The organism is Rhizobium sp. BIGb0125, from assembly GCF_024810055.1.
In the GTDB taxonomy this organism is placed as follows: Bacteria; Pseudomonadota; Alphaproteobacteria; order Rhizobiales; family Rhizobiaceae; genus Agrobacterium.
On the sequence record NZ_JANUDV010000003.1, the window covers coordinates 335,756 to 393,426 of the forward strand.

The 57,671-nt window shown below is 56.6% G+C and carries 55 protein-coding genes (2 of these 55 running past the window's edge); 21 read left to right on the forward strand and 34 right to left on the reverse strand.

Annotated features, from left to right (window positions below; all coding sequences use genetic code 11):
• Positions 1-2,301, forward strand: partial view of an efflux RND transporter permease subunit gene (locus tag M2418_RS09865; RefSeq protein ID WP_259146225.1) — the 3' portion only. It extends 825 nt beyond the left edge of the window; 2,301 of the gene's 3,126 nt are visible here — the last part of the coding sequence; its start codon lies off the left edge, out of view; its stop codon occupies positions 2,299-2,301.
• A gap of 50 nt (positions 2,302-2,351) precedes the next feature.
• Here M2418_RS09865 and M2418_RS09870 read toward each other — a convergent pair whose 3' ends face one another.
• The 3 genes from M2418_RS09870 to M2418_RS09880 all read right to left on the reverse strand — a co-directional run bounded on the left by M2418_RS09870 (position 2,352) and on the right by M2418_RS09880 (position 5,185).
• Positions 2,352-3,053 (reverse strand): L,D-transpeptidase, encoded by a 702-nt coding sequence (locus M2418_RS09870; RefSeq protein ID WP_259146226.1) that lies wholly within the window; start codon positions 3,051-3,053, stop codon positions 2,352-2,354.
• 102 nt (positions 3,054-3,155) lie between these two features.
• On the reverse strand, positions 3,156-4,526 hold the full coding sequence (locus tag M2418_RS09875) for an ATP-binding protein (RefSeq protein WP_259146228.1): 1,371 nt from the start codon (positions 4,524-4,526) through the stop codon (positions 3,156-3,158).
• Positions 4,526-5,185 (reverse strand): response regulator transcription factor, encoded by a 660-nt coding sequence (locus M2418_RS09880; protein WP_259146230.1) that lies wholly within the window; start codon positions 5,183-5,185, stop codon positions 4,526-4,528. The genes M2418_RS09875 and M2418_RS09880 overlap by 1 nt, the downstream gene beginning before the upstream one ends.
• A 129-nt stretch (positions 5,186-5,314) precedes the next feature.
• Here M2418_RS09880 and dsbD point away from each other — a divergent pair, with 129 nt between their 5' ends.
• The 4 genes from dsbD (at position 5,315) to M2418_RS09900 (ending at position 9,445) form a co-directional block, all read left to right on the forward strand.
• Positions 5,315-7,192 carry a protein-disulfide reductase DsbD gene (gene dsbD, locus M2418_RS09885; protein WP_259146232.1) on the forward strand — a complete coding sequence of 626 codons (1,878 nt, stop codon included), beginning with the start codon at positions 5,315-5,317 and terminating at the stop codon, positions 7,190-7,192.
• A gap of 51 nt (positions 7,193-7,243) precedes the next feature.
• Positions 7,244-7,855: a DsbA family protein gene (locus tag M2418_RS09890; RefSeq protein ID WP_259146234.1), complete on the forward strand. Its 612-nt coding sequence runs from the start codon at positions 7,244-7,246 to the stop codon at positions 7,853-7,855.
• A gap of 48 nt (positions 7,856-7,903) precedes the next feature.
• Positions 7,904-8,689, forward strand: a complete 786-nt coding sequence (dsbG, locus tag M2418_RS09895) for a thiol:disulfide interchange protein DsbG (RefSeq protein ID WP_259146236.1) — start codon at positions 7,904-7,906, stop codon at positions 8,687-8,689.
• A 120-nt stretch (positions 8,690-8,809) separates the two neighbouring features.
• Positions 8,810-9,445: a DsbA family protein gene (locus tag M2418_RS09900; RefSeq protein WP_259146238.1), complete on the forward strand. Its 636-nt coding sequence runs from the start codon at positions 8,810-8,812 to the stop codon at positions 9,443-9,445.
• Positions 9,446-9,583: 138 nt separating this feature from the next.
• Here M2418_RS09900 and M2418_RS09905 read toward each other — a convergent pair whose 3' ends face one another.
• From M2418_RS09905 to M2418_RS09920, 4 genes are all read right to left on the reverse strand, one after another.
• Positions 9,584-9,844 carry a DUF982 domain-containing protein gene (locus tag M2418_RS09905; protein ID WP_192491047.1) on the reverse strand — a complete coding sequence of 87 codons (261 nt, stop codon included), beginning with the start codon at positions 9,842-9,844 and terminating at the stop codon, positions 9,584-9,586.
• Positions 9,845-10,105: 261 nt separating this feature from the next.
• Positions 10,106-10,726: a hypothetical protein gene (locus M2418_RS09910; protein WP_259146239.1), complete on the reverse strand. Its 621-nt coding sequence runs from the start codon at positions 10,724-10,726 to the stop codon at positions 10,106-10,108.
• A gap of 15 nt (positions 10,727-10,741) precedes the next feature.
• Entirely contained in the window at positions 10,742-11,116 is a 375-nt protein-coding gene (locus tag M2418_RS09915; protein WP_259146241.1) for a VOC family protein, read from the reverse strand.
• Positions 11,117-11,331: 215 nt separating this feature from the next.
• Complete coding sequence (locus tag M2418_RS09920; RefSeq protein WP_259146243.1) at positions 11,332-12,528, reverse strand: MFS transporter; 1,197 nt, start codon at positions 12,526-12,528, stop codon at positions 11,332-11,334.
• A gap of 166 nt (positions 12,529-12,694) precedes the next feature.
• Here M2418_RS09920 and M2418_RS09925 point away from each other — a divergent pair, with 166 nt between their 5' ends.
• A complete protein-coding gene (locus tag M2418_RS09925) occupies positions 12,695-13,576 on the forward strand; it encodes a LysR family transcriptional regulator (protein WP_259146245.1) in 882 nt (293 codons plus the stop codon).
• 47 nt (positions 13,577-13,623) lie between these two features.
• Here M2418_RS09925 and M2418_RS09930 read toward each other — a convergent pair whose 3' ends face one another.
• A complete protein-coding gene (locus M2418_RS09930; RefSeq protein ID WP_259146246.1) occupies positions 13,624-14,547 on the reverse strand; it encodes an NADP-dependent oxidoreductase in 924 nt (307 codons plus the stop codon).
• 67 nt (positions 14,548-14,614) lie between these two features.
• Here M2418_RS09930 and M2418_RS09935 point away from each other — a divergent pair, with 67 nt between their 5' ends.
• Positions 14,615-15,451 (forward strand): helix-turn-helix domain-containing protein, encoded by an 837-nt coding sequence (locus tag M2418_RS09935; protein WP_259146248.1) that lies wholly within the window; start codon positions 14,615-14,617, stop codon positions 15,449-15,451.
• Between the two features lie 17 nt (positions 15,452-15,468).
• On the opposite strand, the gene M2418_RS09940 is transcribed toward M2418_RS09935, so the two are convergent.
• From M2418_RS09940 to M2418_RS10000, 13 genes are all read right to left on the reverse strand, one after another.
• A complete protein-coding gene (locus tag M2418_RS09940) occupies positions 15,469-16,560 on the reverse strand; it encodes a hypothetical protein (RefSeq protein WP_259146249.1) in 1,092 nt (363 codons plus the stop codon).
• A gap of 115 nt (positions 16,561-16,675) precedes the next feature.
• Complete coding sequence (locus M2418_RS09945; RefSeq protein ID WP_259146250.1) at positions 16,676-18,244, reverse strand: histidine kinase dimerization/phospho-acceptor domain-containing protein; 1,569 nt, start codon at positions 18,242-18,244, stop codon at positions 16,676-16,678.
• A complete protein-coding gene (locus M2418_RS09950) occupies positions 18,241-18,957 on the reverse strand; it encodes a response regulator transcription factor (protein WP_259146654.1) in 717 nt (238 codons plus the stop codon). Before M2418_RS09950 ends, M2418_RS09945 begins: the two co-directional genes overlap by 4 nt.
• Positions 18,958-19,210: 253 nt before the next feature.
• Positions 19,211-19,438 carry a hypothetical protein gene (locus M2418_RS09955; RefSeq protein WP_192491059.1) on the reverse strand — a complete coding sequence of 76 codons (228 nt, stop codon included), beginning with the start codon at positions 19,436-19,438 and terminating at the stop codon, positions 19,211-19,213.
• A gap of 90 nt (positions 19,439-19,528) precedes the next feature.
• A complete protein-coding gene (locus tag M2418_RS09960; protein ID WP_259146252.1) occupies positions 19,529-19,843 on the reverse strand; it encodes a hypothetical protein in 315 nt (104 codons plus the stop codon).
• Between the two features lie 207 nt (positions 19,844-20,050).
• Positions 20,051-21,166 carry a hypothetical protein gene (locus tag M2418_RS09965; RefSeq protein WP_250985419.1) on the reverse strand — a complete coding sequence of 372 codons (1,116 nt, stop codon included), beginning with the start codon at positions 21,164-21,166 and terminating at the stop codon, positions 20,051-20,053.
• A gap of 266 nt (positions 21,167-21,432) precedes the next feature.
• On the reverse strand, positions 21,433-21,864 hold the full coding sequence (locus tag M2418_RS09970; RefSeq protein ID WP_259146253.1) for a VOC family protein: 432 nt from the start codon (positions 21,862-21,864) through the stop codon (positions 21,433-21,435).
• Between the two features lie 142 nt (positions 21,865-22,006).
• Positions 22,007-23,548 (reverse strand): aldehyde dehydrogenase family protein, encoded by a 1,542-nt coding sequence (locus M2418_RS09975; RefSeq protein WP_259146254.1) that lies wholly within the window; start codon positions 23,546-23,548, stop codon positions 22,007-22,009.
• 12 nt (positions 23,549-23,560) lie between these two features.
• Positions 23,561-24,511, reverse strand: a complete 951-nt coding sequence (locus tag M2418_RS09980) for an NAD(P)-dependent oxidoreductase (protein WP_259146255.1) — start codon at positions 24,509-24,511, stop codon at positions 23,561-23,563.
• Positions 24,512-24,601: 90 nt separating this feature from the next.
• The gene (locus M2418_RS09985) at positions 24,602-25,513 is read right to left on the reverse strand and encodes a LysR family transcriptional regulator (protein WP_192491065.1); all 912 of its coding nucleotides are present in this window, start codon (positions 25,511-25,513) and stop codon (positions 24,602-24,604) included.
• An 86-nt stretch (positions 25,514-25,599) separates the two neighbouring features.
• Positions 25,600-26,757 carry a M20 aminoacylase family protein gene (locus M2418_RS09990; RefSeq protein WP_405049410.1) on the reverse strand — a complete coding sequence of 386 codons (1,158 nt, stop codon included), beginning with the start codon at positions 26,755-26,757 and terminating at the stop codon, positions 25,600-25,602.
• 65 nt (positions 26,758-26,822) lie between these two features.
• Complete coding sequence (locus tag M2418_RS09995) at positions 26,823-27,335, reverse strand: hypothetical protein (RefSeq protein WP_192491066.1); 513 nt, start codon at positions 27,333-27,335, stop codon at positions 26,823-26,825.
• The gene (locus M2418_RS10000) at positions 27,332-28,159 is read right to left on the reverse strand and encodes a DUF3100 domain-containing protein (RefSeq protein WP_259146256.1); all 828 of its coding nucleotides are present in this window, start codon (positions 28,157-28,159) and stop codon (positions 27,332-27,334) included. Before M2418_RS10000 ends, M2418_RS09995 begins: the two co-directional genes overlap by 4 nt.
• A 373-nt stretch (positions 28,160-28,532) precedes the next feature.
• Between M2418_RS10000 and M2418_RS10005 the strand changes: the two genes are divergently transcribed.
• The 4 genes from M2418_RS10005 to M2418_RS10020 all read left to right on the forward strand — a co-directional run bounded on the left by M2418_RS10005 (position 28,533) and on the right by M2418_RS10020 (position 32,929).
• Positions 28,533-28,730, forward strand: a complete 198-nt coding sequence (locus tag M2418_RS10005; RefSeq protein WP_250985413.1) for a hypothetical protein — start codon at positions 28,533-28,535, stop codon at positions 28,728-28,730.
• Positions 28,731-29,213: 483 nt separating this feature from the next.
• Positions 29,214-30,674, forward strand: a complete 1,461-nt coding sequence (locus M2418_RS10010) for a hypothetical protein (RefSeq protein ID WP_259146257.1) — start codon at positions 29,214-29,216, stop codon at positions 30,672-30,674.
• A gap of 118 nt (positions 30,675-30,792) precedes the next feature.
• The gene (locus M2418_RS10015; protein ID WP_259146258.1) at positions 30,793-32,637 is read left to right on the forward strand and encodes a hypothetical protein; all 1,845 of its coding nucleotides are present in this window, start codon (positions 30,793-30,795) and stop codon (positions 32,635-32,637) included.
• 154 nt (positions 32,638-32,791) lie between these two features.
• Positions 32,792-32,929 (forward strand): hypothetical protein, encoded by a 138-nt coding sequence (locus tag M2418_RS10020; protein ID WP_259146259.1) that lies wholly within the window; start codon positions 32,792-32,794, stop codon positions 32,927-32,929.
• 101 nt (positions 32,930-33,030) lie between these two features.
• On the opposite strand, the gene M2418_RS10025 is transcribed toward M2418_RS10020, so the two are convergent.
• On the reverse strand, positions 33,031-33,501 hold the full coding sequence (locus M2418_RS10025; protein WP_192491071.1) for a ferritin-like domain-containing protein: 471 nt from the start codon (positions 33,499-33,501) through the stop codon (positions 33,031-33,033).
• 275 nt (positions 33,502-33,776) lie between these two features.
• On the opposite strand from M2418_RS10025, the gene M2418_RS10030 reads away from it, so the two are divergent.
• On the forward strand, positions 33,777-33,986 hold the full coding sequence (locus M2418_RS10030) for a KTSC domain-containing protein (protein ID WP_192491072.1): 210 nt from the start codon (positions 33,777-33,779) through the stop codon (positions 33,984-33,986).
• A 106-nt stretch (positions 33,987-34,092) separates the two neighbouring features.
• On the opposite strand, the gene M2418_RS10035 is transcribed toward M2418_RS10030, so the two are convergent.
• The 4 genes from M2418_RS10035 to gyrA all read right to left on the reverse strand — a co-directional run bounded on the left by M2418_RS10035 (position 34,093) and on the right by gyrA (position 39,757).
• Positions 34,093-34,356 carry a hypothetical protein gene (locus M2418_RS10035; RefSeq protein WP_192491073.1) on the reverse strand — a complete coding sequence of 88 codons (264 nt, stop codon included), beginning with the start codon at positions 34,354-34,356 and terminating at the stop codon, positions 34,093-34,095.
• Positions 34,357-34,433: 77 nt separating this feature from the next.
• Complete coding sequence (locus M2418_RS10040) at positions 34,434-35,810, reverse strand: D-alanyl-D-alanine carboxypeptidase (protein ID WP_405049403.1); 1,377 nt, start codon at positions 35,808-35,810, stop codon at positions 34,434-34,436.
• A 194-nt stretch (positions 35,811-36,004) separates the two neighbouring features.
• A complete protein-coding gene (locus M2418_RS10045; protein WP_259146261.1) occupies positions 36,005-36,730 on the reverse strand; it encodes a hypothetical protein in 726 nt (241 codons plus the stop codon).
• A gap of 213 nt (positions 36,731-36,943) precedes the next feature.
• Positions 36,944-39,757, reverse strand: a complete 2,814-nt coding sequence (gene gyrA / locus M2418_RS10050; RefSeq protein ID WP_259146262.1) for a DNA gyrase subunit A — start codon at positions 39,755-39,757, stop codon at positions 36,944-36,946.
• A gap of 217 nt (positions 39,758-39,974) precedes the next feature.
• Between gyrA and M2418_RS10055 the strand changes: the two genes are divergently transcribed.
• Complete coding sequence (locus M2418_RS10055; protein WP_192491077.1) at positions 39,975-40,607, forward strand: MarC family protein; 633 nt, start codon at positions 39,975-39,977, stop codon at positions 40,605-40,607.
• A gap of 62 nt (positions 40,608-40,669) precedes the next feature.
• Here M2418_RS10055 and M2418_RS10060 read toward each other — a convergent pair whose 3' ends face one another.
• On the reverse strand, positions 40,670-41,560 hold the full coding sequence (locus M2418_RS10060) for an AraC family transcriptional regulator (RefSeq protein ID WP_259146263.1): 891 nt from the start codon (positions 41,558-41,560) through the stop codon (positions 40,670-40,672).
• Positions 41,561-41,578: 18 nt separating this feature from the next.
• On the opposite strand from M2418_RS10060, the gene M2418_RS10065 reads away from it, so the two are divergent.
• Positions 41,579-42,079, forward strand: coding sequence for a limonene-1,2-epoxide hydrolase family protein (locus M2418_RS10065; protein WP_259146264.1), 501 nt, complete (start codon positions 41,579-41,581; stop codon positions 42,077-42,079).
• A gap of 184 nt (positions 42,080-42,263) precedes the next feature.
• Here the strand turns inward: M2418_RS10065 and M2418_RS10070 are convergent, their stop codons facing one another.
• Complete coding sequence (locus M2418_RS10070) at positions 42,264-42,902, reverse strand: GntR family transcriptional regulator (protein WP_259146265.1); 639 nt, start codon at positions 42,900-42,902, stop codon at positions 42,264-42,266.
• 176 nt (positions 42,903-43,078) lie between these two features.
• Here M2418_RS10070 and M2418_RS10075 point away from each other — a divergent pair, with 176 nt between their 5' ends.
• The 3 genes from M2418_RS10075 to M2418_RS10085 all read left to right on the forward strand — a co-directional run bounded on the left by M2418_RS10075 (position 43,079) and on the right by M2418_RS10085 (position 46,026).
• The gene (locus M2418_RS10075) at positions 43,079-43,798 is read left to right on the forward strand and encodes a YafY family protein (protein WP_259146266.1); all 720 of its coding nucleotides are present in this window, start codon (positions 43,079-43,081) and stop codon (positions 43,796-43,798) included.
• A 45-nt stretch (positions 43,799-43,843) separates the two neighbouring features.
• Positions 43,844-44,215: a DUF1330 domain-containing protein gene (locus M2418_RS10080; protein ID WP_259146267.1), complete on the forward strand. Its 372-nt coding sequence runs from the start codon at positions 43,844-43,846 to the stop codon at positions 44,213-44,215.
• A 200-nt stretch (positions 44,216-44,415) separates the two neighbouring features.
• Entirely contained in the window at positions 44,416-46,026 is a 1,611-nt protein-coding gene (locus M2418_RS10085; RefSeq protein ID WP_259146269.1) for a DUF6892 domain-containing protein, read from the forward strand.
• A gap of 99 nt (positions 46,027-46,125) precedes the next feature.
• Here M2418_RS10085 and M2418_RS10090 read toward each other — a convergent pair whose 3' ends face one another.
• Positions 46,126-47,046 carry a DUF2971 domain-containing protein gene (locus M2418_RS10090; protein WP_259146271.1) on the reverse strand — a complete coding sequence of 307 codons (921 nt, stop codon included), beginning with the start codon at positions 47,044-47,046 and terminating at the stop codon, positions 46,126-46,128.
• 457 nt (positions 47,047-47,503) lie between these two features.
• On the opposite strand from M2418_RS10090, the gene M2418_RS10095 reads away from it, so the two are divergent.
• A complete protein-coding gene (locus tag M2418_RS10095) occupies positions 47,504-48,097 on the forward strand; it encodes a toll/interleukin-1 receptor domain-containing protein (protein ID WP_259146272.1) in 594 nt (197 codons plus the stop codon).
• A 436-nt stretch (positions 48,098-48,533) separates the two neighbouring features.
• On the forward strand, positions 48,534-49,013 hold the full coding sequence (locus M2418_RS10100) for an OsmC family protein (protein WP_259146273.1): 480 nt from the start codon (positions 48,534-48,536) through the stop codon (positions 49,011-49,013).
• An 81-nt stretch (positions 49,014-49,094) separates the two neighbouring features.
• On the opposite strand, the gene M2418_RS10105 is transcribed toward M2418_RS10100, so the two are convergent.
• Entirely contained in the window at positions 49,095-49,643 is a 549-nt protein-coding gene (locus tag M2418_RS10105; RefSeq protein ID WP_192491087.1) for a single-stranded DNA-binding protein, read from the reverse strand.
• 305 nt (positions 49,644-49,948) lie between these two features.
• Between M2418_RS10105 and uvrA the strand changes: the two genes are divergently transcribed.
• Complete coding sequence (uvrA, locus tag M2418_RS10110; protein WP_259146275.1) at positions 49,949-52,870, forward strand: excinuclease ABC subunit UvrA; 2,922 nt, start codon at positions 49,949-49,951, stop codon at positions 52,868-52,870.
• 11 nt (positions 52,871-52,881) lie between these two features.
• Entirely contained in the window at positions 52,882-53,685 is an 804-nt protein-coding gene (locus tag M2418_RS10115; protein WP_259146276.1) for a DUF72 domain-containing protein, read from the forward strand.
• Between the two features lie 717 nt (positions 53,686-54,402).
• Here M2418_RS10115 and dusA read toward each other — a convergent pair.
• The 4 genes from dusA to M2418_RS10135 all read right to left on the reverse strand — a co-directional run.
• A complete protein-coding gene (gene dusA / locus M2418_RS10120; protein WP_259146278.1) occupies positions 54,403-55,413 on the reverse strand; it encodes a tRNA dihydrouridine(20/20a) synthase DusA in 1,011 nt (336 codons plus the stop codon).
• A gap of 349 nt (positions 55,414-55,762) precedes the next feature.
• The gene (locus tag M2418_RS10125; protein ID WP_192491156.1) at positions 55,763-55,930 is read right to left on the reverse strand and encodes a hypothetical protein; all 168 of its coding nucleotides are present in this window, start codon (positions 55,928-55,930) and stop codon (positions 55,763-55,765) included.
• Between the two features lie 182 nt (positions 55,931-56,112).
• On the reverse strand, positions 56,113-56,388 hold the full coding sequence (locus M2418_RS10130; RefSeq protein ID WP_192491157.1) for a BON domain-containing protein: 276 nt from the start codon (positions 56,386-56,388) through the stop codon (positions 56,113-56,115).
• A gap of 896 nt (positions 56,389-57,284) precedes the next feature.
• Positions 57,285-57,671: the end of an agmatinase gene (locus M2418_RS10135; RefSeq protein WP_259146280.1), read on the reverse strand. 537 nt of this gene lie beyond the right edge of the window; the window shows 387 of its 924 coding nt (coding positions 538-924); its start codon lies off the right edge, out of view — the gene reads right to left on this strand; the stop codon is at positions 57,285-57,287.

Consider the following 57,671-nt stretch of genomic DNA (forward strand, 5'->3'; position numbering starts at 1 on the left):
GGCGTGCCATCGCTTGGCATGGATATCGTCAAGGTTCAGGGCGCCAATACCGTGGCGGTGGCCGGTGATTTGCGCAGCGAGATTGACACGCTGAACACCGAACTGAAGGCCGAGGGTGTGGGGCTGACCATTACCCGCGACAATTCCCGCGCCATTGCCGCGCAGGTGTCTGAAGTGCAGAGAACGCTGATCGAAGGCGGCGTGCTGACCGTGGTCATCGTGTTCCTGTTTCTCAATTCCTGGCGCTCCACTGTCATCACCGGGCTGACGCTGCCGATCTCTGTCATCGGTACCTTTGCGGTGATTTATGCGCTGGGCTTTACGCTCAACACCATGACGCTGATGGCGCTGTCGCTGTCGATCGGTATTCTGATCGATGACGCGATTGTGGTGCGTGAAAACATCACCCGCCATTTGCAAATGGGCAAGGACCATGTGCGTGCCGCGCTTGATGGCACCAATGAGATTGGTCTTGCCGTGCTGGCCACCACTTTGTGTATCGTTGCGGTGTTCTTGCCGGTTGCCTTCATGGGCGGGTTGATCGGCCGGTTCTTCCTGCAATTTGGCGTGACCGTTGCCGTGGCGGTGCTGATTTCGCTGTTCGTGTCCTTCACGCTCGACCCGATGCTTTCCAGCGTCTGGTATGATCCGGATTCGGAAAAGAACGCCAAGCGCGGGCCGCTTGGCCGCTTGATCCATCGGTTCGATGTCTGGTTTGAAAAGCTGGCAGACCGTTATCGCAAGCTGATCCACTGGACGTTTGGCCACCGCAAGACAACCATTGGCATTGTGGTTGGCATGTTTGTCGCGAGCCTGATGCTGGTGCCGAAAATCGGTGCCGAGTTCCTGCCGGTCACCGACCAGGGTGAAGTGTCTGTTTCACTTGAGGCCAATCAGGGTGCGTCGCTGGAATATATGGCCGCCAAGGTTGGGCAGGTTGAAAATGCGCTGCGTGAATTCGATTATGTCGACACGATCTATTCCACCATCAATGCCAGCGGTGCGCGTGGTTTCAACCAGGCCAATGTCGCCGTGCAGCTGGTGCCCAATGACCAGCGCGAAATCAGGACATCGGAATCGCTGGAGCCCGTTCGCCAGCGTCTGGCCTTGATTGCCGGCTTGAAAGTTTCGGTCAGCCAGTCGGAAGGTGGTGCGACCGCCAAACCGTTGCAGCTTTCCGTGCTGGGGGATGGTGACGAGCAGTTGCGCAAGATTTCAAGCCAGATCACCACCGCGCTATCGGCCATTCCTGGTGCGACGGAAGTGGAATCCTCGATTGAGAACGAGCGCCCTACCCTTGCCGTCAAGGTACGGCGTGAAGCGGCCAGCGACCTAGGTGTGTCGATATCGATGATTGGTGACACGCTGCGGCCACTGGTGGCGGGTGATGCCGTATCGGTGTGGAATGCGCCTGACGGTGAGACCTATGATGTGATGGTGCGCCTGCCGGCCAAGGGACGACAGGATGCCGCGCAGCTTCGCAACCTGACGATTTCCACCAACCGCACCGATGAGGACGGCAAGCCGATTACCGTGCTGCTCGATCAGGTCGCCGATGTCGTTGAAAGCACGGCGCCTGATGCAATTACCCGCAAGGACCTGTCGCGTGAAATCCGCATTTCCAGCAATGTCGAGGGACGTCCGCTGGGTGATGTACGGCAGGATCTGGATGCAGCCATTGCCAAGATGGATATTCCCGCCGGTTACCGCGTGTCGTTTGGCGGTGACGTGCAGAGCCTGAATGAAAGCATGGGGTATGCCGTGCAGGCCTTGGTACTGGCGGTGATCTTCATCTACATCATTCTGGCGTCGCAGTTTGGCTCGTTCATCCAGCCGATTGCCATCATGATGACCCTGCCCTTGTCGCTGATCGGAGTGCTGATTGGCCTTCTGGCCACCGGATCGACCCTGAACATGTTTTCGATCATCGGTTTCATCATGCTGATGGGTCTTGTGACCAAGAACGCCATTCTGCTGGTCGATTATTCAAACCATGAGCGGCGGGACGGAAAGTCGTTGCAGGAAAGTCTGGCCAATGCCGGAGCCGTGCGTCTGCGCCCCATCGTCATGACAACGCTGGCGATGATCTTCGGCATGTTGCCCATGGCTATTGGCATTGGTGAAGGCGGAGAATCCCGCGCACCAATGGCCCATGCTGTGATTGGCGGTTTGATTTCGTCGACGCTGCTGACGCTGGTTTTCGTGCCTGTTGTCCTGACCTACCTTGATGCATTCAGCCGTCGTTTGTCAGCGCTGTTTCCCAAGGGGCCAGACCATCAGGCGGCAGAAAAATCCCTGTAAAGCTTACACCGGCGCTACGTAAAAACGTAGCGCCGGTAAAGTCAGGCCCATCAGCCCTTTACGATGATCTTGGCGCCCGGCGTGACGCGCTCATAGAGGTCCATCACGTCCTGGTTCATCATGCGAATGCAGCCGGCCGATACGCCCTTGCCGATGGAGCTTGGATCATTGGTGCCGTGGACACGGTAATAGGTGTCCTTGTTGTCCTTGTGCATGTAAAGCGCGCGTGCACCCATGGGGTTTTTCGGGCCGCCATCCACGCCGTCCTTGTGCGGGCCGTAATGGGCAGGGTTTCTTTTGACCATGTCAGGGGTTGGGATCCAGCGCGGCCATGCGGCCATTCTGGCAATGATGGCCTCGCCACCGTCAAAGGAGCGCGCCACCGGGCCAACGCCAACGGCGTAACGGATGGCCTTGTTGCCGGGCTGGATCAGATAAAGGAAACGGCTGTTCTGATCGACGACGATCGTGCCGGGCTTTTCTTCCGATGGGTAGCTGACGACCTGACGCACATATTGCGGGTTCAGCTTCTGCACATCAATGGCGGGAATTTCAAAACCGCCATCGGTTCTGGCCGCATACATTTGCACCGGGTCACTGCCGACAGATTTCAATGCGTCGTCTTCGGCGCGTTGCCTGACAAGCTGTGGCGTTGGCGCGGAACTGCCGTCGCCTGTGCTGGCACATGCCGACAGCAACAGGGGCAGCGCAATCGCCAACGCCTTGCGAGGAGAGAAGAGAACACGAATCATGGGGGGCCTGCCTAATGCGGATTGGAACTTTCCACGCTTGGCTGACGCCCCCACCTTAACACTGCCTTAAGATTGGTAAAACTAACGCAGCTGTGAACAGCTTCATTCGCCCGGTAGTGTCAAAACGACAACGAAGCCAGTTGTCGCTGCGCGAAAATCCAGCCTGCCGCCCAGCTTTTTCATGGCCATGTCGACAATGGCCAGCCCAAGGCCGCTGCCATCAACCGTTGGGGCGTGGCCGCGTTTGAACCGTTCACGCACACTGGCCTGATCTTCCAAGGCAATGCCCTGCCCGCGATCGATCACCTCGATCTGCATAGCGGCATCAGTGGTTTGAAGGCGGATGGTGACACTGGTGTCTTGCGGCGCATATTGAATGGCATTTTCAATGACATTGCGCAGCGCCAGACGCAGCAGATTGATGTTCCTGACAACCACGTCCTGCTGCACCGGCAGGTCAAAGTCCAGTGACGCCGAACGTTTGCTGCTTAAACCTTCGAGGTCGCAGCGTATGTCCTCCAGCACCCGGTCAAGGCGCGCTACCTCAACCTCGTCGCCACGGTCTGCGGAATCGACCGAGGCAAGGTCGATCAGCTGGCGCACAAGGCGGCCGGTTCTGTCGACGCTGGTCGAGATATGCGCCAGCGCCTTGTTTCTGACGTCCTCCTCATGGCTTTTTAGCGCCACCTGCGCCTGGGTTTTGAGACCCGCCAGCGGTGTCTTCAGCTCATGGGCGGCATAGGCGATGAAGGATTTTTCGCGCTCACGCGCTTCCTCAACCCGCAGGAACAGCGAGTTCAGCGACTTCAGCAGCGGCTTGATTTCGCTTGGCGCATCCTTCTGCTCGATGGCATGTAGCTCATCGGCGGTGCGCATGCCCAGCAAGGTCGCAATGCGGTTGAGCGGCCCCAACCCCTTGCCGACACTGAACCAGATCAACAGCGCCAGAATTGGCAACATGGCAACGGCCGGTACCAGCTGGCCCTTGACGACATCGGCCACCAGTCGGTCGCGGATTTCAAGACTGTCACCGATCAGCACCCGCACATTGAGGCTGGTATTGACCACGGCAAACACCCGCCAGCGCACGCCATCCACTGTCGTTTCACTGAAACCGCTGGTGTTGTCGGTCAGCGCATCATCCGGCGCACTGGCCGAACGGCTGACCAGCTTGCCCTGCAACGACCATATCTGGCAGGACAGCTGTCGGCGGTAATCGCCTTGCACATCAAATGGCGCGTCGGGAGAGCCTAAAGCATCGCTTGCCTTGGTGTCGTCAATGGCGGCGGCCACATCGATATGGTGATCGGTGATCAGTGAACTGACCATGCGCGCGGCTTCCATCAACCGCGCATCCAGCACCCGTTCCACCTGATGCTGCACGCTGAAATAGGTCCACAGCACCGCAAACAGCCACACGGCACCGGTGGTGGCGAGCAGAATGGCAAACAGCCGAAGACGTATCGAGCGCATCAACCCATCCCCAGCCGGTAACCGACGCCACGCACCGTCTCGATGACCGACGGGCCGAGTTTGGCGCGCAGCTTGTGCACATGCACCTCGATGGTGTTGCTTTCGACATCTTCCTGCCAGCCATAAAGCCGCTCTTCCAGCGCCTGTTTGGAATGGATGGCCTGCGGGCTTTCCATCAGGGCATGCAGAATGGAAAATTCCCGCCGCGACAGGCCAATCTCCACGTCGGCGCGGCGCACCAGCATTGAGGCTGGATCAAGCGTCAGGCCACGCAGGCTGATCTCTGCACTGGCGCGGCCGCTAGAGCGGCGGGTGATGGCGCGCAGGCGTGCAGCCACCTCATCCAGATCAAAGGGTTTGCCAATATAGTCATCGGCACCGGCATCCAGGCCGTCAATGCGGTCGCCCACCTCATCCTTGGCGGTCAATAGCAGCACGGGAATGCGGTTTCCGGCCTGGCGAATGCCGCGCAGCACATCCAGCCCCGACCCATCCGGCAACATTCTGTCGAGGACGACGGCATCAAAACGCCCGGTTTCCAGCGCCTCGGTGGCGTCGGCAACCGTGGTCACGCCATCGGCCACAAAACCGCTGAGTTTGAGGCCTTCGCGCAGGCCATCCAGCAGGATCGGGTCATCTTCGACAACAAGTATTCGCAAGTCACGTCTCCGCAAGCGGTCTATTCAACATTTCGTCCGGATTTTTAGTCCGATTTTCACCTTAAGGCTGCCTTAAGCTGCCGGTCGGATCAGTCCTGATAACAAAATGTAGACGAAAGGACATGGTGGATGCGCATATTGGCGTTCACGTTTGCGATGCTGACGCTGGTCGGCATGACACTGGCTGGCCTTGTAACGCCAGCCGTGGCAGTGCAAACACCGCTTGAAATGGATCTGGCCTTCAAGGTGTCCGTGGAGCAGGCAGCGGATAATCGCGCCGTGATCCGCTGGACCATAAATGACGGTTATTATCTGTACCGCGACTACCTCAGTGCCGAAGACAGCGCCGGTAACAAGCTGGAGCTGCAGACCCTGCCCGGCAAGGTCAAGGATGATCCGAATTTCGGCTCGACCGAGATTTATTACGCCACCGCAACGGCCTCGGTGCTCAACGCACCACAGACATTTCGCCTGACCTATCAGGGCTGCCAGGAAGACGGACTGTGTTACCCGCCCACCACCAAGGTGGTGGATATGGCAACGTTGTCACTGGATGGTGATCATGCTGGTAAAGGCCTGTTTTCACAAGGTGGATTTGCAGCGGCAGCCAAGGCGTCGAACGCCTTTTCCAGTGCGACCAGTACCGGCAATGCGACTGTTCGCCCTGATGACAATGGCAGCTTTACGCTGGCGGATGAACATGCCGAAACCGCCATCGACCGTATGCTCAGTGATGGCGGCTTGGCTCTGTTGCTGGCCGGGTTTCTGGGGTTTGGCGTGCTGCTGGCCTTCACGCCTTGTGTTTTTCCCATGTATCCGATCGTCGCCGCCATGCTAGCCCGCGAGGGTGAAAACCTGACGGCACGGCGCGGTTTTACCCTGTCATCGGCCTATGTGCTGGCACTGGCCTGCGCCTTCGGGCTGCTTGGCATGGTCGCGGCATGGTCAGGACAAAATCTGCAGGTGGCGTTGCAGAGCACCACGACGGTGGCCGCCATTGCCATTCTGTTTGTGGTGCTGGCGCTGTCGAATTTCGGTCTGTTCCATTTGCAGCTGCCCGCCTTTATCTCGGCGCGGTTCAGCAAGGGCAAAACAAGGGCCGGCACCGTGCCGGGCGCCATGGCGCTTGGTTTTTCCTCCGCGTTGTTGATTGGTCCCTGCGTGACGGCACCTTTGGCCGGTGCGCTGCTTTACATTGCCCGTACCGGTGACATTGCCATTGGAGCGGCGGCGCTGTTTGCGCTGGGGCTTGGAAAGGGCATTCCACTTGTGATCATGGCGACAGCCAGCGGCAAGGCGCTGCCAAAGGCCGGCATGTGGATGGAAAAGGTGCGCCAGATTTTCGGTTTCCTGTTTCTGGCGACGGCGCTGTGGCTGGCGACACCGCTTCTCCCGCAACCCCTCGTGTTGCTGGGCTGGGCTGTGCTGGCACTGTGCTTCGGGGTGTTTGCCTTTACCGCCGCTAGCGGCACCACCGGTTCCGGTTTCAGCGTGATCTCGCGCAGTGCTGGTCTGGCATCGATCATCTGGGCGGCCCTGCTGTTTGTCGGTCTCGGCCTTGGTGCGAGTGATCCGCTGGCTCCGCTGAAGCCGCTGCTATCAGGCGGTGGCGCACAGAGCGTGGCCAGAATAGAGAAATCGGACTTTGCCAAGGTCAACTCGCTGGCCGATCTTCAAAGCCGTATCGCGTCAGCGCCAAGCAATGAACCGACGCTGGTTTATATCACCGCCGACTGGTGTGTGACCTGCCGCACCATTGAACGTGCGCTGCTGACCAGCCCTGATGTTGTCGACGCGCTTGGCAAGGTCAACCTTGTCAGTCTCGACCTGACGCAGCTTAACGACGACAAACAGGCCATGCTGTCGGCGCTTGGGGTTATCGGTCCGCCGACCATGGTGTTTCTGAACGCCAAACGCCGCGAACCGGCGGCAACCCGGCTGGTCGGCGAATTTTCCGCCAGTGATCTGGCGGCCTCTGCCCGCAAGGCGCGGGAGGACAGTCTTTGAACACACTTTATCAGCACACAATTCTGCACATAACGCAGAAGGAGAATTCCGATGTTGTCACGTCGTGATGTCTTGGCAGGCGGGCTTGCGACTGCCGCAGGTCTGACTTTGCCTGGCGCGCGGGATAGCGCCGCTGCGCAAATGAGCACGAAGGAGATATTCTTCGACAAGGATGCACCGGTGCTTGGCAACCCCAAGGGATCGGTGACGGTTGTCGAATATTTCGATTATCAATGCCCCTATTGCAAAAGCTCCCATGCCGCCTTGAAAAAGGTGGTGGCCACCGATGGCGATGTGCGGTTGGTGCTGAAAGACTGGCCGATCCTCGGGGATGCCTCGGTTTTTGCCGCTCAGGCGGTGCTGGGGGCAGCGCAGATCGGTCACTATGAACCGGCTTTGGAAGCGCTGATGAAAACCAGAGGACGCCTGTCGCAAAGTCAGGTTGAAAAGGCGCTGGCCGGTGTGGGCCTGACGATGGAAATGCTGTCTGCCGCCGTCAATGAAAACAACAGCAAGATTTCCGCATTGCTGGATCGTAATTACAGCCAGGCCCTGTCGTTCAATTTTGTCGGTACGCCGTCCTTTGTCATTGGCAAGGATGTCTATCCCGGTGTTCTCAGTGAAAAGGCACTGAAAGACGCCATCAAACTGGCGCGTGCCTGAGCCGTGATCGGCCGCACGCCCATACTCCAAATCTTGAAAGTAACCTCCATGTCTCGTTTCTCCCTTACCCGCCATCTCATCGTTGTCACCTGCGCGCTTGGCCTGTTGTCAGCCCTGCCCGCCCGTGCCGAAGACAAGGCCGATCTGCCGCCAATCCTGCGCACAATTGAGGGTCAGGGCATCACCATCCTCGGTGAAATGAAGGTGCCGGGTGGCCTGCGGGCCTTTGCCGCCAAGGCCGGTTCACAGCCGCTTGCCATCTATCTGACGCCTGACAATGAACATGTGGTGGTTGGCACGCTGGTTGATGGTTCCGGTCAGGACATGGCCGAAACCCAGCTGAAGGAAATGGTCGAAAAGCCGATCATGGAAGATGGCTGGAAACAGCTGGAACAATCCGCCTGGGTGGCAGATGGCAAGGCCGATGCACCACGCATTGTTTATACCTTCACCGACCCCAACTGCCCCTACTGCAACAAGTTCTGGCAGGCTGCGCGGCCATGGATCGACAGCGGCAAGGTGCAGTTGCGCCACATCATGGTTGGTGTGATCAGGCAGGATTCTCCGGCCAAGGCGGCCGCTATTCTCGAGGCCAAGTCGCCATCTGAGGCGCTGACGGAAAATGAGCTGAAGCATAAAAGCGGCGGCATCAAAGCCCTGTCGAAGATCAGTGACAAGAGTACCGCGAGCCTCAACAGCAATGCCGAGCTGATGACCAGCCTTGGTTTCAACGGCACGCCGGCCATTGTTTTCAAAAAGGATGACGGCAGCATTGGCACCGTTTCCGGCCTGCCTGAGAATGGCGCGTTAAAGATGGTTCTGGGGCCCAAATGAATTATGGGACAAAGCCGAAGTCCGTTGGATAAGGCCATCAAGTGGCTTTATTCATCGCACAACTTCAGGTCATAGATATCTTTGGAAACGTCATATTCAAGCAGGTCAGGACAGATGAACATGAATATAGCAGCGGGTCATATTTCGCGTCGGTTGGTGTTGGGTGCCTGCCTTGCCCTTGGTCTGGCAGCCCCAGTGCTGGCGCAAGGCACTGACGATGCCGTTTTGAAAGGCCTGCTGCCCGACAGCTATATCGGGGCTGACAGTGCACCGGTGTCGCTGATTGTCTATTCCTCGCCAACCTGCAGCCACTGTGTTGATTTCCACGCCAATGAACTGCCGAAGCTGCAGGAAAAGTTTGTCAGCACGGGCAAGCTGAAAATCGCCTACCGCCCCTTCATGCGCAATTCGCTGGATGCGGTCATTTTCATGCTGGCGCATTCGCGGGGTGCAGACAAGTTCGATGAGACCGTCTCGACCTATATGGACAAGTTTGACGAACTGGCCGCCGCACAGGACACCGAACAGGCGGTAAGGTCGATTGCCGAGGGAATGGGCATCGACAAGGCCGGCTTTGACAAGGCCGTGGCCGACCAGCCCTATTTCGACCAGCTGAATGCAGCCACCAAACAGGCGCAGGAAGAGTTCAAGGTGGCGGGCACGCCGACCTTTTTCCTTGACGGTAAACAGCTGGAGATTGCCAGCAGCTTTGAGGAAGTGGGAACTGCCGTGGAAGCGGCCCTGCCGAAGCCCTGATCTCGCGCTCTCAGCGTGATCAAAGAGCCCATCATCGCGGGATTGATTGCCAAAACGACAAATATCCAGCCGCCCTTATGGCGGCCGGTTTATATCCAGTCATGTTGCAAGTGACCAACAGGGTCGGCCCACCGGCAACTATGCGTGGTTTCGCCGTGATGGTGGCGTCAGGTTTGCTTCGCCCGCGGCAAGCATGAACCGCTCACGCGCTTCTTCAGCTGATTTTCTGCCATCCAGTGCGGCGCGGCAAAAACGCCGAGCCTCGACATAGGCCGGTCCGCGTGCATCCGGCCATTCATTGGTCAGAATGGCAAGAGCGGAATATGGGCCATGGACAGTCTGTGTGCCACTATGCGGTGTTTTCACTTCGATTGGGTTGCCCCAAGATAATGTCGGCATCTGTTCCTCCTCCAGAACAAGCCTAAAACGGGGCGGACCGAAAAAGGTTCCGTCCTTTAGCGAGACTATTCTAGCCTCGAGAAACGATTTCGTTAAGCCCCTTCTAATAGGGCTTTGTTTTTATGGTTTCCGGTCGGATTTTCAGGGTGTTTTGGGCGCTGATCAGGCCAAGACGGGCCAAACTTTCGGCGGTTGCGCTGATCGCCTCTTCCCGCGAACGCGGTGCCCACTAAGCTATTTGTCATGGTGGCTATCCGCTCATCAATGTCGGTTCATCCACAGCTGTGCAAGTTCAAAGAAGGTCTTGGATGGTCGACCACCTGTGGCATCCAGCGGCGTTTCATTGTCCGTCGAACTGAACGACTTTCTAATGTCCAGCGCACCGGAAGACGCTTGCTGACAGATAAAATTTGCAGATTGCCGATCTCCGGCGGCGATCCGCTCAATGACTTGCGTCATATGATAGCGATAGGGTTGGTTTGGTGCCTCGGCTGCTATCGCGTCGTTCAGACTATAACCACTCCACAGGCCCGTCTGGCCTCGGCAACGTGCCGCAAGTTCGAGCATTTTGATGGCGACCGTGTCATGCCCATCTGTGTCTGCGATCGTTAAGTGCATCAATGCCGGTGTGTCGCAAGTAAATGCACCAGTAAAATGGAAGCTGGCGGGCATTTTGTCATTGCCTGATATTTGGAGGATCGACCAGAGCAGCTGATCCCAGGCGACAGGTTTAGCTCGGAACTCGATAAAGCCTTTTGAGCCGCGGCGCGGATGCACCGCAAGCACCGAACCATCAAGACGCTTCACGAGGGTGTCGTGTTTTGCCGACCATCCAGAACCTTTTGCCGCTGCACGCACAGCGGAATTCAAATCATCTTTCATAGAGGTCGGTCTATCTCACTTCTTTGCCGGTGTGCGGGCGGTCAGCTTGTTGCCGTCGGGGTCGCGCAGATAAGCGACGAAAGCGCCGTTGGGGCGCTCGGTGGGTGGCGTTTCAATGGAGGTGCCGCCATTGGCAACACCTGCATCATGCCATGCCTGGACGTTGGCAGCTGTTGCGGCCGCAATGCCGATGGTGCCGCCATTGGCGGCTGTTGCCGGTTTGCCATTGATCGGTGTGGTGATCATCAACCGGCTACCGTCATGCAGATATATCAGGCGACCTCTGGCATCCATCTCGCCCGGTTTGCCGCCCAGTGCCGTGAATGTCGCGTCGTAGAAACGTCTGGCCTGTTCCAGGTCATTGCTGCCAATCATGATGTGGGTGAACATGTTTTATCTCCCGTTAACGGCCCGGCGGGCGTGGTGTGAAGCTAACCGCAATCAACCAAGAATTCACTGCGAAAAATCCGCTAGCTGTGCCGGCATCCGTTTCGGGCAGTGCGGATGCCGCATCCAACGAGCTGCGTGAACGCTGGAACAACGGCTGATACCCCTACATGCAAGGCTTGAGCGTTGGCGAACAGCGCTCAAGCCGTTGTGGTTTGCTATGGTTTTGCCGCGACAAAACCGTCGTACTTTGCAGCCGTTGCTAGCCCCAAGGCCGAAAGCAATAACGCCAAGATTGCCCATGGGAATGAGGCTGGGCCGATATGATCAAGCAGCAGGCCGCCCACCAGACCACCACCAGCAATGCCGCAATTCCAGGCCGTCACGAACATGGCCTGCGCTATATCGGTCGCCTCACCCGCCGCCTTGGCCTGCGCGGTCTGGAACAGGGTTGGCGCAGCGCCGACGACACCGCCCCAGATAATCACGGCAACCAGAATGACGGATGGTGACGTGGTCGCAAAGGCGAGCACGAGGGCAATGGTTGCAAATATCAGCAGGCTGCCTAGCACCATCACGCGCAGGTGACGGTCGATGAATGTGCCGGCCAACCACAGCCCGATTATACCAGCGACACCGAACAGCAAAAGCACGAGGTCAACACGCGATGTCAGGCCCGAAGGCTGCAGGAAGGGTGCGATATAGGTGTAGAGAATGTTGTGCGCGACGACGAATATCAACATCGTCGCCAGGATGGCAACAAGGCCTGGAAGCATCAACACATGGCGAATGGACACTTGTTTGCCACGTTGCTGGCCGGGGAAATCTGGCAGCAAGACATAGGCTGACAGCACAAGTGCCAAGGCCAGCACACTCATGCCGCCAAAGGCCAGTCGCCAACCGAATATCGTGCCCAGGAATGTGCCAACGGGTACGCCAAGGGAAAAGGCCAGCGGGCCGCCAATACCGGTAATGGCTATGGCCCGGCCGATGAGATGCGCCGGTGCGATGCGTGCCGCGTAACCGACCAGCAGCGCCCATACCATGCCGCCGAACATGCCCGCGAAAAACCGCGCGACCAGTGTCAGCCAATAGAGATGAGACACCGCCGTAACGGCGTTGACGATGATAAACCCGACCAATGCGGTGAGTAACAGCCCGCGTCGCGGCAACGTCTGGGTCAATGTCATCAAAGGAATGGCCGTCAGCAAAGAGCCGGCCGCATAGGCGGTGACAAGTTGGCCGGACAGGCTGTCGGTTACGCCAAGCCCGCTGCTGATCTGCGGCAACAGGCCGGCGGGCATGACCTCCGTCATTAAGGTGACAAAACCTGCGCAGGCAAGCACCAGCAACTTGCCAAGCGGTAGACTGTGCGGCGGTGCAGCCGGCGATGCGGAGCTGGTTTGTGTCGTCATGCGTTAGAGCCTTTCGAAATTGGGGGGCAGTCCATAACCCTGCCGCAGATGGCGAAAGCGGCACGAGCGATGGGTGGCGGCTAGTTGTAAAGGCTCGTCAGACAAAGAAAAATTCTCTACAATTCACAACACTTTGGAATTTTTGTCGTGCATGGGGGGACGAGTTTTGGACAGTTTTGGTGCGCTCCACGCCTTTGTTCAAGCGGCCGATACCGGTGGTTTTACCGAGGCGGGTCGCAAGCTCGGTGTCACGGCATCGGCGGTGAGCAAGGCCGTGCAACGTCTGGAAGAGCGGCTTGGTGTGCGGTTGTTTCATCGCTCGACCCGCAGCATCACCCTGACCGAGGAAGGGGCGATGTTTCTCAAACGTTGTCGTCATATCCTCAGAGAGTTTGAGGCAGCCGAAACCGAACTGTCGCAGACGCGGCAGGCACCGCAGGGTAAATTACGCCTCAGCCTGCCCTCGATGGGCAGCCTGTTTTTGCAGAAGATTGCCGGGTTCAAACGGCTCTATCCGCGGATCGAACTGGAGCTGGATTTCACCGATCGCGTGGTTGATGTGATCGATGAGGGTTTCGATGCGGTGATCCGAACCGGTGACCATGCCGACAGCCGCCTAATGAAACGCACGCTTGGTTATTACCGCCGGGTGATCATCGGTTCGCCGGGCTATTTTCGCGATGCCGGTATTCCGAAACAACCACAGGACCTCGCCACGCATCCCTGCCTGATCTACCGCTTTGCCACCACTGGAAAGCTGGACAAATGGCCGCTGTCTGATGGCGGGAAACCGGTTCATGTCGAGCTTTTGAACAGCGCCGTCATGAACACGCTCGACCCGCAAATCTGTTTTGCCGAAAATGGTCTTGGCCTTGCCTGCGTTCCGGATCTCGCCGTGCGCAACCAGTTGCAAAGCGGCCGTCTGGTCAGTGTTCTCGATGACTATCTGCCCACGAAAACACAGATCAGCGTCATGTGGCCGACGAGCAAACATCTGTCGCCCAAACTACGCACCTTCGTGGATTTTGCCGCCGAACATCTACCGTGATGATGGGCGGCGGCAATCCCCTCGCCGCGCCCGATCAGGTATGCCGTCTAGAGCTGGCCGATGACATCAAGCACGATCTTGCCACGGGTGCGCCCGGCCTCGGAGAGATCAAAGGCCTGTTTGATCTCGGCAAGCGGCAGCACGGTTGCGACGGTGGGCTTCAGTTTCCCTGCTTCGACCAGTTCGCGGATCGACACCAGTTGTTGTGCATTGGCTTTGCAGAAAACGCGGGCAGCGCCAACACCATATCTGTCTGCCTCATCGGCGGGGAACGCCACGGCGGTGACCAGAAAACCGCCCTTCTTCAGCGGCAGGAACGCCTTGTCAAAGGTGTCGCCGCCCATCGTGTCGAACACCACATCGATATCTTTGGTCATGGTGTCAAACGGTTGGCTTTTGTAATCAATGAACTGATCTGCGCCGAGGCTGCGGATATAGTCTTCATTGCGGGCTGATCCCATGGCGGTGACATGCGCGCCCTTGGCCTTGGCAAGTTGCACGGCAAGCGAACCGACACCGCCAGAACTGTTTGTTATCAATAGCTTCTGGCCGCTCTGAAGTTTGGCGAGATCAAACATCGCCTGCCATGCGGTCAGCGCGCCGAGCGGTATGGCGGCACTTTCCATGAAATCGAGATTGGCCGGTTTGTGGGCAATGTCGTCCGCCCTGGCAATGGCATAATCTGCAAAACCGCCGGTCGGGATAATGCCATAGACCGCATCGCCCGGTTTGAAGTTGCTGACGGCATCGCCGCATTCTTCGACAGTGCCGGCAATTTCGCCACCAAGATGAATGGGCAGCGACAGGCCCATGCGCTGGCCAAGGCCGCCACGGATTTTCCAGTCGACGGGATTGACGCCTGCGGCGTGGACCCTGACCAGAACCTCACTTGGCCCCGGCACCGGGCGATCAACGTCGGTATACTCGACCACGTCATTATTGCCGTATTGTCTGATGACAACCGCTTTCATCTCTCGTTCCTCATTTCGGGTGCTTGTGCCGCTGGGCTTTGCACGCGCTCGACCTTTGATACTGGCCATGATAGACCAACGGCTTGGCGATGTGACGCCAATCCGCATCGCGCAAAGGCCAAACCGGATGCACAAACCGCCCTTTACCCTGCACCGTGGTTTCAAACAGCGTGGCATGGGCATGCCGACCCACACCCATGAAGAAGCGCAGCTGACCTTTGCCGCATCGGGCATGGTGCAGGTGTTGACGGAGGCCGGTCGCTGGCTGGTGCCGCCGCAGCTTGCCGTGTGGATACCGGCCGGCGTTTCACATCGGGTCGAGGTGCTGACCGATGCTGAACTGTGGATGGTCAACTGGGAACCAGTGGTGGCCGAGGCATGGGCGCCGCCAACCCAGTTGGACCGACCGTTTACGCTGCGGGTGACGCCGCTGATGCAGGCGCTGCTTGACGCTGCCTTTTCCGACACCACCGGGCCGGACAAGGTTGAACTGGTCGCAAGGCTGATGCTGCATGAACTGACCGAGACGGCGCACGCCCCGACCTTTCTGCCCCTGCCCGTCAGCCAGATTGGCAAACGGGTGGCGGATCTCGCCTTCGAGGACCGCCGGAACGCGATGAACATCGATGAGTTGGCGGCACGGGCGGCAACTTCGGTGCGCACGGTCAGCCGGCTTTTCCCGGAGGAAACCGGCATGACGCTGAAATCCTGGCGGCAGCGTGCCCGCATCGTGCAGGCCATGGACCAGCTGGGCCGAGGTTATGCCATTGCCCGCGTTGCCAGTGAGTTCGGCTTTTCCAGCACAGCGTCATTCTCCTGCGCCTTCCGGCAGGTCACGGCCATGACACCGACGATGTTTCTGGATTATCCGGGCTTAGCGCGGCCTGCCATCACCGGTCAGTGACTGCCGTCTTCGTGCGGTCACTGACCTCCTTGGATATTCTTATATTCTGCGAAACAGGGCAGCACGTCCTCTTCGAAATAGGGCTGCTGGTTGACCCAGAACATGTAGTTCACTTTGAGAAAATCTGCCGCGAAGGCGTGCAGCATCGGTACGAGATTTTTGCGCTTCTTGACGACCTTTTCAGTGCCGGTTTCGCCGATGTAATTGCCATCCTGCACGGCAATGCCAAGCGGTACCGTGAAGCTGTTCTCATGCATCATGGCAAGCGCGTGGTTCAGCTGGTTCTTACGGGTTACCATTAGGTCGGGTGCACCAAGGCCAACGCCGATCTGGTTGCCAAAGTCGTAGATGCCGCGCAGATAACCCTTGTCGTCCCACGGCAACCACTCATCCGGCATGAAGTTGGCATAGATCATGGTTGTCGATTTCGGGAATGCGGTCTTCAACGCCTGCATGTTGGCTTTAATGCCCTCAATGTAACGCGCGGCCGAGAAGGAATGATCGGACTTGGCGGTGACGCCAATTGCGGTTTCCTGCAGGTTTACGCCTTCAATGCGGCCATCGAATTCCTTGCCGAGTGCCAGCAACAGGCGCTCGAAGCGCGCATGAACAGCGTCGTTCCAGCGTTTGGCCACCCAGCCCTCAAGCTTGCCGTCATCGGTATATTGGCCGGTAACGCCACCGTCGAATTTGTCTGTCAGCAGGTAGTTCGGCACCGGCTTATATTCGGGGGAGAACGACGCATCCTGCAGCTGGATGAACAGCTTCTTGCCATGTTGGGCAAGGTAATCGACATCGGCCTTGATGTCGGAAAAGTCATATTGACCTTCGCTTGGTTCAAGGTTGCGCCAGGAATACATGATCTGTGCGCCGGAAAAGCGTGTGTTGGTCAACAGCGGATGGCCCTGGATTGCTTCACGGTCGCGGCTGAAATAGACGAAATTGTTGATGCCATCCGGTTTCACCGGGCATGTCGCCTTTGAATATGGCTCAGAGGCTTTCAGATAACGATTGGCGATGTTGTCAGCGGCGCTGGCAGGCGTGGCGATAAGGGCAGATAGTGGCGAGGCAAGCGCAATGGCAAGGCCAATCAGGAGCTTTACGTTCATTGGTTTTCCTATCGAATGAGCAGGCTTTGTGGTGCCTGCCTGGCCTGTCTAGCGTGCATCGCCCGCTGGTTCGCCTGTGGTGTCGTGCAGCATTGGTGCAGATTGTGTGCAGAGGTCAGTCGCTTGGAAAGTCTATCTCGAAGCGTGCGCCCTCTTCTTGGCGCACCGGACGCAGCGTTGCGCCGTAAAGATCCAGAATGGCAATGACGATGGCAAGCCCTAAGCCTGTGCCGCCCTCTTCGCGCCGCGTTGTGAAAAACGGTTGGCCAAGCTGGGTCAGATCAACGTCGGCAAATCCGCGACCATTGTCGGTAATGATCAGTTGTCGGCCATTCCAATGCAACAACAGCCTGTCGGCACCGTGGTGGCGGGCATTTTGCGCCATGTGGGACAGAATGGTGCGGCCATGCAGCAGTGAAAGCGGCAGCGTCGCCTGCCCGTCATTGACGGATATTTCCAGGCCATCTTCCGCTGGTAACATCTGGGATAAGCGGGTTGCCCCATGGCTGGATTGACCTGAAACCTGCTGCCGTGCCCGTGTTATTTCCCGCAACTGGTCCAGCAGTCTGGTCATGCGCTCGCCCTGCTCGCGGATTGTGGCGGCCAGCGCACGCTGGGTTTCCGGTGGCAGGTCGTCGTCTTCAAGCAGTTCGGCGGCCCCGACGATGGAGGTGACCGGCGATTTAAGCTCATGCGTGACATGATTGGTGTAGATGGCAATTTCTTTGGAGCGTTGTGACAGGCTGCCGGCCATGGTCAGCAATGCGTCACCCAGTTGCGCTATTTCGGCAATGCCGTAATGGGCAAGCGGCGCAAGATCGGTATCATCACCATTTGCAACCCGCCGCGCCTGATCGCGCAGAGCCAGCAGCGGCCGCAGCACAGCCCACACCAGAAACGACCCGATGATCAGCGCACCGAGCACCGTCACCGCGGCCAGCGTGATGAAGGCGGTTGCCTCCTGCGAGGAATAGTTTTCAAGCGGCCGCGGCGTGCGCGAAATATAGACCGCGCCAATTACCCGGTTGGCGCTGATGACGGGGTATGTGATCAACACACGAAAACCCGTGCCGCGGCTGACGGATAAAAACGGCCAGCGGGCATCGGCATCGCTGCGCCAGCGAAGTGCTGCACCCACCTCGCCCCGCAGTGCCTTTTCGACCTCTGGCACACTGGCAAAGCTCATCGGTGTGGCCGCTTGCAGATCAAGCCCCTGAAAATCCACAAACACCACGCTTGAAAGCGTCGTGCGACCGGCCCGTTCCGCCAAAGTCTTCAGTCCGTCTGCTATCTGCCGGTAGCGTGGACCCAGCGTCTTGTCGGTTTCCATCGCATCCGGCCGGGTCGGTTCAATGGTGTTGACGCGCAGATCCAGCAGCGAATTGAAGGTGCGTGCTTCGGCATTCCAGAAAACGCGCATTGGCGGCGGCAGGTAGTAACCCGGCGTGGCGGTGTCGCCTTCTGTCCTTGTGGCCTCAAAGGCCTGCGCATAGGCACCAGCATAGATGGCGGCCTGCTTGAGCAAGGCGGATTCTGTCTCGCGCATGAACCAGTTGGTCCCAAGTTGCAGGGCAAAAATTGCCACGGACGGCACGGCCAGCAGGCTGGCGCAGACCAATGTCACGACCAGTGCCATGCGCGGACGCCACTTGTGCGGCACACGGCTGACCAGCGGCCTTGTCATGTGTTTTGCCCATTCGGGCCAATTGTGCAGGGACCAAGCCGCAGGCCGACACCGCGTACCGTCTCGATGATGTCTGCGTAACCAAGAGCGGCGGCTTTTGCCCTGATGTTCCTGACATGGCTGTCAAGTGTGCGGCCGGACAGGCTGGAATTGTTGCCATAGGCCTGGTTGATCAGCATGTTGCGATCCAGAACGAAACCCGGCCGAGCCAGCAATATGCTGAGGACTGCAAATTCGGTTGCTGTCAGGTCAAGTGCCTGGTGGCGCAATGTGCAGGCATGGCGGTTGAGATCAACCACCAGATCGCCATGACTTATGACTCGGGGGCTGACGACGTGGTCCTGCACGGGCCTGACCCGTGCCAATATTGCCTTGATGCGCAGCACCAGTTCGCGCGGCGAAAAAGGTTTGGTCACGTAATCATCTGCACCCAGTTCGAAACCCAGCACGCGGTCTATTTCGTCATCCTGCGCGGTCAAAAACAGCACCGGCACGTTGGAATTTGCGCGGATGGCGCGGCAACAGGCAAAACCATCCATGTCGGGCATGCCGATATCAAGCACAACCAGATCACAATGATTTTCAGCGATTGCCTGCAGCGCGCCGCGTCCATCGCGGGCGTCCGCCACAGTCATGCCCGCCTTTTCCAGCGTCACCCGTACCACCGAGCGGATGGCGGGATCGTCATCGACAATCAAAATGTCCGGCTTCATCATGCCTCCCGGAACGCGTATTTATAGAGGCATCGCTGCCAGTGCGCCTGATATAACAGGCCGCCTTGCCGCTGGCGAGTTTGAAGGATGGTGCTTTGCTGTTTCAGCGGGTTAGCAGGACTGCGCTATGCAATTACCCGTCAAAACCAAAGGGCGGCGCATGAAATGCCCCGCCCCTTGTCTCAAAATGTTTGTGCTAAAATAGTCTGAAGCGTTTCCAGCGAAACCGGTTTCCAACTTCGCTGGAGATTCTCTAGTGATGCGAGGCGATCTCGTTCAGGCCCTTGTGACGCGCCATGGCGTTTTGCAGGTCCTGGAGGTTTCTGTTGCCCTCACGGTAGAGATTGAGGCAGATCTCGGCGGCTATGCTGACATCGGGATCATCCTTTGCCAGCGCATAATGACTGCGCCATGCCTGCAATGCAGTCTCGATGATTTTAAAATCCTTGGGTCCAAATGTGGTTTCCAGGAAGGACGACATTTTACTGCTATCTCCACGACGCGCGGGTCAAAAGCCGCTGTGTCGCACTGCCAATGATATGTTGTTGCTTAATCCGTGATGGCATTCAAATTACCGACGGCGGTTGGGAAGCGAAAAGCGGTGGCCAAGCTGGGCGGCAATCATCGGTACTGCTGTCGCGCCGGCGGCACCCAACCGGAAACGGTCTACAATGCGACCAAGCACGAAGGTTGCAGCGACCGTTGCAGCAATGCGCATCCAAGGGCGATCCTGGCCGATGGCGAGAAAGGATTCCGGTTCTTTGCGGGATTTCAGCGTGGCAAGCTGCTTGCTGAGGTCTGCTACCTGCTTTTGCAGCTGGGCAATTTCGCTCTTCAACTGCGTAGGGGTGAGTGATTTGGCTCGGGTTGTTGTCGTGGTTTTCATCCCTAATTCCTTTACCTTGAGTACGTAAGCGAAACAGCGAAAGCGGCAAGAAGTTCCACACGCTGCGGTATATGTTGGCTTGACGCTACTGGTCCGCTTGATGTTGCCGTCTGCGTGGCCAGGTGTTCGATCTGGCCAGGGGATCAGCGAGCGACAGCCCCCGCCTCACATGTGAGACAGGGGCTGCCTTCTTCAGGGGGAGCTTGGTTACTTTCTGTAGGCGAGACCACCCCAGATGCGACCTTCGTCGCGGTGACGACCACCGTGGACGGCACCAATGTAGGCGGCAACCGCTGCAACAAGGGCAGATGCACCCAGCAGGAAGGCTGTGAGAATGCCGGTGATACGGGCCTTCTCGGCAGCATCAGCTGCTGCAGTCTTGGCATCTTCGACGGCTTTTTCTGCCTGTGCCCGGACTTCAGTCAACTGTTTCTGGGCTTCGTCGATCTTGGCCTGCGCTTCGGTACGCACCGTCTTTACACGCTCTACTGTTTCGGCAACGCGAACTTCTGCATCGGTTGGGCTAAGACCTGTGCGGGCAACGATCTGGTTTGTCAGCCAGATGCGGTCACCATCACTGATTTCACCTGTCGACAGCAAAGTGCCGAGGATACCGCTGACCTGACGCTGGGTGTAGGCCATGTTCTGGGTATCATCCATCTGTGAAATCTGCGGGTCTGTGCGCAACAGAACATCAGTGAAGTAGTCAACCGGGTTGGCCTTGAAGCCGCCTGGCAACATGTCGTTGACCGTAGGGGCTGCAGCCTGACCAACGCCCTGTGCAACACCGCCAACTGCACTGCCTGCACCGGAAATGACGCCACCGGCAAGCTGTCCAGCACCCTGTGCCGCGCCGCCGACTGCTGAGCCGGTTGCTTCGATTGCGGTGGCTGCAACATTGCCTGCTGCCTTGACGCCGCCAGACACCAGACCAACCGCCAGAAGCGTTGAAATGATGGTGCCGATGCCCCAGACTACCAGACCATTGATGCCATCACGGAAGGTCAGTTCATCGCGCGATGTCTCTACAGATGGGTGACGCATGCGCCCGGTTACGTAACCGCCCAGCATGTAAGAGCCAACCATGGAGATAATGACGAACAATGCCGTCAGTACCAGCCATACTGTGCTGATATCGCCGCCATCATCAGCCGTGATGGAGCTAAGTCCCAAAGCGCCAGCAAACGTCGTCAGAACGGCCATGGAGCCGGACGCGATGACGGCGCCAGCAAAAATGGCTGGCCAATCGACATAGCTACGGTTTGGCGTTTCCACCGGGGGAGTTCCCACTGCGGGAGTTTCAACAATGGTGTGATCGGTCATCAGCGTAGTCCCAGGAACGAGAGAATGAACATGACGATAACAACGAGGCCGACTAGATAGATAATGGAGTTCATAGGGTTATCTCCTCTCCTGAACGAGCCTGACCCTCCGCTTGGAAGGCGGATCGCGAACAATTGAAGTGCGAGCAATTCGCTCCCTGCCTAAACTCCCAGATGGTGAAAAGGTTTCAGCATTGTTCAAAAATGCGTGACTGTGCGTGATGACTGACCGTCATTGTCCGCTATCAGACAAAACGTGCTGACATCCTAGAAGTCGATGACAACAGATGGAGCACTGCGTTTTGCCTCACCGTGGAAGACGGCTTCAATATTATTGCCGTCAGGATCAAGCACGAAAGCGGCGTAATAACCGGGATGATAATTCTCGCGCTCGCCGGGCGCGCCATTGTCCTGCCCGCCATGGTCAAGTGCTGTTTTGTAAAACGCATCCACCGTGGCGCGGTCCTTGGCCTGAAAGGCCAGATGGTGCCGGCCGGTCAACACACCGAGTGCCGCCGGACTTTTGGCTGAAGATACGACCAGTTCGTCGGCCCAGAAAAAATCCTCTGCCGTTTCGACAACCGGAATGTCGAGTACAGCAAGAACGGCGGTGTAAAAATGCTGGCTGACCTTCAGGTCACGCACGACAAGCTGGATATGGTCGATGAGCCGACCGCGATGCAGTTGGTTGGTTTCCATGCTCATTCCCACCTGTTTGTTATCCTGGCCATAGAGAATGCGGCATCAGGGCGTATCCGGCAAGGTGAAAGAGTTGGGCCTGAAACAGAAACGGGCCTGAAACAGAAACGGGCCGGAATGACCGGCCCGCACTGTCTTAATTTTATCCGGCGAAATAACCGAAGGTGATCACCGGGTCTGCTGCGGTTTCCACCCAGATGCTCTTGGTCTGGGTATAGGCCAGCAGCGCGTCGCGACCGCTGGAGCGGCCATAACCGCTTTTGCCAAAGCCACCGAATGGCGACATGACACTGATCGTCTTGTAACCGTTGATCCAGAAAGTACCGGCACGTACCTGCGAGGCGACGCGGTGGGCGCGGGCCACATTCTGTGTCCACACGGCACCGGCCAATCCGTATGGATTGTCATTGGCCAAGGCGATTGCTTCTTCTTCGCTGTCGAATGGTGTGACACCAACCACCGGGCCAAACACCTCTTCCTTTGACAGTGTTGCCTGTGGCGCGACATTGTCGAGAATGGTCGGAGCGAAATAATATCCGCCCGTTGCTTCCAGTTCTGATGGTTTGCGGCCGCCGGTGGCAAGCGTTGCGCCTTCCTTGAGGCCGGTTTCGACCATTTCACTGATCTTGTTCCACTGGCGCAGGTTGTTGATCGGGCCGATCTGGGTGGTGTCCAGGAAGGGGTCGCCAACCGGAATGCGCTGGGTGGCCTCGGTATATTTCTCGACGAATTTCTGGTGGATGGAGCGGTGCACCAGAAGGCGCGAACCGGCCACGCAGCTTTGGCCGGCACCGCCGAAAATGGCAGACTGCGCACCGAGAATGGCGCGGTCGATATCGGCATCGTCAAACACGATATTGGCGGATTTGCCACCGAGTTCCAGAATGCATGGCACGACATTCTTGGCGGCTTCTGCCGCGATGATCGAACCGGCAAAGGCCGAACCGACAAACACCACAAGTCCCGTCTGCGGGTGGGCAATGGCGGCCTGACCGGCCGTGGTGCCCTGCCCGGCAATAACATTGACCAGACCGCGCGGTGCGCCGCCCTTTTCGCACAACACACCCAACAGAATGGTGCTGAGTGGTGTCAGTTCCGATGGCTTGATGACCACGGCATTGCCAGCGCAGATGGCCGGCGCAATTTGCCAGCCGCCGGTGTTGAGCGGCGCATTCCACGGGGTGATCTGCACCACAGTGCCAATTGGCTCATTGCGGGTGTAGTTGAGGTGGGTTGTGGGCACGGGAATGACATCGCCATGCAGCTTGTCGCACCAGCCGGCATAATATTCGAACATTTCGGCGACCTTGGTCACCTCGCCCCTGATATCGCGGATCGGGCGGCCGGCAGAGCGGCTTTCCACCTCGGCAATCACGGCGGCATTGGCGCGGATCTGGCGGGCGATTTCAAACATCACCCGGCCACGGCCAGAGGCCGTCAGCTTCATCCACTCCTTCTGGGCGGTGGCTGCAGCATCCATGGCGGCATTGATGACCGACTTGTCGGCATCCTTGTACTGCGCAAAAACCTTGCCGGTGGATGGGTCTGTCAGCGCCAGTTCGGTGCCGGAGCCGGTGATGAATTCGCCGCCGACGAAGCTGGCAATGTCTTGCGTGCCAGTGATGGTTTTGTAGATTTCGCGGATGCGGGCGCCGGGCTCATTTGTCATGTTCAGATTATCCATTGATATCGCTCCTTAATTGCCTGCTGCCTTGAAGGCGCCCATACGTGTGAAATCATCGCCGTCCGTAAACTCGGTGGTTCCGGCCCACAGGTTGGCAACGGTTTGTGCGACAGGCAGATCGGCGCCGGTGCTGGCGGCCAGCTCACTGGCAAGGCGCACGTCCTTGCGCATCAGACCCATGGAAAAACCGCTGTCGAAGCGGCCGGACATGACCCAGGTGGGGAAATGCACTTCCGAGATCATCGAACGGCCGGACGCAGCATTTACGACGCGCAAGGCAGCTTCGGGATCAATACCGCCGGCCAGCGCCAGTTTCAGGCCCTCGCGGGTGGTGACCATGTGGGCTGCGGCCAGCATGTTGTTGACCAGCTTTGCCACGTTGCCAGCGCCGCTTGCGCCAACATGCAGTGCCTTGGAGGCCATGGTTTCAATGGCAGGGCTGGCCAGTGCCACGTCTTCGGCCGTGCCACCAATCATCATTGTCAGTTTGCCGGATGCTGCACCGGCCGGGCCGCCGCTGACCGGGGCATCGAGAAAGCCATGACCAAGGGCGCTCAGGCGCTTTGCAAGCTCACGGCTGACATCCGGCTCGGACGTGGAGGTGTCAATAATGACAACCTTGCTGCCCTGGCGTGCTTCCAGCGCATCGACATGGTCATTGACCACACCGGCCACATCCTTGGCGGTGGGCAGGGAAAACACCAGAAAATCACATTTTTCAAACAGTTCGCGGATGGCGGTAACTGGCACGATGCCGGACTTTTCCGCCAATGCGCGGCGCTCTGCCGACAGGTCAAAACCCAGCGTGACAAACCGCGCCACCAGGGTTTGCGCCATGCCCAACCCCATGCTGCCAAGGCCGACAACCCCGACCGTTTGCCTGTTTTCTTCTGACATTATTCCACCTCGTTTATCCGTTTTTCGCCGCTTGTGCGGTCGATCCGTCGGCAAAGAGGCTGTCATCAAACAGGGCGTTACGGTAGTTGGGCAACCGGGAACAAAGTGTTGCCGGTGAAGCAACACGGGGATGGAAATCAGGCTAAGAGGACGGTGTTATTGCTGGAAAGCGGCCATTTCGGCGGCCAGAAAACTGCTGAGACGTTCCACCGAATTTGGCAGGCGGCGACGGGCCTTGACCATGAGGTGGGCACTGGCCTGCACCAGAAGCGGGTCATTCAGTTCCACAATGCCAAGTGCGCCGCGGTTCAGTTCTGTCGAGACGGCAAAGCGCGGCAGGAAGGTCACGCCAAGGCCCGCCATGACAAAACGGCGCAGCACGTCAATCGACGGCGTGTCGATGAGTGGTGCGACCGCAATGCCGTGGTCGACAGCGACGCGCGACACCAGCTGGGTGACGCCATGGCCCTTGATCAGCAGCGAATAGGGAGACTGTGTCATGCACTGCGCCAGCGACACCGACTGTTCTTTCAACAGCGGATGGTCGAGCGGCGCAACAAGGCACAGCGGCTGGCGGGAAATGGCCAGCGAACGGATGCGGGTATCGATGACGGGATTATAGGCAATGCCGATATCGACATCGCCATTGGCGACCTCGTCCTGCACCTGATCGGTGCTGCCAAGTTTCAAGTAATAGCTGATGCCGGGATAGACTTTCACGAATTTCGACAGTGCGTGTTCGATAAGGTCGCCCAGAAACCCCTCGCCGCAGCAAATGCGCACCCGCGCCTGCTGGATGCCGCGCAGCTGGTCCAGCTGTTCGGCCAGCACGCCGCTGTCTTCCAGCACACGCTGGGCATGTTCATAAACCAGCCCGCCAGCATCCGTTAGGCCCACACCACGGCTGGTACGGTCAAACAGCGGCAGGCCGACGTTCTTTTCGGTATCGGCTATCTGTCGGCTGACGATAGAGGCGGCCACGCCGAGATGATCGGCGGCACTTCTGATCGATCCGCAGCGGACGACCGCGATGAACATGCGCAAGGCTTTTGCGTCTAGCGTTTCCATAAGTGTATTTTCGTCAAAACGTTAGGCCAGTCAACGTAGGATCTGGCAATTGCGCCCCGCACGCGTAGGCACGAGGCGCTGCTGGCTCAGGCCTTTGCCAGTTGCCCTTCAATCAGCGCACCCCACATGGCCACACCGGTGGTCAACAGCGCATCGTTGAAATCGAAATAGGCAGAATGCAGGCCGGGGTTTCGTCCCTCGCGCTTGGCGCCTAGCCAGAAATAACAACCGGGCTTTTCACGCAGCATGAAGGCGAAATCTTCCGCCGCCATGCTCGGTGGAACCTCCACCACATCAAGTCCCAATGCAGACTTGGCCGTGGCACGCACAATCCGGGCGCTTTCCGGGTCATTGATGGTGGCGGGGTAACGATATTCGTAATTGAGCGTTGCTTCGCACTCAAAACCTGCGGCAACCGCAGTGGCCAATGTTCTGATACGGTTTTCAATCTTGTCGCCAACCGCTTCCTCAAACCAGCGGGTGGTGCCGCGAATGACCACCTCTTCCGGGATAACGTTCCAGGCGTCACCACCATGGATCTGGGTGGCCGAGACAACGGCCGATTCCAGCGGCGAAACATTACGGGCAGCAATGGACTGCAGCGATGAGACGATCTGCGAGGCCGCAACAATCGGGTCTGCACCTTCATGGGGCATGGCGCCGTGGGCACCGCGACCGACCACCTTGATTTCAAAGGTGCCGAAGGCCGCCATCATGCGGTCATCGCGTGCCACGCATTTGCCCAGCTCCAGTGCCGGCCAGTTGTGCAGGCCGAAAATGCGGTCCATCGGGAAATCTTTAAACAGCCCCTGCTCCACCATGGCGCGGCCGCCGCCTTCGTTTTCTTCCGCAGGCTGGAACACGAAATGCACCGTGCCATCAAAATCGGTGTTGCTGGCAATGCGTGCTGCCGCCAATGCCATGGCGACGTGGCCATCATGCCCGCAGGCATGCATCTTGCCCGCCACCTTGGAGGCGTAAGCAACGCCGCTCTGTTCAAGAATGGGCAAGGCATCGATATCGGCACGGATGCCGATGGCCTTTGCTGAGCTGCCCTTGGACAGCGTGCCGACAACGCCGGTCTTGCCGTAACCTGTGTTGACCTTGAAACCCCAGTCGGACAGGTGTGCTGCGATGAAGGCCGCGGTATTGTGTTCCTCAAAGCCGAGTTCGGGGTTTTGGTGGAGGTGGTGGCGCCACTTGATGGCTTCCTCGATGTGTTCGCCCTGCATGATCGGCTCCAGTACACGTGTTTCATTCAAAAAGGCCGCCCGTTGCGGGGCGGCCAGATGTGATTCAAAGGGTGAGCTTACATGCCGGTGAGGCGCAGCGAAATATCCGCAATGATAACAGAGCCGATATAGGTGCCGAACATCACGCAAATGGCGACGATGACGATTTTCCAGCCGGACCGGCGGGCAATATCAAACTCGCCCTTGGTCAGCGCCAGACCACCATAGGCCAGTGCCGGAGTGGCCAGTGCCAGGAAGTTCAGCGCCTCAACCTGCGCCAGCACCCAGGCGGAACCGGGAATGGCTGGCACCGTGACCAGAATGGCCAGAAGCGACGTCCAGGCAACGCCTGGCAGGCTGAGCGGGATGAAACGCGCCATCACGATACCGGCGACCGACAGCAGGTACAGAACGACCATGCCGGGCAGCGCCGTCAGCGGGCTTGTGCCGGTTCCGACCCAGTTGGAGATGAGACCGATGACACAGGCAACCAGAAGCAGGACGGCGTAACGTGCCACATTGACCTTGCGTTCATCTTCACCGTGCTGGGGAATGACGTCTTCCATGGATGTTGTGTGCGCGGTGCTCATGCTGCGATCTCCTTGGTCTTGTAGTTCGCCGGGTCATTGGGGCGTGCCTTGCGGTACAGCCAGTCGGTCAGCGGCAGGGCCACGAACAGGCCAACATAAAGGCCGGTGGCGTAGGTCAGGATGTTGCTGGCGGCAGCAAGGGCCAGAATGACGTCCTTGTTGTCAGGCATGATGGTGACGAGGCCGCCTGTGCAGGCGGCAAGCATGCTGCCGGAACCAACGCCGCAGGACATGGCAAGCGCACGGAAATCAAACCAGCCAAGCGAGTGGATCAACGGCGGCATGATGGCAAAAACGAAGGTGCCGATCAGCGTGCCGGTGGCGTAAACGCCCATGGCGCCAGCGCCTTCCGGGCTGTTGAGGCCGTAACGGTCAGCAATCAGCGCAATGTTTGGCTCGCGGTCGATCGAATAGGTCGCACCGATGGATTCGCGGCCCATGCGCAGCAGAAACACCGCAACCGGGAAAGCAACGGCGATGGTGCCGAGGTTGCCGAGTTCCTGAATGACCAGTGCCGGACCAGCCTCGATGATGGCATCGATCTGTGGGCCAACGGTGGTACCGAACTTGGCGATGAAGGGCATGATCGCAATGGTGATCATGGTGCCCGACAGCTTGACCGCGCTTGGCGGAATAAGGGCTGCGGTCTTTTTGAGAATATGGGGGTTAAGGATGATGCCCATCGCAAAGGCATACAGAATTGGCAGAAACACCACCGTGCCAATACCGATCGGCAGGCGTTGTATGCCAATTATTTCCGCGATGATGACAATGCCGATGACCACGCAATGTAGCCACCAGCCATTCCCGGCTGCTTTACTCATGTCTTGTTCCTCTCGTCGATCACGCCGATCTTCTAGTTTTTTGGAGGCGGATAGTCGAGGATTATGGGCGGGGGTTATTTGATTGGTAGTCGGCGTCAGAGCAACGATGCGTTGTTAAGACAGCAACGCCAAAGCCCCTGTGCCGACGTGAGATGCCTGCTGCAAAAGGCTTTTTGCGTCATCTGCCGCGCGGTTGAGTTGTCCAGCGGTGCCCCTGAAAATTCCAGTATCATCAGGCGATTTTTCCACAGGTTCAGGTTTGCCTTGACTCTCCTGTAAATGAGAACATAAATAGAACAAATAGGTGCTGGGGCATCGATCATACGGTCAACATATCAGGTGAAATTTGGCTCTTAAGCAGGAGAACGGGACCGTGCGCCCTGAAAAAAATATCGACGTTGCCGACTATATCCTGTCCTGCCACGACGGTGATCCCAAGGCAGCCATCGAAGCGATGATCGAGGAGATCGAACATCTGCAGCACCAGTTGAACATTGCCGTGGCGGCCATGGGCCATGGCTACACACGCGGCTGGAAACCGGAGGCATCACGCGGACCGGAACAGGCTTAAAACCCCTGCCCGGCCGTTTATAATGCCCGTTGGAGGACGGGATTGGCTGCGATTGCAGCCACGGATGATCGACATTTTTCGCCAATAGCGCGATTTGCATAGCGTTTTACTTAATCGTTTAACGTGTGGGCTTGTTCGCAGTGCTACATATTAGGCGAAGGAATCGCATAGGGGCGGTGCACATGGCACCTGCCTGACAATTGGGGGCTGGATCGGGTGTTTCTGCGTTTAATGCTGTGGGCGGTTGTCGCCTGTCTTTGCTGGTCGAGTAGCGTCCGCGCCGAGATGACATATGAGGTCAGACCAATCAAAGGCGATGCGCCTTATTTGCTTGTCTCGGGCACGTTCGAGCCGTCTGATAATGCCGACCAACTTGCGCTTGAGGTCGCCGCCAGCGGTGCAGAAGGCATCGTTTTTGACAGTGCGGGCGGCGATGTCGCAAAGGCGATGGAGTTTGGCAGGGTAATCCGGTCTCTCGATCTGATGACAACACAGGTCAAAAATGTGGAATGTTATTCCGCTTGTGTCTACGCATTTATGGGTGGTGCCTATCGCTATGCGGGAGAAGGCTCACTTGCCATCGACAGGGCGATGTTCGACGGGAATGACAGCCTTACGACGAAAGAGTCTCTCCACGAGTTTGGCGGCAGTCTTGTTGATTATAGCGTTGAGATGGGTGTCGATCCGAACGTATTAAAACTCGCCGGATCGGTACCAGACGGTAATCCGCACTTTTTGACCGAAAGCGAGATGAAACAATATCTGGTAACAACACTTTTTATCGATGACGATGGCAAGGTTCAGCCGGCACTGGAAACCACACCCAAAACAGCACAAACGCAACGACACGGCAATGCTCCTTTGCCAGAAACACCAGTCCGTTCTGCAACGCCAGAACAACGGGCTCAGGACATGATGTTGGCCTATCTGCATGCACTGCGCCGGGGAGACGATGAGGCGCTGGATTTTCTGCAAAGGTCCTACTCAGACAAGGTCAAGACCGATGATGGCATGACATCAAAAGCGGGCTTGCTGAAAAAGAAACAGGCATTTTTCAAACAGTGGCCAGTACGGTTTTACAGTTCAGACCTTGGTTTGACGAAAACTGAGTGTAAGGCAACCTGTGCGGTTAGCGCCTTCGTCATGTGGTATTGGAAAAACGCTGCGACTGGAGAGGCCCGCTCCGGAATGTTAGCGACTGTTTTGAACTTTGATCCCAAGACAAACAAAATAATCGGAGATGTTGCCCAACTCAGTGGTGAGCGAGAGGAAAAATTCGGGCCAACCCATATGATCGCTTCCTGGGGTGTTGTTGAAGGAGACTGCCGTCTGCAGTCCGGTGACCCTGCAGAACTCAAGATCGCATGCCAGGTTCAGCAGGAGATTGAAGCGTTTTTAGCGGATATTGGCTGGTGTTACGGCATCGCAGGCAAAGCACGTAACGAGCGCTGGCATGAATGTGCCGTTGGTGGCGCAAACGGGCAGATCAAGGTGCCGCAGCTTTCGGATTATCCTGCAAGCCAGTACAAGGGAAAGTCCGTGTCGCCTGATTTCAAAGGGCGAGACGTCAAGTTTCGTAATGCCGCCACCATCATTCGTGACGAGATGCGTGAAGGGCCAAATTTTGCCGGGCATTACAGGCTTATAAAAATTGATTGCAACAACGAAGGCTGCCCTATGTACTTTGTTGTCAATCACAAGACAGGCAAACCGATTGCCCTGCCGAGACACAGTGATCGGGAGGGAGTGCGTGTCGGTTACCGCCCTGACAGCAGACTTATGTTCATGCAATACATATCTCCGGATAGTGCTGGCTGCATGATTGATGCTGTTGAAATCGCTGAGAGACAGGATGCCAGTTCGAACTGGAGGCTCATTGATAGGCTTGATATTGGTGATGCCAAGGCATGCGATCGTCCAATCATGAAAAATCTGACGCAATGACATGGACCCGCGACCTCTCGCTTTAGGTTGCGGTTCTCGTAAATTTTGGTCGTGGTAGCGACGTGATCGACGCCATGTTGAATGAGAGAAATTACCGGGTAATTGGGGGCTTGGTCTGGTGTTTGTGCGTTTCATGCTGTGGGCATTTGTCGCCTGTTTTTGCTGGTCGAATAGCGCCCGGGCCGAGATTACCTATGAACTGGTGACGACAGACGGCTTTTCACCCTACCTGGTGATCAGTGGCGAATTTGACGAAGAATATGATGTCGAGCAATTGAAGCTTGATTTCGCCGGATACGGCGTAAAAATTGTCTCCTTCAACAGCGATGGCGGGGATATCATGGAGGCGATGAAATTTGGCAGAGCCATCCGCGATCTTGGCCTCAACACCATTCAGGGCGTCGACAATAGCTGCGCTTCTGCCTGTGTTTACGCCTTCATGGGCGGTGTCGAGCGCGATGCCGCCGAGGGTTCGCTTGGTGTGCACCGGGGGATTTATTCGACGGATGAAGACGATGCAGATGTCGATACTGCAATTGAATATATGCAGGAAACAACGGGTGAACTGATCGGCTACCTCGATGATATGGGTGCCAATCCTGCATTGTTGCGGATTTCGTTATCCGTCTCACATGATGACGTCCGCTATCTAACGACCAGCGAAATGGAAAAATATCGGATAACAACCCCTCTCCTGTCCGTGCGCGAGGTGATCGACCGGCCGCCGGTGGCATCCACCCCGCTTTTGAAGGCGCAAGAGGAAAAAGCCCGTCGTTTTATGATGAGTTACATCGAAAATCTGGGACGCAACGACAGACCAGGCATGGCGTTCTGGAACAGGGCCTATGCCGGTGTTGTGGACAAGGGCGATATCGAGGCTGACGGAAAGACACTCAAGGCGGATGTGCTGAAAAAGAGACGGCAACTGTCTGCGGAGTGGCCAGTGCGGGCCTACACGCTGAATGAAGGCATATATCACATCATCTGCGAGGACATCTGCGTTCTGGAGTTTTCTGCGGATTGGTTCCAGAAAAATGCTGCCGGTACCAGCTTCTTTTCCGGGGTGACGATGTACAGCGTGTCCTGGAACCCAAGAACAGAAAAAATCACCGGCGAAATGGACGCGCCCCTGTTTGCTGAGCCGGACAGGAGCAGACCGGTTTCGATGCTGAGCCGTTGGGAAAGAATGGCTCTGGATTGCCGTAAGGGCGACAGACAGACGCGGGAGACGAAGTACGACTGTGACCATCACGTCGCGCTGGAGAAGACGCTGAAGTCCAATGGCTGGTGTTACAGGGAAAAGGGGCAGTCAGTTTCACAGTCGCAGTGGTACGCATGCGAGATGCCGTCCATTGAGAAAAAATCTGTCACCTACAAAGCCTGGCACAAGGAAAAGCCGGAGCCTCAGCAACAGGAGGTGGTATCGGTCCCCAAACCCAGGCCGCTTGCCCCACCCCAGGATTTTCTCGAGGTGACCGGAACCAAGGTTGCAGTACACGACAGCAAATTTGACGTTCCAGACCGGGAGGACTTTCCCGCCACGCGCTATACCGGGCAAACCCTGAAGCCGGATTTTCGCGATCGTCTCGCCGATGATAAGGCCGCCCAGACTGCAGTCCGCACGGCCATGTTAAGGCGCCCGAATTTTGCTGGTCAATATTCGCTCGTTGACATCAAGTGTTCGAAAAACTGCTCACCATTTATCGTCGCCGATCACAAATCAGGTGTTTTGATCGACCTGCCGGGCAGCAACAAACAGGGTGATGTGAAGGTCGATTACCGCCGCGACAGCCGACTTCTCACTGTGCAGTCCGTCGATCACCAATCCAAAAACTGTGTTTTGCAATATTTCACAATTGATGAAGACGCTAATGGCAAGTCCAAATGGACTTCGGTCAAGGACATCACAATCGGCAAACCGGAGCTGTGCAAACACTCGATCGAGAAAAACCTGTCGGAATGAAAGCCCTTGCGGCGCCGCTTGGCATTGATGCCGTGGTGATTGCCTGTCAGGGCAAGGTTTTCAGGTAGTCCTCGAAACGTTTGCCCTTTTCTGGACGAAAGCGGTCTCCGGTGCGTGTCGCGGTGTCGATACGGTCGACGCGCTCGATGGTGATGTGTTTGCCGATCTGGCATTTGCCGATAGTCGTAGCCGGGCGGAAGGCATTTGTGCCGGCTGGTTGGGACAGGCCGGGTGTGACGCCTTTCTGACGCTGATCGAACCCGTCAGCATGGAGTTTGGCACTGTGCTTTGAGGGATAACCGGCGTGGGGCGTGATCCGCCCTCGCCTGCATATCGCAAAGACAAAGCCGCCCTTGATGTCTCAGGGCGGCTTTGGTTTTCAGGAGTTGGCTGTCACTTGTTGATGGCGGTGACGGCAAGATTGGTCATCTTGCTGTTGGCCGCTTTTTCCTGGTCGAGAATTTCGCTGAGCAGCACATGTGCTTCTTCATTGCCCAGCACCTTCGCCCATTCACGCAATGAACCGTAACGGGCGATCTCGTAATGTTCGACCGCCTGACAGGCTGCGAGCAGACCGGCATCCAGCGCCACGCCTTTGGCTTCTTCCATGATGCCTTCGGCTTCCTTGATCAGGCCATCGGTCGCATCGCATTTGACGCCTTCTGGTTTGACGTTGATGGTCTTGAACACCTTGTCGAGGGTCTTGATCTGGCCCTTGGTTTCTTCCAGGTGGTGGTCAACCGCCTTTTTGAACTCGGCGCTTTTGACCGCCTTCGACACTTTGGGCAGTGCTTTTGCGATCGCGTTTTCCGCGTAGTAGACGTCTTTCAGGGTGTGCTCGAACAGTTCTGCCAGTGTTTGCATGACTTCCTCCGTTGGGTGATGGGGTATCGGTCTGAATGTGCCGATTTGGAGGCTGGAAAACGTGTCGGCGCCCTATTCGTTCCAGAACCGGATGACGTGATTTGGTTGTGTACGCTGGGTTACACCGCGCCGTAACGTAAGGTTACGTAACGCAAGGAGGCAGTGTGAAATACCTAGAAAGCGGTGTTTTGACTTAAACAAGCGTTCACCACCCTGTTTGACGGAATATTTGCGTCCGCTGTGTAAGATGACGTCAAAACAGGGAAAATAAAAAAATGAAACAACTTGCTGTCACATCGAAAATCATCAAGTCAGTCTATTTCAGCCCTGAAGACGGGCAGCTCCGTATCTGCTTCAAGAACGGAGAAGAGCGCAATTTCCGTGATGTACCGGAAGCTGAAGCCACTGCCATGTGCGCAGCACCGTCTCCCGGCCAGCATTACATCAGCAAAATCAGAACACACTATCCGCGCATCGCCGCCTGATCATTTCAGGCAATCGCTGAAACGCAAAAGGCACGCTCAGGTGTGAACCAGTAAGCGTGCCTTTTGAAGTCATTTGGCGGAGACCGCCTCTCCTCACCGCCTGATATTACCGGATGCGGATGTTGATGGGCGCGCGACCATAACGTGCCGAGATATGCAGGTGTATATTGGCTTCTGGCTGGTTGTTGCGCCATGCACGTGCACCGTGGCACAGAAGCAGATTGACCAGATCCTTGGTCTTGGCTTTTGATCTATTCAGGCCAACGTCAGCAATACGCATTGCCACCTCATGCAGAGGGTGCAAAACCGAGTTACCTCTTTGTACGGGTGCGGTTGTCATTGCTTCAGAGTAGTTTTCGTTGCTCGCCATTTTTGAACCTCGTTACGCAGAACAAGTCGAGGAAGGCACTGGCATGTCGAGAACAACGTCATGCCAGCAGTTGATAATCATTGAAGGGAAGCCCAGCAGCTGATGCCCTTCTTTTTCAATGCATTGCAGGCATTGACTGCTTTGTTCTGGTCAGTGAACCCGCCGAAGCGTGCACGGTAGACCTGAGCACCATCCTTGCTGAAAGCGACGGTGAAGGGGGTTGCGGAGTTGAGAACGTTGCCACCCTTGTCCTGTGCGTTCTGCAACAGGGCCATGGCGGAGTTCTTGTCCGGAGAAGCACCGATCTGGATAACCCAACCGGAAGCCTGGCGGGTGGAAGACGTGGTGACTTCATCAATATCAACAGCAGCTGCCTGACGGCTCTGGGCAATAGCAGCCGGCGGAACCATTGGTGCCGGTACTGGTGCCTGAGGGCGGGTTGCAGCTTCCATGGCCTGTACGGCTGCACGGGATGATGTTGGTGCAAAGGCACTGGCAACTTCGTTTTCGTAACGGGCCTGTGGCAGCGGGCCGGCATTTGGCAGATCCATACGCGATGCGGCGGATGCGGCCGAAGCGGAGGCTACAGCGGTGTTACCAACATCAGCAGATGGTGTGTTGGCAATGAGGTTGCTGTTGGCGCCACGTGATGCCTTTGGCAGGTAGGTCGCAACCAGCTTGCGCATCTGTGCGTCACGGCTCGCACCCGATGTACCGCCGATGACAACACCAACGATCGAACGACCATCAATCTGTACCGAGGTTACGAGGTTGAAGCCAGCTGCACGGATGTAACCGGTCTTGATGCCATCAACGCCAGCAACGTTGCCAAGCAGGCGGTTGTGGTTACCGATGGTCTGCTTGCCGAACTGGAACGAACGCGTTGAAAAGTAATGGTAATATTGTGGGTAATGCTGACGAAGCGCAATGCCGAGACGAGCCTGGTCACGGGCTGTCGTCATCTGTGCGGTGTTTGGCAGACCGTGGGCATTACGGTATGTCGTGCGGGTCATGCCAAGGGCGCGTGCCTTGTTGGTCATCATGCGGGCAAAACGATCTTCCGAACCGCCAATGAACTCACCGAGAGCCGTTGCCATGTCGTTTGCAGACCGTGTGACCAGCGCCTTGATGGCCTGTTCGACGGTGACGGTGCCACCGGCACGAACGCCTAGTTTGGATGGGGGTTCCTTGGATGCATTGGCCGAAACCGGCACTTTGCTATCGAGAGAGATGCGACCTGCACTCAACGCTTCAAACGTCAGGTACAACGTCATCATCTTGGTCAGCGACGCGGGATAACGCAGGCCATCCGGATCATCGCTGTATAAAACCTTGCCGGTCTTCGCATCAATGACGATGCCAGCATATTTGGGATTTGCAGACGCCTGTTGCACAGAGCACGAGGTCGCAAAGACCGAGGCCAGCAAAAACATGAAAACCTTAAGGAAAGACATCGAGGAGCCTTTTTCGGACAATACTCTAACCGTTTTTGGCACAGCTAAACTCACTATTTGCATCTTGATGTTCCGCCCGGACACATCCCCCGCCCGACCGTTCAATTTTTGTGACTTTAGTGCCACTGCGTTACCAACTGGTTTATGAAACGTATCTTTGACCGGTAAAATGAAGCTAAAATTCGCCGAAACCGTTAATTCGATTCAGGTTTTTCGCTTTGAATGCGCTGCTGCAGATAGTTAACGAGGCCGTCGTCCAATGCCTGCCATTGGTTAAGAAGGCTGACCGGAAAACGGTAGAGTACGGTGAGGTCCTGGCCTAACCGCACGTCGCGCTGGCAGTCACCACTGGTGGACGGGCGTTGCGGTGTTGGCATCAGGCAACGCACCACATAATCCGGCAAACCGTCACGTTTTGCGGTCAGAAGCACCTCGTCGCCATAACCGGCGTCCGGTTTGAAGCGGTAAAGTGTCAGCCCAAACTTGATGTCCTGCGGCGCACCCTGCACCAGATGCGAATAGATGGCGTCAAACCGGCCGGACATGTCGCGTGACATGGTGCTTTGCGACAGTTGCAGGAAAATAACCCTGTTGTTGTCGGCTTTCGCATCAAACAAGTCCTGGTTTTCTTGCGTGTAACCGGCCATTTGCGGCCAGGTCAGGTACATATCGACCCGTTCGGTTTTGCCAGATTTGCGCTGGGTGTCGAATCGAATCGTATTGGCGGCCAGTCTCAAGCTGTCCTGACCGATGGAAATATCAAAATTGTCTGTTGATGTGGTATGGCCCACCGCCTTGGCGCTTTGTCCGTACCAACCAACCGCCAGATTGGCGACAGTGGCGGCACCGGCCAACACGGCAAGAAAGACGACGGACTTCACGAGAAACAGTCCTGAAACCAGCTTCTGTTTTTCCGGCATCCAATCTCCCCTCACCCTTCGCTGCCTGTCTTACCGTGACGTCTGTGGCCATTTTGAGGGGCGCCAGACTTAAAATCTGCTGCAGTTAGATTTTCCCCAAAACAGGCGGCGATGTCTCGCGACGATATCTCGCGGCTATGCCTGATACAAAAACACCCCGTCTATCCTGGGGGATAAACGGGGTGTTTGTTTAGCAAAACATGGGTTCAGACCTTATTCGTCCGATGCTTCCGTCTGGGTGTCGGTACCGTCGACAACGGCATCGGCATCAAGTTCCGATTCGACGTCATCTTCACCTTCCGGCTCGCTGATGCGCTCCACGGACACAACCTTTTCATCCTTGGCGGTTGAGAAGATCGTGACACCCTTGGTGGCGCGGCTGGCGATGCGGATGCCGTTGACCGGCACGCGGATCAGCTGGCCACCATCGGAGACGAGCATGATCTGGTCGCCGTCTTCAACCGGGAAGGCTGCAACCAGCTCACCGATCTCCGTGGTCTTGGAGGTGTCCGTTGCACGGATACCCTTGCCGCCACGACCGGATGTGCGGAAGTCGTAGGAGGAAGAACGCTTGCCGAAGCCCTTTACAGATACCGTCAGCACGAACTGTTCGTGGTTCTTCAGGTATTCGTAACGCTCATCGCTGAGCTGACCTTCTTCGGTAACTTCTTCACCCACCAGCGCAATATCGTCTTCATCGACACCGGCTGCACGGCGCTCAGTCGCGGATCGCTTGAGGTAAGCGGCACGTTCCCAAGGCTCGGCATCCACATGGCCAACAATGGTCATGGAGATGATGCGGTCTTCTGCACCCAGCGAAATGCCACGCACACCAACCGAGTTACGGCCGGCAAACACGCGGACGTCATCGACCGGGAAGCGAATGCACTGGCCAAGCGCTGTGGTCAACAGAACGTCATCGCCCGGCTGATTGACGACCGGATCGGAGCCACGGCAGGTTTCAACGGACAGGATTTCATCACCGTCCTCTTCCAGCTTCATGGCGATCTTGCCGTTGCGGTTCACCTGCACGAAGTCGGAAAGCTTGTTACGGCGTACCGTTCCGCGTGTGGTGGAGAACATCACATCCAGCGTTTCCCAGGTGGTTTCATCCTCTGGAAGCGGCATGATGGTGGTGATGCGTTCGCCCGGCTGCAGCGGCAACATATTAATGAGTGCCTTGCCCTTGGACTGTGGTGTGCCGACCGGCAGGCGCCAGACCTTTTCCTTGTAGACGATGCCACGCGAGGAGAAGAACAGAACCGGGGTATGGGTGTTGGCCACGAACAGACGGTTGACGAAGTCTGCATCGCGCGTTGCCATGCCGGAACGCCCCTTGCCGCCGCGACGCTGCGCACGGTAGGTGGTGAGCGGCACACGCTTGATGTAACCAAGGTGCGATACGGTCACGACCATTTCTTCACGGGCGATGAGGTCTTCATCGTCCATGTCAGGACCGCCTTCGACAATCTCACTGCGACGTGGGGTGCCGAATTCGTCACGGATGGCGATCATCTCGTCCTTGACGATCTGCTGGATGCGAACCCGCGATGACAGGATTTCCAGATAATCGCGGATTTCGTCGCCGATCTTGTTCAGCTCGTCGCCGATTTCGTCACGACCCAGAGCCGTCAAACGGGCCAGGCGCAATTCGAGAATGGCGCGGGCCTGTTCTTCCGACAGGTTGTAGGTCTTGTCGTCGTTGATGCGGTGGCGCGGATCGTCGATCAGACGGATCAGGCTTTCCACATCTGCGGCCGGCCAGCGGCGGGTCATCAGCTCTTCACGGGCAGATGCCGGATCTGGCGCACTGCGGATAACGCGGATAACCTCGTCGATATTGGCAACGGCAATGGCCATACCAACCAGGACGTGGGCGCGGTCACGGGCCTTGCGCAGCAGGTACTTGGTGCGGCGGCTGACGACGTCTTCGCGGAAGGCCACGAAGGCGCGCAGCATATCAAGAAGTGTCAGCTGCTCCGGCTTGCCGCCATTCAGCGCCACCATGTTGCAGCCAAACGAGGTCTGCAGCGGCGTGTAGCGGTAAAGCTGGTTGAGGATAACCTCGGCATTGGCGTCGCGCTTCAGCTCGACAACCACGCGGTAGCCCTGACGGTCGGACTCGTCACGAAGGTCGGAAATGCCTTCAATGCGCTTGTCCTTGACCAGTTCGGCCATCTTTTCAATCATCGTTGCCTTGTTCACCTGGTAGGGAACTTCGGTGATGATGATCTGCTCACGGTCGCCGCGCATCGGCTCGATGGTGGCACGGCCACGCATGATAACCGAACCACGGCCGGTTTCATAAGCGGAGCGAATGCCGGCACGGCCGAGAATGAGCGCACCAGTCGGGAAGTCCGGACCAGGGATGATCTGCATCAGGTCCAACAGGTCAATGGCCGGATTGTCCATCAGGGCAATACAGCCGTCGATCACTTCCGACAGGTTGTGCGGCGGAATGTTGGTGGCCATACCCACCGCGATACCACCGGCGCCGTTGACCAGAAGGTTCGGGAACTTGGCGGGAACGACAACAGGCTCTTTCAGCGTGCCGTCATAGTTCTCGCGAAAATCAACCGTTTCCTTGTCAAGGTCATCCAGCAGCGCATGCGCCGACTTCTCCAGGCGGCACTCGGTATAACGTTCAGCCGCCGGCGGGTCACCGTCGATCGAGCCGAAGTTACCCTGACCGTCGATCAGTGGCAGGCGCAAGGACCAGTCCTGCGCCATACGGGCGAGCGCATCGTAAATGGCCGAGTTGCCGTGCGGATGGAATTTACCCATCACGTCACCGGTTACACGGGCGCATTTTACGTATTTCTTGTTCCAGTCGATGCCGAGTTCCGACATGCCGAAAAGGATGCGGCGATGCACGGGTTTGAGGCCGTCACGCACATCAGGAAGAGCACGGCTAACGATAACGCTCATCGCGTAATCGAGATACGACCGCTGCATTTCTTCCATAATCGAAATCGGTTCGATTCCGGGAGGAAGTTTTCCTCCGCCAGTAGGGCTATGCTCAGTCAAATCAGATCACATTCTATTTTAAGAATCGGATGGATTTTTATAGCGGAAAGAGCCGCATAGCGCCAATTTCACGGAGAGTTTTGAACAACCTTTTGCGGCATTTGCAAGGTGAAAACGCTTTTGTGGCCTCTGGTTGAGAAAATGCGCGACAAGAAGGCGAGAGTCAGGCAGTTTTCGGGGCGAAATTCATGGCATGACGTAACGAAAGGGACACAAGATGGTTAGCGGAGAAACATTGCTCAATGCCTTGACCACCCTGCTCGTTACGCTGGACCCGCCAGGTCTGGCCCCGGTTTTCCTTGGTTTGACGGCTGGCATGACGCGCGCCCAGCGCTCTCAGGTGGCGCTGCGGGGCACGCTGATTGCCTTTGCCATTCTGGCGGTGTTTGCGCTGTTTGGGGCTGCCGTGTTGCAGCTGCTTGGCATTTCGCTTGGTGCCTTCCGCATTGCCGGTGGCCTGCTGCTGTTCTGGATCGCGTTTGAGATGATTTTCGAAAAACGCCAGGAGCGTAAGGAAAAGACCTCGACCATCGCCATCACCAAGGACCACATTCATAATCTGGCGGTGTTTCCGCTGGCCATTCCGCTGATTGCCGGGCCCGGTGCCATTTCCGCCACCGTGCTGATTGCCGGTTCCATGCAGACCTATCTCGACAAGGCCATTCTCTTGGCCGTGCTCGCCTTTACGCTGCTGGTGGTCTATCTGGCGCTGGCCATTGCCGACCGCATGGACCGTTTCCTTGGCAATACCGGCCGCGCCATTCTGACCCGGCTGCTCGGCGTTATTCTCGCCGCCCTCTCCGTGCAGTTCGTGGTGGATGGTATCAAGTCGGCGTTTAACCTCGCCTGAGCGGCTGCTTTGCGCCAGAAGCGGACATACGTGGCTAACGGCCATTATGGGGCTGTATTTGGTTATGCTCGTTGCAAGCCAGTTTCGACCATCGTTTGCACCATGTCGGCATCACGACGCGGCGGCTCCCCGAAAAGGCGTTTATATTCTCTGCTAAATTGCGACGTCCTCTTGTAGCCCACAGCGAACGAGACAGATGCTGCGTCGGCCTCTTTCGAAACCATCCGGCGACGGGCTTCCTGTAATCGGATATGCTTTTGATATTGAAGCGGGCTAAGAGCGGTAACGGCTTTGAAGCGCCGGTGGAAAACGGACTCGCTCATGCCAGCAACCGCCGCCATATCCTCAATGCTGAGTTGCTCAGTGTAATGCTGGCGAATCCAACCCATAGCTCGCCGAATATGGGACAAACGGGAGTCGAAACCGGCTATCTGGCGCAACATCTCCGCATGCGGGCTTAGCATCAGCCGAAACATCAATTCATGCTCTAAATGCAGGGCCATTACAGGGATTTCCTTTGGGCGCTCGCAAACTTCTAGCAGCCTTTGCCAAGCGCCGATCAGTTCGGCATTGGCCACGCTGAATGCGAAGCCCGGCTGCATTTGCAGCTCGGGTGTCACCGAAAGGTAGAGCACCACATTCATGATCACGGCGGGATCAAGATTGAGATTGATCGCCAGAAACGGCTTTTCCGGTGATGCCTCTATGATTTGGCCCATGGCGGTGATTTCGGCGGCTACGACCATGGTCTGTCCGGGGCCGTAATCGAACACCTGATCACCAATGATTGTTCTCTTGGTACCTTGCAGCACAATGGACGCCATCGGGTCATAAACCAATGCGCTCAACTCAGTTGGTTGGGTGACACTGAGGATGCTTAGCCGTGGCATGCCGGAGTATTTCACGCCAGCATGGCGTAGCGCCAGAGTGCGGGTTTCATCGATTTTGTCCATGTTTCATCATGGGCGCCTTTGCCTGAAAAGATCAATACCCCGACGGGATCAGGCAATTATTCGAGATCATCAGGCATGGCGAACGTCCTGCGAATGGCCCAGTTTCTTATCACGACAAAAAAGGAAATCGACATGACCACTCCCATCGAACTTGTCTCTGAATTTTGCAATGTCTTCACGACGGATCACGGCAGAACCGCAATCAAGCGCTGGTTCACCCCAAACACTGTTTGGAATAACGTAGGCATTGCGTCCACCACGGGCATGGATGACGCGATCGCGTTCATCGAAGAGCTCGAGACATCCATGGGCATCGCTACGGTTCACATTGAAATGCTCGCGATTGCGGCAGACGGCGACCGCGTGCTTACCGAGCGGCTGGACATTTTCGAACGCGCTGACGGCAGCGAGATCGGCAGGGTGACCCTCATGGGCATCTTTGAAATCGAAGGTGATCGCATTGCCGCTTGGCGCGATTATGCGCACCCGAATTCAATGACGATGACGGCTGCCAGCTAGGGGCCGACTGTTCGCCGCACCCTCACCCTCGGAACGCGTTCGCGGGCACAGCCATTCATGTATCTATATGCGTGGTGCATCGATTTCTGCACAGCTTTTGCACCGTGCCATCTCAATAGCTTGGCTGGTGCAAAAGTCAGGTGCATCTTGGCGTCCGCTTTCGGCCGATAGCGGACTTCGCTCGTTAGGGCGTCATTTGGCGATCAGCCTGATCTGCCGGCACCTTGCATTGCACCTCCGCCTGAGCGGCCAGAATATGGTCGCGCAATATGGCGCAGGCGGTATCGCTGTCACCGGCACGATAGGCGGCCACCAGCCGCTCATGGTCATCCAGCCAGCGGGCGGTCTCCGTTGCCAGTTGCTGATAACCTGTGGCGTGGAGAATGCAGCTGGTGCGCAGCTCCTCTATGATGGCCAGCTGGCGATGGCGTCCGGCCGGGGCATATAATGTCTGGTGAAACAGCCAGTCACCGGCCTGCCAGCCGGGACGCCCGGCCTCCAGCGAAGACTTTTTCAGCGCATAATCGATCTCAACAAGGTCTGCCGCTGTGGCCTGTTTGATGGCGCGGGCCAAAAGATCACATTCCAGCATCACCCGCAGGTCAAAGATTTCATCCAGGCTGTGGCGCGACAGGCTGACGACGCGTGCGCTTTTGCCGGGCAGGACTTCAACGATCTTTTCGCCTGCCAGCATTTGCAGCGCATCGCGCACTGGAATGCGGCTGACGCCATAAAGCGCAGCCAGCTCCACCTGCGACAGCACAGCGCCGGCCTCAAATTTTCCGCTGAGGATATCGGCGCGGATGCGGTCTGTCAGGTTCATTGCAGGTTCCTTTGCCAGCGGCGTGAGCGTGGCGTGTTGTGATGCGTACACATGTATACAAATGTGCAAAAATGGATCAAGCGAATGATGTCTGGATATTGCTCTGCTCATCATCATCCTCATCATCATCATCATCGGCGTTGCGCAGGGACAGGTTTTCGTGGAATGAGTTGATCATGTCGAGAACCAGCCGCCTGTTTGAAATGCTCAGCGTTCTGCGCGCCAAACGCACGCCGGTGACTGCGCAGGACCTGGCAGACGAGCTTGGTGTTTCGCAGCGCAGTGTCTACCGCGACATTGAAACCTTGCGGCTGCTGGGTGCGCCCTTGGATGGGCAGGCTGGCGTTGGTTTTCTGCTGAAAGAAGGTTTTTTTCTTCCGCATTTTGCGTTTTCAGCCGACGAGCTGGACGCCATACGGCTGGGGCTGGAATGGGTGCAGCAACGCGCCGACCCTGCCCTTGTGCAAAGTGGCGAAAGCGCCATGGCCAAGATCTTGTCGGCGCGCAGTGACAAGGCCGCATCAAGCGCCACAGCAGTGCCGTTGATGATACCGGCGACCGCTTCCGAGCGCACGGACCCGGCCCATGTTGCGGCAATGCGTGACGCGATCCGCAGGCAGATGAAGATGTCCATTGATTACAGGGATGCTGAGGGCAACGTCACGCAGCGAACCATCTGGCCAATTGCGCTGGTTTATTTCGATGATGTGCGCATTCTGGCGGCCTGGTGCGAACATCGCGCCGGCTTCCGCCACTTCCGGGTGGACCGGGTTAGCGCAGCGTCTGTGTTGAGCGAACGGTACCCGGAGCGCCGTCCTGTGTTGATCAAACGCTGGCGTGAGCAGGATCGCGATTGGCGCTCAATGCTGACAGTTTCTGACAAACAGCCACGGTAAACTTGATGTTGAACCCACGCACGGTGTCACATCAAAGGAATAACCATGGTTACGATCAATCAAACCGCCCTCACCGACTTCCTGTCTGCCAAGGACGATACCCCCATCGTCATGTTGAACCTTCTGCGCTTTGAGCCCGATGGCGGACGGCAGCGGCATTTCGAATATCTTGAAATGGCAGCGCCGATCCTGGCGCGCTTTGGCGCCAAGATATTGTTTCGGGGCGATGGCCTGCCGTTGTTGACCGATGGCGAGGTGAAAATGTGGGACGCGGTGTTGCTGGTGCAATATCCAAGCCGTTCCGCCTTCATGGCCATGGTGGACGACCCGGACTATCAGGTGGCCTTTCAGGTTGGCAAATCAGCCCTTGTTGACATCGTGCTGCAACCGCTGAAGCAGACTGAGGTTCCCGGCTAAAAGCAGTTCAAGGGGTGCCGCGCAGATCGTGACGACAGATCTGCGCCTGCCCCACCACTGATATCGCAGATTTTTTTACCCTTGATGGCTCAAAGCGCTTCGGGATAGGTTTGCGTCCAATAGGACCGCTTATTGTGTGGGGAACTGCCTGACGCAGCGCCACGTCTTTCAAATCCGTTCGAAATCGATTGTGAGTAGATATGACGTTTGAAGAAAGCCTGGATTTTCTCGATTCTTATGAGCCAGACGATTTCCGATCGCTAAAAACCGCCCAGGAAAACTGGAAATCACTGATCAGCGAAGATCGTGGCAACGTTGAACGACTGTACGATATCTACTTTGCGACGATCAAAACCTTCCTCGGTGAAGAGGACGCTTTGGCGCTTGCCGGTGTGAAAGCTTATAATTTCATTCTTGCATTTTCAGGCACGACAACTGTCGCCAGCCATGGCGGCAAGGAAGAAGCGTGGCGCATTTTGAGCGAGCGGCACACCCAACATCTCGACCTTCTCAAGCGCGCGATCGAACGACCCAATAGTGTGATCAGCGAGAAATTCAGCCGGACACGAACGGGAACCTGGGCCGATATCGTGACATCGATGCTCGACCTTTATTATTGGCACAAGCCTTATAGCAACCACGACGATACCTTGCGAAGCGAAGCAGCCGTGCTGGTGCCCGCGATCTACCGGGCGTACCCAGACCATAAGAGTTTTCTGCTGCCCGACCATCTGATGCTGCACCCAGATGCAGTCCGCGAGGCGGGTGAGCTGATCCGGTTCTACATTCTGGGAAAAGGTCAGCTGGAAGCGCCTCTGCTGGTGGACCTTGCTTACGATATGTTCGGGTTCCACAGCGACAAACGCAAGCCGGCGCACGCGCAATCGGCCGCAATCCTGCAGCACGCTCTCAGCGACGCATCGTCCTGGACGGAGCAACAGCTCAACCAGTTCCTGGAGGAGGTCATCCTTACGCCTCTGGATATCCAGACATATTCTCGCCAAGAGGCTGAAGCTCTCCTGCAATCGACCATCGCCAATTACGAACGTCTGCTGCGGGAAAACAAATATGAAAGCCATCTCGGCACGTCAGCTGAAACCTACCGCGAACGCGACGAAAAAACCCTTCAGGCGCATCGTGCAACGCTCAACTTGATCCAGAGTGATTTCGACGCCTGGAACAGGAAACGTCGTGACAAGGCTGTGCAGCGGCTTGCCGTTTCTGCAACAACCCGCAAGGCGTTCAAGGTTGTCGAAACGAAGCTCCCTGCCCCTTATGCTGAGCGCATTGGCGCGCTTCTCAAAGAGGCCGCAGACTATTCAAGCCGTCCGAAACTCTACCCGCCGCACAAGCCGTCGGAAAATCGGTTCAAGGATTTTGGCTTGAAGCTGTTGGTCATCGAAGAGCTGATGTACCGGCAGAAAGTGCTCACGCCGCAATTCGATATCCACCTGTTTGCCAAGGAATATGAGAAGCGAGAAATTTCCGTCGAGATTGACGGTTACGAGATCATCCCGGAGGTCGAGACCTACTTCAAAAATCTGCCCATATCGGACGAGCTGCTGGCCAAGGTCGTAACGCTGCACCAATCCAGCGGGTTGAACGGCGGGTCTGAATTTATCTATCACCTCTACCCCTTCTGGGACCCCGGCAGTGGCGATGAAGCCATTCCCGTCAGCAACAAGGCGATTACGGACCTTGAGCTTTTGCCAAACCTGAAATCGATCAGCGGACTGGAAAACAGCAAGCCTGGTCCGAAGCTGCTGAAGGCGCTTGCTGCGCGCGACATCAAGGTTTCGGCTGAGGAGTAGCGCCTATCCTGGTGCGCTTTGGCGCAAGGGTGTTGCTCCGTGGCGACGGCGTGTAAAAAACGTCGACCAGACGTTTCAAAAATCATCCTTTGTCGTGCTCTAAATCTCTTCAATATATAGGCCGAATCGATCGGGTTTGCGCTTCAATTGCATCATTTTGATAGGTTTGTGCTTCGAAGCTAGCAGCGTGATCAGTTCTTTGTCTTGTTTAGATGTCCCGAGCCCAAAGATTACACCATCTAGTTCTTGGAGTGCAAAGAACTGATCTTCGAACTCCGTCGCCTTCTCTCTTCCAGATCCTAGACTGATGCGCCATTCCTGCTCGTACGACCAATGAACGGATTTTGTGTAGATAATCTTGTCTACTGCCATTCTAGCGCTCAACGGTCTCTTCGCCGTGAGGTGATCAATCAACTCTTGATCAGAATAGAGGTTCGGCAATTCGTCTAAATAATCTATCGGCTTGGCCATGAAGAACGGAGACTTTTCATCGCCGTTACGAAAGCGCAAAACGACGCCTCGATATGAGTCCGCGTAGTGGCTCCACATCGTTGGGATGTTCGGCCTCACGGTCAGACTGAGTATCTTGAAGTCTTTGATGAGTGGCTTTGCATCTTTATGCAACTGCGGGAGCATTTGCTGCATGTTATAAACCCATGCATCGATCGCCGCTGGAAACCGCTCTTTGAACGCTTTTTCTTGCTGGTCTCGCGGCAGTTTCCGGACCTGGGCAAGGGCATGTTTTAGCATTGATTCCCGCGGCACTGTACCTTCGGCGAACTGCTGCCAGCATATACGCCCGGCCTCTTTTTTAATCATGTCCACGTCTGGATTCATGGGCAGTTCGAAGTTCATGTCGAACGGATCGTTCAACATTGTGCTGCGTGACCACCGCAGGGTACCGTTATTTAGCACGATCTTCGCAGTAGTCGCGCTCATGTACTTGAAAAAGTGTTCACGCGTGTTCAGCGCGAAGGCAGGCGCGTAAGAAACCGTTGTATCGAAATTTTCGTAAATCATGGGGCTGAAAGAGGTGTTCCGCGTCGCGTCATTTCCGAATTTCACTATTTCACTGTCGATTTCAATCGGAAATTAAGTTTTCACACCTTCCCTCGCCTGCAGGATGTGAAAGATCGAAATAAATTTCGAAATTTCAGTAAGTTATGGCAGCGGCCATTGACTCAGGATCGCTGACTACCTCGACATTGACAGTAGATCGGCAGCTCATGCGCGAAGTATATATTGTGAATCATTCGCTTTCATTATGTATTATTCAGTGAATTTAAGTACGAATCATCGTTAATATTAGTCTTTAATGCGTGTCACCATCGTGACCTGTAGTAAGGGAGAGCTTTCAATGGCCAGATGCACTGCACCAGTAAGAGGTCATACAGGGGGCGGCGCAGCGAATTGCCCCGCATGTCGTGGTCGATGGGGCGGCGGTAGGTTTGGCGGCTTCAGCCCCAATTTCGGATCCATGCAGTTTTCGTCGACTTTTCAACCCTCGTCTGGCGGAGGTGCCGGGAGCCGGGCTAGCGTTGGGTCAGGGAAAACCTCAAGACCTAAATGGGCGCGAACAAGTTCCACCGTGTGGTATACTCCCGCAGAGGTCCGTGAACTGGAGCCTGTACGTGAGCAGATTGAGGCAAGGGCGACTGTACCCGATCTTCGCGACGTATTCCTCTGCCATGCGTGGGACGACCGACAGGGCGCAGCGAAGGAATTGTGCGATTTGCTTGAGGCACGTGGGGTGAAGGTCTGGTTTAGCGAGAAAGATATCGCGCTCGGCGAACCATTTCTGCGAGAAATCGACAGAGGATTGGCGAAATCTCGCGTCGGGATCGTTTTAGTGACTCCGAACTTCCTGAAGCGAATTCACGGACGTAGTATCGCCGACAAAGAACTTTCAGTGTTGCTACATGGAGGTAAGCTCGTTCCTGTCATTCACGGCACCACCTTCGCTGAGCTGAATGAGGAAAGTCCTATGCTCGCGTCGCGCAACGGGCTCAGCACAGCAGAAGACAGCATGGCTGATGTCGCGACCAAACTCGCTGATCTAGTATTCGTTTGAATTTTGCGGGGAGAGTGAGCGCCTGCACCGTATTGTAGAGCGCAGTGGCAACGGCGGCGTTTATTCCCTCCCATTGTCAAGTGACTGTTTAAGGGCCGCAGGCGGACCTCTTAGATGCTATCCCGCGCATTCGCGCGGGATTCTATTTTCACTCGGCGGCAACCAGAACTAAAGAAGTCGGTTTGAATAGCTGGGGGATGGAAAAGGTCGCGCTTCGATAAAGGACGATCTTCGATCTCCCCGGATGGCATGGAGTCGGGAAAGAGCTTGGCTTGACCGCCGGTTAGAGAAGCGCCGCCTCGAATTTTCCACTTAAAATACCTGCGCGCACACGGCCCGACGGGTTCTCTGGCCCTTCCTTGCTAACAGCATTTGCACGGCCTTTTCCAATGTGTATACATGTATACGAATCTTACGAAAAAGGACCGTACGCCTCATGGCACATGAATATACATCCGCTGTTATTTGGACTGGCAATCGCGGCAATGGCACCAGCAGTTACCGCGCCTATGACCGCACCTGGGATGTCGCCGTGCCCGGCAAGGCGGTCATTCATTGTTCCAATGATCCGCTGTTGGGTGGTGACCCCACCAAGATGAACCCGGAAGACCTGCTGCTTTCGGCATTATCGGCCTGTCACATGTTGTGGTACCTGCATTATGCGTCCGAGGCCAAGGTGGTGGTGGCGGCGTACGAGGACAGCCCTGTCGGGACAGGCGAAGTGGAAAAAAGCGGTGCTGGGCGTTTTACCTCAGCCGTTTTGCGGCCACGCATTACCGTGCTTGATGGTACCGATATCGAGGTCGCGACTGCCATTCACCACCGCATTCACGAGGTGTGTTTCATCGCCCGATCGGTGAATTTTCCGGTGACCTACGAGCCGACATTTGAGTTTGTGGCCAAGCCTGAAAGCTGAGATTGCACAGGCTGTGCAGGCAATAAAAAAGCCCGGAAGCGTTTGCTTGCCGGGCCTTTTTCATAGGGATTAATTGGTCGTTCAGAACGGGATATCGTCGTCCATGTCGTTGGAGAAGCCGCCCGCAGGCTGGCCGCCGCGTGCACCACCACCGCCGCCGCTGCGTGCTGGCTGCTGGTCGTAACCACCGCCATAACCGCCACCGGAGGAGCCGCCGCCGTAATCATTGCCGCCGCCGCCAAAGTCGCCGCCACGGCTGCCGCCGCCACCGCCTTCACCGCGACCATCCAGCATGGTCAGCGTGGAGCCGAAGCCCTGCAGCACCACTTCGGTTGAGTAACGGTCATTGCCCGTCTGGTCCTGCCACTTGCGGGTCTGCAGCGCGCCTTCGATGTAGAGCTTGGCGCCCTTCTTGACGTATTGTTCAATAACCTTGCAAAGACCTTCGTTGAACACGACAACCGTGTGCCATTCGGTCTTTTCTTTGCGCTCGCCGCTGTTGCGGTCACGCCAGGTTTCGGAGGTGGCAATACGAAGATTGGCAATTGGGCGTCCGTCCTGGGTGCGGCGAATTTCCGGGTCCGCCCCAACATTACCGATCAAAATTACCTTGTTTACACTGCCTGCCATCTCGTTATCCTTGCTCCGTGCATTTTGCCCGGAAAACTTTCTTTTCTAAAACTGGTGAGATCATAGACCATAGAGGTGGCCAATGGGCACCTTTACCGCCACACAATCCACAAGGAATGTTTGCATACAATTCACCGGGATTGCTTTCACGTCAAGTTTGTTCTTTCTTTGTTCTAATAAATCTCTATTATCTAGCGGAACAGAATCGAAAAGCAGCTATTCCATACGATTAAACTCGACACTGGGCTTGGCCGCACTACATAAGTGCCCGACCCTGCCCGCCAACATATATTCCGAGCCTTGTCATGAGCGAATTGAAAACGATTTCCATCCGTGGTGCACGAGAACATAACCTGAAAGGGATTGATCTCGACCTGCCGCGCAACAAGCTGATCGTGATGACGGGACTGTCCGGCTCCGGAAAATCATCGCTGGCATTCGACACCATCTATGCCGAGGGGCAGCGCCGCTACGTGGAAAGCCTGTCGGCCTATGCACGCCAGTTTCTGGAAATGATGCAGAAACCGGACGTCGACCAGATTGAGGGTCTGTCGCCGGCCATTTCCATCGAGCAGAAAACCACCTCGCGCAACCCGCGCTCGACGGTGGGCACCGTGACCGAAATCTACGACTATATGCGCCTGCTGTTTGCGCGTGTGGGCGTGCCCTATTCGCCGGCCACCGGCCTGCCGATTGAAAGCCAGACGGTGAGCCAGATGGTGGACCGTATTCTGGCGTTTGAGGAAGGCACGCGTCTTTATATTCTTGCGCCAATCGTGCGCGGCCGCAAAGGCGAATATAAAAAGGAAATGGCCGAGCTGCAGAAAAAGGGTTTTCAGCGCGTCAAGGTCGATGGCCAGTTCTATGAAATTGCCGATGTGCCGGCGCTGGACAAGAAATACAAACACGACATTGATGTGGTGGTGGACCGTGCGGTGGTGCGCGCCGACATGGCAAGCCGTCTGGCAGACAGCCTTGAGACATGTCTGCGGCTGGCCGATGGGCTGGCAATTGCCGAATTTGCCGACAAGCCGCTGCCGGCCGAAGAGACATCCGCCGGTGGTTCTGCCAACAAATCCCTGAACGAGACCCATGAGCGAGTGCTGTTTTCAGAAAAATTTGCCTGCCCTGTCTCCGGTTTTACCATTCCGGAAATCGAGCCGCGGCTGTTTTCCTTCAACAACCCGTTTGGTGCCTGCCCAACCTGTGACGGCCTTGGTTCGCAGCAGAAGGTGGATGAAAACCTGATCGTGCCGGAACCAAACCGCACGCTCAAAGACGGCGCGATTGCCCCATGGGCAAAATCGACCTCACCTTATTATAACCAGACGCTGGAAGCGCTGGGCAAAGCCTTCGGTTTCAAGCTGTCCAGCCGGTGGTCGGACCTGTCGTCGGCGGCCAAGGGCGCCATTTTGCAGGGCACCGAAGACAAGATCGAGTTCCAGTATGAAGATGGCGCACGCTCCTACAAGACCGTGAAGAATTTCGAAGGCATCGTGCCGAACCTCGAGCGCCGCTGGAAGGAAACCGACAGCGCATGGGCGCGTGAGGATATCGAGCGTTACATGTCGGCCGCGCCCTGCCCGGCCTGCGCCGGTCACCGCCTGAAGCCGGAAGCGCTGGCAGTGAAAATCAACAAGCTGCATATTGGCGAAGTCACGCAGATGTCGATCCGCACCGCGCGCGACTGGTTTGAGGTGCTGCCTGAGACGCTGAGCGCCAAGCAGAATGAAATTGCCGTGCGCATTCTCAAGGAAATCCGCGAACGTCTGCGCTTCCTTAATGATGTGGGGCTGGATTATCTCAGCCTGTCGCGCAATTCCGGCACGCTATCGGGTGGTGAAAGCCAGCGTATTCGCCTGGCCTCGCAGATCGGTTCGGGCCTGACGGGCGTTCTTTACGTGCTGGACGAGCCATCGATTGGCTTGCACCAGCGTGACAATGCCCGCCTGCTGGACACGTTGCAGCACCTGCGCGACATCGGCAACACGGTGATTGTGGTGGAGCATGACGAAGATGCCATCATGACCGCCGATTATGTGGTCGATATTGGCCCGGCCGCCGGTATTCACGGTGGTGAGGTCATTGCCCAGGGCAGCCCTGAAGCCGTGATGAACAACCCCAATTCGCTGACCGGCAAATATCTGTCGGGTGAAATGGGTGTGCCTGTGCCGGCGGAACGACGCAAGCCGAAAAAGGGCAAGGAAATCAAGGTGGTTGGCGCACGCGGCAACAACCTGAAAAATGTCACGGCTTCCGTGCCGCTTGGCGTGTTCACTGCGGTCACCGGTGTGTCCGGCGGTGGCAAGTCCACCTTCCTGATCGAGACTTTGTACAAGTCTGCGGCACGCCGCGTGATGGGTGCACGCGAAATTCCGGCCGAACATGACCGTATTGATGGCCTGGAATTCATCGACAAGGTGATCGATATCGACCAGTCGCCGATTGGCCGCACACCACGCTCCAACCCGGCCACCTATACCGGTGCGTTCACGCCGATCCGTGACTGGTTCGCCGGTCTGCCGGAGGCCAAGGCGCGCGGTTACCAGCCGGGCCGTTTTTCGTTCAATGTCAAGGGCGGTCGCTGCGAGGCCTGCCAGGGCGACGGCGTCATCAAGATTGAAATGCACTTCCTGCCGGACGTGTATGTGACCTGCGATGTCTGCCACGGCAAACGTTATAACCGCGAAACGCTCGACGTGACCTTCAAGGGCAAGTCGATTGCCGACGTGCTGGACATGACGGTTGAGGAAGGTGTCGAGTTCTTCTCGGCGGTTCCGGCGGTGCGTGACAAGCTGCAGTCGCTGTTTGATGTGGGCCTTGGTTACATCAAGGTCGGCCAGCAGGCCAACACGCTGTCTGGCGGTGAAGCGCAGCGCGTGAAACTGGCCAAGGAGCTGTCGAAACGCTCCACCGGCCGCACGCTTTATATTCTCGACGAGCCGACCACCGGCCTGCACTTCCACGACGTCGCCAAGCTCTTGGAAATGCTGCATGAGCTGGTCAATCAAGGCAACTCCGTGGTGGTTATCGAGCACAATCTCGAGGTCATCAAGACCGCCGACTGGGTGATCGACATCGGCCCTGAGGGCGGTACCGGCGGCGGTGAAGTGGTTGCAACCGGCACGCCGGAAACCATTGTCAAGGAAGAGCGCTCCTATACCGGCCACTTCCTGAAGGAGCTTCTGGAACGCAGACCGGGTAAAACCCGGGTGGCGGCAGAATAAGGGGAATTGTCATGACGGCTTCATCTGGCACGATCAGAACCGGCATTGGTGGCTGGACCTTTGATCCGTGGGAAGGCACTTTTTATCCGGAAAAACTGGCCAAGAAACGGCAGCTGGAACATGCCAGCCGCCAGTTGAGCGCCATTGAGGTCAATGGCACCTATTATGGCAGCCAGAAGCCGGCAACCTTTGCCAAATGGGCCTCGGAAGTGCCTGACGGTTTTGTGTTTTCGCTGAAAGCCAGCCGTTATGTCACCAACCGCAAGGTGCTGGCGGAAGCCGGTGACTCCATGGAAAAGTTCCTGACGCAGGGTCTGACCGAGCTTGGTGACCATCTTGGTCCAATCCTGTGGCAGTTTGCGCCAACCAAGAAGTTCGAGCCGGATGATTTTGCGGCGTTTCTGGCACTGCTGCCGCAAAAGCAGGACGGACTTACTTTGCAGCACGTGGTGGAAGTGCGCAACGAAACCTTCATGGTGCCCGAGTTCATCGAGCTTCTGGCCAAACACAAGGTGGCTGTTGTCTGCGCCGATCATCACGATTATCCGCTGCTGCCAGATGTGACGGCTGATTTTGTCTATTGCCGCCTGCAAAAGGGCGAGGACGATATCAAGACCTGTTACCCGGAAAAGGACATCAAGGATTGGGCCGGCCGGTTGAAAACCTATGCGGCGGGCGGTGTGCCCGATGATCTGCCGCTGGTGGCACCAGACCGCAAGCCGGAACAGAAAAAGCGTGACGTCTTTGCCTTCTTCATCACCGGCGGCAAGGTCAATGCACCTAATGGTGCTCAATACTTGGCCAAGCAGGTTTGATGGTTGATAGTGGGTGATGCCTCAGCGGCGGCATGAACCCCTCACCTGAAAAATCTATGACTTAGCGTTGCTAAGGCCATGATTTTTCTTCCTCTCCCACAAGGGTAGAGGTAACGCGCCGAGTGATGCTCCACCCTCCCTCTTCCCTGTGCTCGTCACAGGGATCCAGTCATCCCCAGTCTTGGGGATGGGAAAATCTATTTGTCACGCAGACGCGTGACGGCTGGATGCCTGTGATTGATCCTCGGGTCAGGGACAAGCACGAGGCATGAGGGCTGGGTGTTGGGTGTTGGGACTGTTGGAGCTAAACAGTAAGCGTCGTTCAAGCACGTGATACCTCACCTGAAAAATCTATGACTTAGCGTTGCTAAGACCATGATTTTTCTTCCTCTCCCACAAGGGTAGAGGTAACGCGCCGAGTGATGCTCCACCCTCCCTCTTCCCTGTGCTCGGGCTTTGCCCAAGGGATGTCACAGGGATCCAGTCATCCCCAGTCTTGGGGATGGGAGAATCTATTTGTCACGCAGACGCGTGACGGCTGGATGCCTGTGACAAGCACGAGGCATGAGGGCTGGGTGTTGGGACTGTTGGAGCTAAACAGTGAGCGTCGTGCAAGCACATGACCCCTCGCCTGAAAAAACTATCACTTAGCAAGCTAAGGTGATGATTTTTCGTCCTCTCCCACAAGGGTAGAGGAAAGGCGTCACCACCCCAACCTCAACCCGCAGCTTTCAGCGATGTGGCCTCGAAGTCGATTGCAGCGAAGGCGGCTTCGATAACCTCTGGCCCTGCGCCCGGTTTGGTGGCGTCTGATGACAGGATCTGGCGGAAGCGGCGTGCACCGGCAAAACCCTGGAACAGGCCAACCATGTGGCGGGTGACGTGGTTTAAACGACCGCTAGTGGTGATATAGTCGGCCGCAAACGTCATCATCGTCTGGCAAATCTGCTGCCAGTCCGGTGCTACAGCCGGTTTTCCATAGATGACATGATCGACATCGCCAAGAATATTGGTGTTGTGGTAGGCCGCGCGGCCCAGCATCACGCCATCGACATGCTCAAGATGTTTGCTGGCCTGAGCGAGATCGGAAATGCCGCCATTGATACCGATGAAGGTGTTCGGATTTGCGGCTTTCATGGCATAGACCAGGTCATAATCCAGCGGCGGAATTTCGCGATTTTCCTTCGGCGACAGGCCCTGCAGCCAGGCTTTTCGGGCGTGAATCCAAATGGCATCGGCACCGGCCTCGATCATGCGGCTTATAAAATCCGGCAACACATCCTCAGGGATCTGGTCATCGACGCCAATACGGCACTTTACGGTAACAGGCAGGTCCGTCACCGCTTTCATGGCCGCTACACAGCGCTGCACGGTTTCCGGTTCACGCATCAGGCAGGCGCCAAATGTGCCGGACTGGACGCGGTCCGATGGGCAGCCAACGTTGAGGTTGATCTCGTTGTAGTTGTATTCCAGCGCAATTTTGGTGGCTGCGGCCAGTTTCTCCGGCGCAGAACCGCCCAGTTGCAAGGCCACCGGATTTTCCGCATCATGATGGCTCAGCAGCTTTTCCTGCCGGCCGTGGATGATAGCATCGGCAACAATCATCTCCGTATACAGCAGCGCATGATGCGACATCTGACGGTGCAGATATCTGCAAAATTTGTCAGTCCAATCGATCATAGGTGCAACGGCGAAGGTTTTTTCGCGGTTAAGGTACTGATTTTTCATTATTTTCCAAAGTCGTGCCAAAGCGCTGGACAGGCCGCGCTACGATGTTTGGCCACTGTCTAACACAGCTCAGGCCTTGAATCCAATGAAAGGATAGACGGCATGGTTTCCACCGGGAACACCATGCGGTTACCGGTATGGTCGCAACATTTTCGGTTGAGTGGTGGAATTATTCCACTCTACCTAAAATTGGATATTGATTTTTCCAAATAACCTTTGCTAGAAACCTGTCGTATATTGCATCATGTTTTTAGGTATTGCTTTTTTAGCAGCGTCCACCCCGGCCTTTTGGCTGGGGTTTTTGCTTTTAAGGACGTGCGATGAGAAAGAACATCCGGATAACGACCTGTCAGAAGCTGCGTAGCGACTGCGACAGCGCAGTGCTGATCAGGGTGTTGGCGTAAAAACCTGATGACAGGATGATGGCAAAGGCGGCAAGTGCCGGGCCCCAGTCGCGCAAAACCGTTGCGGTCCATGATCTGGACTTAGAACGGGCTGCATCGATAAGCGACTTCATGGTTGCCATACCCTGAGAAATTTGGGATCTGGCGGAACAACCCGCAGGCTGTAAAAAGGTTCCGATAATTCTGCGCGGTTGCAAATGATGTGTTTGCTGACCGGAGTTTTTACCCCGCCCCCGTGATGTGACGGGCGGGGGTATGGTGATGTTGGCCGCAGTTTGCGGCCGCGTGCCGAGACTTACGAGACCAGCACTGGCTCGTGCTGAACGCGGAAGATGACATTGCCGGCACCGGCGATATCGCTTGCCACGTTAATTGCGCGGTAAAGGTCCTGCCGGGTTTCAACCGTTCCGCTCAATACAACGCAACCGCCTTCAACCGTGACAACGATATTTGTACCGGAGAAGTTCGGCAGATAGTGCAGTTCTTCCTCGATTGCGGCGCAACGGGCCGTGAGATTTCCGCCAGCGCCAAAGCTGAAGGCATTGGTATCGTGAAGAGTGCTCAAAAACATCGCGTGGCTCCAATTCAAAGATGAACGTCAGATGAATGAACTGTTATCTTACATTCATGTTCCGTTCAGAATCTTAAAAATTTACGGTTTTTACGCAAAAGTGAACGGTATGTTACAAAGCCGCAGCGCGGTAATAACGCGGAACTTGATTTCGCGTTGCAGCGCGGCGGTGTTATTTAGGGGCTGACTAGCTGTTTTCGTTGGTTTTTTCGACGTCTGTGCGTCGACCTCCATCGAGCATCACCAGGGTCACGCCGCGGCTCTGTCATCACGTAGTATTTCGCATTTGCGATATCCGGGAGGCTGTTTCAGGCCGTTTTTGCTGCCACATTTGGCATGTTGCCCGTTCATATTCAGATTTCGCGTTAACGAATCTGTTCATGTTGGAGTGATTCGAAAACTGTGATCACACCCAATTTCCCCGCCTGTCGCAGGACCTCGTGACGGCCATTTCTTAGCGGAAAGAGCTTTTTGGTCGCTTAGACGTGCGTCGACTGGATATCTGTGTCAGGCATAGCAATGAGGGCTGGGTGTTGCGACTGTTTGCGGCAAGAAACGCTGATCTTGCAACCTGTATCGACGTCATCCTCGACCTTGTGGCGAGGATCCAACCACGCCAGCCGCATTCGTTTCGTTTGGCGAAATGGGGTTAGATACTTGGGACAAGCCCAAGTATGACGGCGGGTATGGGTGAGGCAGGACGGAACCCCCCACCCGAAAAATCTATCACTTAGCGCGCTAAGATGATGATTTTTCTTCCTCTGTCACAGGGGTGGAGGTAAAGGCGCCGCGTGGCACCCAAATTTCCTTCATTCTCGCACATGTTGCGGGAATGCAGCCAGCTTCAGTCTTGGGCGCCATGTGCAATAGCTGCGTAAGCCAAGGATTGCCGCGTATCAGCCCTGCCGAACAATCGTGCCGATGGTGTTGACGAGAATGCGCGCCGCCATCAGCGCCGAAAGACCATCCACATCGGCTGGCGGGTAAAACTCGACAAGGTCAAAGCCCGCGATCCGCGCCTTTTGGCCGACCCCTGAAATCAGGTCGATGATTTGCGTATAGGTCAACCCGCCAGGCGTGCGGGCCGCGACACCGGGCATGATGGCGGGATCGATGCTGTCGCAATCCAGCGAAATGACCACGTTTACCCCGTCTGGAATATGGTTCAGCGCCGCTTCAACGCCTTGGCTATGCATGTCCCGCGCAGTGACAAAACGGCTGCCATAGGCAAGTGCGTCGTTGACATCGCTCACACGCGCACTGCCGACACTGCGCAGGCCAAC

Coding starts and splice junctions, on each gene's coding strand:
- M2418_RS09950 (WP_259146654.1), bottom strand. CDS start 18,957: ATGAAGCCGGACATTTTGATTGTCGATGACGATCCCGCCATCCGCTCG.
- M2418_RS09960 (WP_259146252.1), bottom strand. CDS start 19,843: ATGAAAACCACGACAACAACCCGAGCCAAATCACTCACCCCTACGCAG.
- M2418_RS10100 (WP_259146273.1), top strand. CDS start 48,534: ATGGCACATGAATATACATCCGCTGTTATTTGGACTGGCAATCGCGGC.
- uvrA (WP_259146275.1), top strand. CDS start 49,949: ATGAGCGAATTGAAAACGATTTCCATCCGTGGTGCACGAGAACATAAC.
- M2418_RS09910 (WP_259146239.1), bottom strand. CDS start 10,726: ATGAAAGATGATTTGAATTCCGCTGTGCGTGCAGCGGCAAAAGGTTCT.
- M2418_RS10095 (WP_259146272.1), top strand. CDS start 47,504: ATGCAGTTTTCGTCGACTTTTCAACCCTCGTCTGGCGGAGGTGCCGGG.
- M2418_RS09915 (WP_259146241.1), bottom strand. CDS start 11,116: ATGTTCACCCACATCATGATTGGCAGCAATGACCTGGAACAGGCCAGA.
- M2418_RS10000 (WP_259146256.1), bottom strand. CDS start 28,159: ATGAGTAAAGCAGCCGGGAATGGCTGGTGGCTACATTGCGTGGTCATC.
- M2418_RS09920 (WP_259146243.1), bottom strand. CDS start 12,528: ATGACGACACAAACCAGCTCCGCATCGCCGGCTGCACCGCCGCACAGT.
- dsbD (WP_259146232.1), top strand. CDS start 5,315: ATGCGCATATTGGCGTTCACGTTTGCGATGCTGACGCTGGTCGGCATG.
- M2418_RS09955 (WP_192491059.1), bottom strand. CDS start 19,438: ATGTCGTCCTTCCTGGAAACCACATTTGGACCCAAGGATTTTAAAATC.
- M2418_RS09945 (WP_259146250.1), bottom strand. CDS start 18,244: ATGACAAGGCCGCTGGTCAGCCGTGTGCCGCACAAGTGGCGTCCGCGC.
- M2418_RS10130 (WP_192491157.1), bottom strand. CDS start 56,388: ATGTTTTTGAGCACTCTTCACGATACCAATGCCTTCAGCTTTGGCGCT.
- M2418_RS09965 (WP_250985419.1), bottom strand. CDS start 21,166: ATGACCGATCACACCATTGTTGAAACTCCCGCAGTGGGAACTCCCCCG.
- M2418_RS10075 (WP_259146266.1), top strand. CDS start 43,079: ATGTCGAGAACCAGCCGCCTGTTTGAAATGCTCAGCGTTCTGCGCGCC.
- M2418_RS10060 (WP_259146263.1), bottom strand. CDS start 41,560: ATGGACAAAATCGATGAAACCCGCACTCTGGCGCTACGCCATGCTGGC.
- M2418_RS09975 (WP_259146254.1), bottom strand. CDS start 23,548: ATGGATAATCTGAACATGACAAATGAGCCCGGCGCCCGCATCCGCGAA.
- M2418_RS10125 (WP_192491156.1), bottom strand. CDS start 55,930: ATGAAGTCGCTTATCGATGCAGCCCGTTCTAAGTCCAGATCATGGACC.
- M2418_RS09970 (WP_259146253.1), bottom strand. CDS start 21,864: ATGGAAACCAACCAACTGCATCGCGGTCGGCTCATCGACCATATCCAG.
- M2418_RS10090 (WP_259146271.1), bottom strand. CDS start 47,046: ATGATTTACGAAAATTTCGATACAACGGTTTCTTACGCGCCTGCCTTC.
- M2418_RS10010 (WP_259146257.1), top strand. CDS start 29,214: ATGACAACACAGGTCAAAAATGTGGAATGTTATTCCGCTTGTGTCTAC.
- M2418_RS09875 (WP_259146228.1), bottom strand. CDS start 4,526: ATGCGCTCGATACGTCTTCGGCTGTTTGCCATTCTGCTCGCCACCACC.
- M2418_RS10030 (WP_192491072.1), top strand. CDS start 33,777: ATGAAACAACTTGCTGTCACATCGAAAATCATCAAGTCAGTCTATTTC.
- M2418_RS10045 (WP_259146261.1), bottom strand. CDS start 36,730: ATGCCGGAAAAACAGAAGCTGGTTTCAGGACTGTTTCTCGTGAAGTCC.
- M2418_RS09870 (WP_259146226.1), bottom strand. CDS start 3,053: ATGATTCGTGTTCTCTTCTCTCCTCGCAAGGCGTTGGCGATTGCGCTG.
- M2418_RS09995 (WP_192491066.1), bottom strand. CDS start 27,335: ATGAGCACCGCGCACACAACATCCATGGAAGACGTCATTCCCCAGCAC.
- M2418_RS10105 (WP_192491087.1), bottom strand. CDS start 49,643: ATGGCAGGCAGTGTAAACAAGGTAATTTTGATCGGTAATGTTGGGGCG.
- M2418_RS10035 (WP_192491073.1), bottom strand. CDS start 34,356: ATGGCGAGCAACGAAAACTACTCTGAAGCAATGACAACCGCACCCGTA.
- M2418_RS10025 (WP_192491071.1), bottom strand. CDS start 33,501: ATGCAAACACTGGCAGAACTGTTCGAGCACACCCTGAAAGACGTCTAC.
- M2418_RS09985 (WP_192491065.1), bottom strand. CDS start 25,513: ATGGAAACGCTAGACGCAAAAGCCTTGCGCATGTTCATCGCGGTCGTC.
- dsbG (WP_259146236.1), top strand. CDS start 7,904: ATGTCTCGTTTCTCCCTTACCCGCCATCTCATCGTTGTCACCTGCGCG.
- M2418_RS10115 (WP_259146276.1), top strand. CDS start 52,882: ATGACGGCTTCATCTGGCACGATCAGAACCGGCATTGGTGGCTGGACC.
- M2418_RS10080 (WP_259146267.1), top strand. CDS start 43,844: ATGGTTACGATCAATCAAACCGCCCTCACCGACTTCCTGTCTGCCAAG.
- M2418_RS10040 (WP_405049403.1), bottom strand. CDS start 35,810: ATGTCTTTCCTTAAGGTTTTCATGTTTTTGCTGGCCTCGGTCTTTGCG.
- M2418_RS09980 (WP_259146255.1), bottom strand. CDS start 24,511: ATGACAGCCTCTTTGCCGACGGATCGACCGCACAAGCGGCGAAAAACG.
- M2418_RS09930 (WP_259146246.1), bottom strand. CDS start 14,547: ATGAAAGCGGTTGTCATCAGACAATACGGCAATAATGACGTGGTCGAG.
- M2418_RS10085 (WP_259146269.1), top strand. CDS start 44,416: ATGACGTTTGAAGAAAGCCTGGATTTTCTCGATTCTTATGAGCCAGAC.
- M2418_RS09900 (WP_259146238.1), top strand. CDS start 8,810: ATGAATATAGCAGCGGGTCATATTTCGCGTCGGTTGGTGTTGGGTGCC.
- M2418_RS10070 (WP_259146265.1), bottom strand. CDS start 42,902: ATGAACCTGACAGACCGCATCCGCGCCGATATCCTCAGCGGAAAATTT.
- M2418_RS09940 (WP_259146249.1), bottom strand. CDS start 16,560: ATGAACGTAAAGCTCCTGATTGGCCTTGCCATTGCGCTTGCCTCGCCA.
- M2418_RS09890 (WP_259146234.1), top strand. CDS start 7,244: ATGTTGTCACGTCGTGATGTCTTGGCAGGCGGGCTTGCGACTGCCGCA.
- M2418_RS10055 (WP_192491077.1), top strand. CDS start 39,975: ATGGTTAGCGGAGAAACATTGCTCAATGCCTTGACCACCCTGCTCGTT.
- M2418_RS09935 (WP_259146248.1), top strand. CDS start 14,615: ATGATAGACCAACGGCTTGGCGATGTGACGCCAATCCGCATCGCGCAA.
- M2418_RS09905 (WP_192491047.1), bottom strand. CDS start 9,844: ATGCCGACATTATCTTGGGGCAACCCAATCGAAGTGAAAACACCGCAT.
- dusA (WP_259146278.1), bottom strand. CDS start 55,413: ATGAAAAATCAGTACCTTAACCGCGAAAAAACCTTCGCCGTTGCACCT.